The sequence below is a fragment of the Phycisphaerae bacterium genome (assembly GCA_012729815.1).
Taxonomy (GTDB): domain Bacteria; phylum Planctomycetota; class Phycisphaerae; order JAAYCJ01; family JAAYCJ01; genus JAAYCJ01.
In genome coordinates this window covers 1-42,064 of the sequence record JAAYCJ010000179.1, presented here as the reverse complement: position 1 = coordinate 42,064, position 42,064 = coordinate 1, and the positions used below count along the sequence as shown (strand labels likewise).

36 protein-coding genes and 1 pseudogene are annotated in these 42,064 nt (G+C 64.6%); 22 read left to right on the top strand and 15 right to left on the bottom strand.

Translation table 11 applies throughout. The features are described 5' to 3' along the window. From GXY33_12245 to GXY33_12235, 3 genes are all read left to right on the top strand, one after another. Positions 1 to 1,268 (top strand): hypothetical protein (locus GXY33_12245; protein NLX05901.1); only part of this gene is annotated, 1,268 nt, incomplete at its 5' end. Positions 1,269 to 1,282: 14 nt separating this feature from the next. Beyond that, a complete protein-coding gene (locus GXY33_12240; GenBank protein ID NLX05900.1) occupies positions 1,283 to 1,954 on the top strand; it encodes a DUF1559 domain-containing protein in 672 nt (223 codons plus the stop codon). A 347-nt stretch (positions 1,955 to 2,301) separates the two neighbouring features. Beyond that, positions 2,302 to 3,387, top strand: coding sequence for a DUF2961 domain-containing protein (locus GXY33_12235; protein NLX05899.1), 1,086 nt, complete (start codon positions 2,302 to 2,304; stop codon positions 3,385 to 3,387). 52 nt (positions 3,388 to 3,439) lie between these two features. On the opposite strand, the gene GXY33_12230 is transcribed toward GXY33_12235, so the two are convergent. Continuing rightward, positions 3,440 to 4,714: a class I tRNA ligase family protein gene (locus tag GXY33_12230; GenBank protein NLX05898.1), complete on the bottom strand. Its 1,275-nt coding sequence runs from the start codon at positions 4,712 to 4,714 to the stop codon at positions 3,440 to 3,442. A 227-nt stretch (positions 4,715 to 4,941) separates the two neighbouring features. Between GXY33_12230 and GXY33_12225 the strand changes: the two genes are divergently transcribed. From GXY33_12225 to hydF, 3 genes are all read left to right on the top strand, one after another. Further along, complete coding sequence (locus tag GXY33_12225) at positions 4,942 to 5,721, top strand: GNAT family N-acetyltransferase (GenBank protein ID NLX05897.1); 780 nt, start codon at positions 4,942 to 4,944, stop codon at positions 5,719 to 5,721. Positions 5,722 to 6,090: 369 nt separating this feature from the next. Then, positions 6,091 to 7,506 (top strand): aspartate ammonia-lyase, encoded by a 1,416-nt coding sequence (locus GXY33_12220; GenBank protein NLX05896.1) that lies wholly within the window; start codon positions 6,091 to 6,093, stop codon positions 7,504 to 7,506. After that, complete coding sequence (gene hydF, locus GXY33_12215; protein ID NLX05895.1) at positions 7,503 to 8,756, top strand: [FeFe] hydrogenase H-cluster maturation GTPase HydF; 1,254 nt, start codon at positions 7,503 to 7,505, stop codon at positions 8,754 to 8,756. Before GXY33_12220 ends, hydF begins: the two co-directional genes overlap by 4 nt. 495 nt (positions 8,757 to 9,251) lie before the next feature. On the opposite strand, the gene GXY33_12210 is transcribed toward hydF, so the two are convergent. Continuing rightward, complete coding sequence (locus GXY33_12210; protein NLX05894.1) at positions 9,252 to 11,597, bottom strand: hypothetical protein; 2,346 nt, start codon at positions 11,595 to 11,597, stop codon at positions 9,252 to 9,254. Between the two features lie 27 nt (positions 11,598 to 11,624). Then, on the bottom strand, positions 11,625 to 12,722 hold the full coding sequence (locus GXY33_12205; protein ID NLX05893.1) for a hypothetical protein: 1,098 nt from the start codon (positions 12,720 to 12,722) through the stop codon (positions 11,625 to 11,627). Between the two features lie 188 nt (positions 12,723 to 12,910). Between GXY33_12205 and GXY33_12200 the strand changes: the two genes are divergently transcribed. The 5 genes from GXY33_12200 to GXY33_12180 all read left to right on the top strand — a co-directional run bounded on the left by GXY33_12200 (position 12,911) and on the right by GXY33_12180 (position 16,368). After that, positions 12,911 to 13,384, top strand: a complete 474-nt coding sequence (locus GXY33_12200) for a 6,7-dimethyl-8-ribityllumazine synthase (protein NLX05892.1) — start codon at positions 12,911 to 12,913, stop codon at positions 13,382 to 13,384. A gap of 94 nt (positions 13,385 to 13,478) precedes the next feature. Continuing rightward, on the top strand, positions 13,479 to 13,817 hold the full coding sequence (locus tag GXY33_12195; protein ID NLX05891.1) for a YbaB/EbfC family nucleoid-associated protein: 339 nt from the start codon (positions 13,479 to 13,481) through the stop codon (positions 13,815 to 13,817). Between the two features lie 15 nt (positions 13,818 to 13,832). Then, entirely contained in the window at positions 13,833 to 14,426 is a 594-nt protein-coding gene (recR, locus tag GXY33_12190) for a recombination protein RecR (GenBank protein ID NLX05890.1), read from the top strand. Between the two features lie 69 nt (positions 14,427 to 14,495). Next, positions 14,496 to 15,443 carry an SDR family oxidoreductase gene (locus tag GXY33_12185; protein NLX05889.1) on the top strand — a complete coding sequence of 316 codons (948 nt, stop codon included), beginning with the start codon at positions 14,496 to 14,498 and terminating at the stop codon, positions 15,441 to 15,443. Further along, a complete protein-coding gene (locus GXY33_12180; protein ID NLX05888.1) occupies positions 15,436 to 16,368 on the top strand; it encodes a decaprenyl-phosphate phosphoribosyltransferase in 933 nt (310 codons plus the stop codon). Before GXY33_12185 ends, GXY33_12180 begins: the two co-directional genes overlap by 8 nt. Before the next feature lie 9 nt (positions 16,369 to 16,377). On the opposite strand, the gene GXY33_12175 is transcribed toward GXY33_12180, so the two are convergent. From GXY33_12175 to GXY33_12165, 3 genes and pseudogenes are all read right to left on the bottom strand, one after another. After that, entirely contained in the window at positions 16,378 to 20,730 is a 4,353-nt protein-coding gene (locus GXY33_12175) for a hypothetical protein (protein NLX05887.1), read from the bottom strand. A 748-nt stretch (positions 20,731 to 21,478) separates the two neighbouring features. After that, positions 21,479 to 21,568, bottom strand: a pseudogene (locus GXY33_12170) (prepilin-type N-terminal cleavage/methylation domain-containing protein). 40 nt (positions 21,569 to 21,608) lie between these two features. Continuing rightward, entirely contained in the window at positions 21,609 to 22,604 is a 996-nt protein-coding gene (locus tag GXY33_12165; GenBank protein ID NLX05886.1) for a LacI family transcriptional regulator, read from the bottom strand. 215 nt (positions 22,605 to 22,819) lie between these two features. Between GXY33_12165 and GXY33_12160 the strand changes: the two genes are divergently transcribed. The 11 genes from GXY33_12160 to GXY33_12110 all read left to right on the top strand — a co-directional run bounded on the left by GXY33_12160 (position 22,820) and on the right by GXY33_12110 (position 30,977). Continuing rightward, complete coding sequence (locus GXY33_12160) at positions 22,820 to 23,605, top strand: hypothetical protein (protein ID NLX05885.1); 786 nt, start codon at positions 22,820 to 22,822, stop codon at positions 23,603 to 23,605. A 9-nt stretch (positions 23,606 to 23,614) separates the two neighbouring features. Beyond that, complete coding sequence (locus GXY33_12155; protein NLX05884.1) at positions 23,615 to 24,058, top strand: hypothetical protein; 444 nt, start codon at positions 23,615 to 23,617, stop codon at positions 24,056 to 24,058. An 83-nt stretch (positions 24,059 to 24,141) separates the two neighbouring features. Then, on the top strand, positions 24,142 to 25,206 hold the full coding sequence (locus GXY33_12150) for an aminopeptidase (protein ID NLX05883.1): 1,065 nt from the start codon (positions 24,142 to 24,144) through the stop codon (positions 25,204 to 25,206). A gap of 240 nt (positions 25,207 to 25,446) precedes the next feature. Further along, entirely contained in the window at positions 25,447 to 26,175 is a 729-nt protein-coding gene (locus GXY33_12145) for a response regulator transcription factor (GenBank protein NLX05882.1), read from the top strand. A 277-nt stretch (positions 26,176 to 26,452) separates the two neighbouring features. Continuing rightward, on the top strand, positions 26,453 to 26,842 hold the full coding sequence (locus tag GXY33_12140) for a hypothetical protein (GenBank protein NLX05881.1): 390 nt from the start codon (positions 26,453 to 26,455) through the stop codon (positions 26,840 to 26,842). Between the two features lie 61 nt (positions 26,843 to 26,903). Then, positions 26,904 to 27,107 carry a hypothetical protein gene (locus GXY33_12135; protein ID NLX05880.1) on the top strand — a complete coding sequence of 68 codons (204 nt, stop codon included), beginning with the start codon at positions 26,904 to 26,906 and terminating at the stop codon, positions 27,105 to 27,107. A gap of 51 nt (positions 27,108 to 27,158) precedes the next feature. Further along, entirely contained in the window at positions 27,159 to 27,710 is a 552-nt protein-coding gene (locus GXY33_12130) for a DsrE family protein (GenBank protein ID NLX05879.1), read from the top strand. Positions 27,711 to 27,812: 102 nt separating this feature from the next. Continuing rightward, a complete protein-coding gene (locus GXY33_12125) occupies positions 27,813 to 28,802 on the top strand; it encodes an aldo/keto reductase (GenBank protein ID NLX05878.1) in 990 nt (329 codons plus the stop codon). 18 nt (positions 28,803 to 28,820) lie between these two features. Then, positions 28,821 to 29,438, top strand: coding sequence for a DNA ligase (locus GXY33_12120; protein NLX05877.1), 618 nt, complete (start codon positions 28,821 to 28,823; stop codon positions 29,436 to 29,438). Between the two features lie 63 nt (positions 29,439 to 29,501). Continuing rightward, positions 29,502 to 30,389, top strand: a complete 888-nt coding sequence (locus GXY33_12115) for an ATP-dependent DNA ligase (GenBank protein NLX05876.1) — start codon at positions 29,502 to 29,504, stop codon at positions 30,387 to 30,389. Between the two features lie 99 nt (positions 30,390 to 30,488). Continuing rightward, a complete protein-coding gene (locus tag GXY33_12110; protein NLX05875.1) occupies positions 30,489 to 30,977 on the top strand; it encodes an MgtC/SapB family protein in 489 nt (162 codons plus the stop codon). 21 nt (positions 30,978 to 30,998) lie between these two features. Here the strand turns inward: GXY33_12110 and GXY33_12105 are convergent, their stop codons facing one another. From GXY33_12105 to GXY33_12065, 9 genes are all read right to left on the bottom strand, one after another. Then, positions 30,999 to 31,919 carry a SufBD protein gene (locus GXY33_12105; GenBank protein NLX05874.1) on the bottom strand — a complete coding sequence of 307 codons (921 nt, stop codon included), beginning with the start codon at positions 31,917 to 31,919 and terminating at the stop codon, positions 30,999 to 31,001. Further along, positions 31,912 to 32,655, bottom strand: a complete 744-nt coding sequence (locus GXY33_12100; GenBank protein NLX05873.1) for an ABC transporter ATP-binding protein — start codon at positions 32,653 to 32,655, stop codon at positions 31,912 to 31,914. Before GXY33_12100 ends, GXY33_12105 begins: the two co-directional genes overlap by 8 nt. A gap of 32 nt (positions 32,656 to 32,687) precedes the next feature. Next, positions 32,688 to 33,614: an aldo/keto reductase gene (locus GXY33_12095; protein NLX05872.1), complete on the bottom strand. Its 927-nt coding sequence runs from the start codon at positions 33,612 to 33,614 to the stop codon at positions 32,688 to 32,690. Between the two features lie 24 nt (positions 33,615 to 33,638). Further along, positions 33,639 to 36,512 carry a UPF0182 family protein gene (locus GXY33_12090; GenBank protein ID NLX05871.1) on the bottom strand — a complete coding sequence of 958 codons (2,874 nt, stop codon included), beginning with the start codon at positions 36,510 to 36,512 and terminating at the stop codon, positions 33,639 to 33,641. A 35-nt stretch (positions 36,513 to 36,547) separates the two neighbouring features. After that, complete coding sequence (locus GXY33_12085; protein NLX05870.1) at positions 36,548 to 37,516, bottom strand: arginine deiminase; 969 nt, start codon at positions 37,514 to 37,516, stop codon at positions 36,548 to 36,550. Continuing rightward, complete coding sequence (locus GXY33_12080) at positions 37,516 to 38,481, bottom strand: L-histidine N(alpha)-methyltransferase (GenBank protein NLX05869.1); 966 nt, start codon at positions 38,479 to 38,481, stop codon at positions 37,516 to 37,518. Before GXY33_12080 ends, GXY33_12085 begins: the two co-directional genes overlap by 1 nt. After that, positions 38,469 to 39,620 (bottom strand): radical SAM protein, encoded by a 1,152-nt coding sequence (locus tag GXY33_12075; GenBank protein ID NLX05868.1) that lies wholly within the window; start codon positions 39,618 to 39,620, stop codon positions 38,469 to 38,471. Before GXY33_12075 ends, GXY33_12080 begins: the two co-directional genes overlap by 13 nt. 38 nt (positions 39,621 to 39,658) lie before the next feature. Beyond that, positions 39,659 to 41,026 carry an MBL fold metallo-hydrolase gene (locus GXY33_12070; GenBank protein ID NLX05867.1) on the bottom strand — a complete coding sequence of 456 codons (1,368 nt, stop codon included), beginning with the start codon at positions 41,024 to 41,026 and terminating at the stop codon, positions 39,659 to 39,661. Between the two features lie 45 nt (positions 41,027 to 41,071). Next, the coding region (locus GXY33_12065) for a type I glyceraldehyde-3-phosphate dehydrogenase (GenBank protein NLX05866.1) at positions 41,072 to 42,064 on the bottom strand (993 nt) is incomplete at its 5' end.

Genomic DNA, 42,064 nt, shown 5'->3' with positions numbered 1-42,064 from the left:
AGGCCTACCAGGAGTGCCGCGACTTCATCCGGTCGCTCGGCTGCGACGCGCTGCTGAACGACGTTAACTTTGAGAATAACGCCCTGACGAGGTTCGTTCGGCCGCACCTGGACTACGTCGACAACCACAGCTATTGGGCGGTTCCGGCCCCAATCCATCGTCACGAGAGCCTGCCGGTCAGGAGCAGTCACCTCAACAACCTGACGGTGAACGCGTCGATGGCCCGCATCATGTTCAATTCCCGCGTGTTCGGCCGGCCGTTTACCGTGACCGAATTCAACATGCCGTTTCCGCACCGCTACCGGGCCCAATCCGGCCTGACGATGGGGGCCTACGGGGCGCTGCAGGACTGGAACGGCCTCTATCGCTTCGCCTACGCCCACACAGCCGGCAACACCCAACAGGTGGGCCCGACCGTCTGGATGGAGTTGACGCAGGACCCGATCAACATGGTCTCCGAACGCATCGGCATCCTCCTGTTCCGCCGCGGCGACGTCCAGCCGGCCCGACAGGCCGTCCCGCTGGCCCTGAACTCCCAGGACGTGTTTGAGGTGGCCAGTGCCGGTGATGCCCTGGAGGCCTACTCGAACCTGGGCCTGCGGCACCGGATCGGCCAGTGGGATTTCCAGAATCCCCAAGCCGCCGTCCCGGATTCGATCCGCTGCGCCTTCGGTGTGGCCGAGTCCTCGCCTTTGCCGCCGGCTGTGCCGTATCGGCGTTTGACCGATGAGGCGGTGGCCGCGCTGCGGCAGGAAGGCCAAGGCGATTCGCACTGGATCGCCTCCGATACCTCCGAAATCGCCCTGGACCCCAACGAAGGCCAGATGACGATCGTAACGGACCGGAGCGAGTGCTTCGCCCTGGAAGAGGGCAAGGCGCTGGACGGCAAACTGGTCTCCGTCAAGAACCGCGGCGAGTTCAGCGTGGTGGCCGTCAGCGCCATGGACGAGGCCAAGCCTATCGCCCAGGCCGGCCGCCTGCTGGTGTGCCACCTGACCGACAGTTCCAACTCCGCCGCCCGGTTCTTCGACGAGGAGCGGACGATCACCGAGGAGTGGGGCACGCTGCCGCATCTGCTCCGCCGCGGCGCAGCGGACGTGACGCTGCGCCTGGACCCGGCCAAGATGGTCCGGGCGTGGGCCATTACGATGGGCGGTCAGCGCCAAAACGAGGTGCCGGTCCGCAAAACGGATGGCGGCTTTGAGCTGACGGTGGATACCGCCCAGCCGAACGGGGGTTGTTTGACTTACGAGGTCGTGATAGAATAGTAACGAGGTGTGGTATGAGAAAAGCAAACGCCGTAGCCGCCCGTGGAATGCTATCGGGCTTCACCCTCATCGAGCTTCTGGTGGTGGTCGCGATCATCGCGGTGCTGGTCTCCATTCTTCTGCCCGCCCTCAGCCAGGCGCGGGAGACGGCCAAGACGGCGTCCTGCGCGAGCAACCAGCGGCAGTTGGGTTTGGCCTTCCAGACCTACGCCAACGAGTACAACGGCTGGCTGCCCTACTGCTACGACTGGACGCCCGGTGAGACCAACCGGATGTGGCGGATCATCCTGCCAAGGCTCTACTTTGGCGGAGTAGGTCCGGAGAATCTTCCCGTCTTTCACTGCCCCAGCGAAACGCGATCCCTGGCGTTCGACTACGGTATGAACGCGTACATCAACAACATCGAATCCGCTTGGTCTCCCATACTCGCCCGGCTGGATTTGCTTCCGGACCATACCAGGACGGTTCTTCTGGCGGACAATCAACCGTACACCCTTGAGAACTCAACCGTGGTTCCCTGGCTGTGGCCCGGCAGTGGGTCGCAGATCAACCCCAGGCACGCCGGCAAGGCCAACCTGCTCTTCTGCGACGGCCATGCCGCGTCCTACATGGGATACCCCCTGAACGTTCCCTGGGAGCAGTGGTTCATCTACGACCAAACTGTCTGGAAGTACTGGCAGTACTGAGCATCCCATCGCGGCAGAGACCAACCTTCAGGATGGTACAGTCTGCTGGATCGTGATCCGAGAGCGATTCAGTTGTCAAGCGTCGCGCGGGGCGACGTGCAGCCGAAACGCCGGGGTCTCGGCGTGATAAAGATACCATGGGAATCTGGCCGAGGCAAATGTGGCGTTTTCGGGGCCGGCGGCGGGAACGGCGCAGGGATTTCCACGGGAACTTCTGTAGAGAGATGTCGAAATCTCTGCCTGCGCGACAGCGGAAGGGGTTTGCCCGAGCCTTGTGCAAGGTAACCGTGATTTCTATAATCCCCTCGGTTGCGTTTTCTGAATTGTCATGATGAAAGGGATTTGCCATGGCGTCGTTCAACGGCTTGGGTCTGCATCTTGGGAATCTCTCGCGGCTTTCATCGGCCAAAACCCGTTCGATCAGTGCGGAGAACTTCACCGGCGAGAAGGGCAAGGCCGGGATGGCGGTCGAGGGCACGGGGGCCGCCTGTGCCCGCGATCTGGGGCAGGGCTGGAAGGTCTCGCCGTCGGTGCGGATTGAAGCCGGCCAGACGTTCACGATGGCCGAGATCGAAGGGTCCGGGGCGATTCAGCACATCTGGCTGACCCCGAGCGGGTCGTGGCGGTTCTGCATCCTGCGGGTCTATTGGGACGGTCAGGATCAGCCCTCGGTCGAATGCCCGATCGGCGATTTCTTCGCCTGCGGTTGGCAGCAGTACGCCCAGGTCTCGTCGCTGGCGGTATGCGTCAATCCCCGCAGCGGGTTGAACTGCTATTGGGAGATGCCGTTCCGCAAGCACTGCCGGATGACGGTGACGAATATCGGACCGGAGGCATTGACGCTGTACTACCAGGTCACCTACGCGCTGACGGAGGTGCCGGACGACGCGGCGTATTTCCATGCCCAGTTCCGCCGGGTCAATCCGCTGCCCTGCAAGCAGGTGCACACGATCGTGGACGAGGTCCGCGGCCGGGGGCACTACGTGGGGACGTACATGGCGTGGGGCGTCAACAACTGCGGCTGGTGGGGCGAAGGGGAGATCAAGTTCTACATGGACGGAGACCAGGCGTTTCCGACGATCTGCGGGACGGGCACCGAGGACTACTTCTGCGGGTCGTACAACTTCGACCTGGGCAAGGAGAACGGCGGGTATCGCGAATTCACCACGCCGTACGCGGGTCTGCCGCAGGTGATCCGGCCGGACGGGCTGTATGCGTCGCAGACGCGGTTTGGCCTCTACCGCTGGCACATCATGGACCCGATCCGGTTCGAGCGGGATTTGCGGGTGACGATCCAGGCCCTCGGCTGGCGCAGCGGCGGGCGGTATCTGCCGCTTCAGGACGATATCGCCTCGGTGGCGTACTGGTACCAGACGCTGCCGACGGCGCGGTTCCCGGAGCTGCCGGATCGGGACGCGCTGGAAATCGTGTGACCTGGGTACGGGGATGGCGGGTGAACCTCGCCTGCGGCGAGAACCACCCGCCCTACGCAGAGAGCAGGCCGACCTGAAGGACGCTGTCGATCCGGTTGAGGGCGGCGGTGCACTGGGCGCAGGTTGACGGGTCGAGTTGGGTTTGTTTCTCGCTGTCGGCGAGGCGAAGCAGCGTTTGTTCGAGGGCGTCGACGGCGTCGGCGACGTGAAGGTCGTCGTTCATGTGCGCGGCAAAAGCGGCGAGCAGTTCGACCGCCTCCGGTGCGTTGAGGGTGTCGGGCGCTGACGCTTCCTCGGCGGCGCGGCAGAGCTGTCTGGTGGCGGCGGTGAGCCGGTCGAGTCGCCCGACCGTATCGTCGAGTCGCTGGCGGCGGAAGTCGATGGGCTGGCGGTAGTGGCCGTTGATGAAGTGGAATCGGACGGCCTCGGGCGAGTAGCCCTGGTCGAAAAAGTCCTCAGCGTAGAGGACGTTGCCCTCGCTCTTGGACATCTTCTCGCCGTCGACCAGCAGCAGCTCGCCGTGCAGCCAGAAGTTGGCGTACTTCCGCTGTGAGTAGCTCTCCATGATGGCCAGGATGTAGTCGTGATGGCGAAACAGGTTATCGACCGCGCCGCCGTGAATATCGATCTGAAGCCCGAGGTGTTTGACGATCATGGCTGGGTCCTGGACGTTCCACGAGGGCCGGCCGCGGCCCAGCGGCGTGTCCCAGCAGACACTGTCGTTCGAGCCGCAGGCGTGCCAGAGGATAAAGTCGCCGAGGTTCCACTGATCGCCGGGATAGGTGTCCTGGTCGAAGCGGATGCGCTCTTTGGGCCACTGGCTCATGTCCAGACCGTAGAGCCGACCGAAACCGGGATACGTCAGCGGATCGAAGTAGACGTCGCCCTCGTGGCGGTAGGCGTGGCCTCGATCGATCAGCGCGCGGATGATCTCGGCGGCGGTGTCCACGCTGGTCGAGGAGCGCGAGATGACCCGCGGCAGGCGGATCCGCAGCTTGTCGGCGGTGTCGAGGAACTGCTCGACGACCGGGCGGGTCAACTGGTCCAGTTCGAGGCCCTGCTCGCGGGCCTCCTCGATGGCTTTGTCCTCGACGTCGGTGAAGTTGATCAGGCGGTGGACCTTGTAGCCGAGGAACTCCAGATAGCGGTACAGCACGTCTTCGTAGAGAAAGGTGCGGTAATTGCCCACGTGCTGGCGGCGGTAGACCGACGGGCCGCAGGTGAACATCGTGACGCGGCCCGGCTCGCGCGGGACGAACCGTTCCTTGCGCCGGGTCAGCGTGTTGGTCAGGCAGAACTCAGCGGCGATACCGGAGCGGCCATTCACGGCGAACCCCCTCAAAACGGTCAGTAACGCACCCGCGTTGTCGCGGGATCATACCTGTATGGTTATGGGAGGCGGCTGGATTGTCAAGGGCCGATCGGCGGCCACGGCCACGCGAACGGACCTACATCTTCGAGCGGGCATGTGTTACAATGACCGCCGCCGGGCAGCGGCGGCGGGAGTTGGGGTCGGCACTGGTGTAATCGGGTTGCTTGTGGAAGGGACGGTTGATGGACTTGGCTTTGAGCATTCGTCAGGAGCTTGAGGAGTTTGCCCGGCGCAAGGCCGGACGCGGGATCACGGAGTTGAAGATCGAAGCCGGCGACGCCTGGAGCGTTGACGTCTCGTTCACGTTCGCCGGCCGCGACTGGCTGCGGCTGCGGAATCTGCGGACGGGCGACGTGCCGCTGCTGCTGAAGTTCGGGCAGAACCTCGGCGATGAGTCCAGGGAGCTGTTCGGCCCGTATCCGTGGGACGATGCGGTCCGACTGCCCGAGGCGCTGGGTCAGACGATCCGCAACGCGGTCGATCGGGTCGATGCGTCGTACCTGATGCTGTGCGAGGACGAGCCGATCGCGCACTTCTTTTTGTGGAAGGCGGGCGGCAACGCACAGTCGGCGGGTCACGGGGTCCAAGTACCGGAGCTAGGGATCGCGATCGCCGACGGTTGGCACGGGCGAGGGTTGGGCCGGCTGATCATGCGGCTGTTGGATTGCGCCGCGGCGAGTCTCGGAGCGGCCGCGATCGAGTTGACCACGGCGTTTGGCAACGAGGCGGGTTACCGGACTTACCTGTCAGCCGGGTACGTCGAGGTCGGTGAGATCTGCGTGCCGCGCGGGGTGGACGTGACGGCGGCCGTCGAAGGCAGCGTTTCGTTCGAGAGCTACAAGTGCGAACGCCAGATGGTTCGCATCATCGACGAAGCCAAACGGCAGGCGGTGGAAAAGTATCTGGCGGCCAAGCGGATCGACTCGGAGGCGGTCTGCCGCGGCAAGCGCCGGGCCGATTGAAAGGCGGTTTCGGCCACGAGGCTGCGAACGCGGCATCTTGACACGGCGGCCGGATTCTGGTAGCATACACTTAGTTGACGAAATCACATCGTGATCGGGGTTGTCGAGATCGCGACGCACAAATTCGCCGTTCGGAACTGTTTCGGCGCGCCAGGGTGGCGCGCATCAGCCTGTCGAGTCCGATGCGAATCGCGGACGGATGAAGGGTCTGAGTGCGGACGGTTGCCTGACGGTGTCTGAGGCCGCCATGTTGCGCCTCAGTCGAAATGGCGCCCGCCGATGCCAGCACGTCGGCGGGCCTTTTTTGCGCATCGGGATGGGGGCAACGAACCATTGATAACCGCGGGTGGCGGCGGCTACAATCTCCGCATGTCCCAATACCGACGCGAAGAAGACCTTCTGGGCGAGGTGGATGTGCCGGCCGACGTGCTGTACGGCGTGTACACGGTGCGGGCGCTGGAGAATTTCCCGCTGACCGGCCGGGCGGTGAACCGGGGGCTGGTGCGGGCGTACGGGGCGGTGAAGCTGGCGTGCGTTCGGACCAACCGCGAGTTGGGGTTTATCGACGACGCGCGGGCGGCCGCGATCGAGCAGGCGTGCGCCGAGATGGCTGAGGGAACGCTTGACGCGCACGTGGTGGTCGACGCGCTGCAGGGCGGAGCGGGCACGTCGACGAACATGAACGTCAACGAGGTGGTGGCGAACCGGGCGCTGCGGATTCTCGGCAAGCCGCTGGGCGACTACGCGACGATCTCGCCGCTGGACCACGTGAACCTTCACCAGTCGACCAACGACACGTATCCGACCGCGTTGAAGGTGGCGGCGATCAAGAGCCTGCGGAACCTGGAGCGCGAGGTGGTCGGTCTGCTCGAGGCGTTCCAAGCCAAGGAGAAGGAATTAGGCCACGTGGTGAAGGTCGGGCGGACGCAGTACCAGGACGCGGTGCTGACCACGCTGGGCCGCGAGATGGGAGCGTACGCGGAGGCGTTCGGTCGGGACCGATGGCGGATCTACAAGTGCGAGGAGCGGCTTCGGGTGGTGAACCTGGGCGGCACGGCGATCGGCACGGGCCTGGCGGCCCCGCGGCAGTTCATCTTCCGATCGACCGAGCACCTGCGCGAGATCACCGGGCTGGGTCTGGCCCGGGCTGAGAATCTGGTTGAGGCCACGCAGAACACCGATGCGTTCGTCGAGGTCAGCGGGATTCTCAAGGCGATGGCGACGAACCTGCTGAAGGTGGCGACGGATTTGCGGTTTCTCTCGTCCGGGCCGGACGCGGGGATCGGCGAGATCGCGCTGCCCGCGCGGCAGGCCGGTTCGTCGATCATGCCGGGCAAGGTCAACCCGGTGATCCCGGAGGCGGTCTCGCAGGCGGCGATGGTGACGATGGCCAACGACCAGATCATCGCCCTCGCTTCGTCGATGGGGCACCTGGAGCTCAATGCGTTCGTGCCGCTGATCGCCGAGGCGCTGCTGGGCAGTCTGGATTTGTTGGCCAACGCCTCTATAATTTTCCGACGGCTTTGCGTCGAGGGGATTGCCGCGGATGAGCAGCGGTGCCGGCGGAGCGTCGAGAATTCGACGGCGGCGGTGACCGCGCTGGTCGAGCGGATCGGCTACGAAGTGGCCCAGAGCGTGGCCCAGACCGCCCGGCGGGAGAATCGCGGGATTCGGGAGGTGGCGGTGGAGCGCGGGGTTCTGAGCGAACAGGAATTTGACGAACTGGTCTCGCCGGAGCACGTGACACGGCTGGGATCGGTGATGAGGAAACGGGAAGAGCCATGAAGGCAACGCCGAAGGGTTTTCGACTGCACATCGGGCTGTTCGGCCGGCGGAACGTCGGCAAGTCGTCGCTGCTGAACGCGATGACGCGGCAGATGGTCTCGATCGTTTCGGACGTGGCGGGCACGACGACCGACCCGGTGGAAAAGCCGATGGAGCTTCTGCCGCTGGGGCCGGTGCTGTTCATCGACACCGCGGGTATCGACGACGTGGGGGCATTAGGCGAAAAGCGGGTCGAGCGGACGCGGCAGATCTTCGATCGGACGGACATCGGGGTGGTCGTGGTCGAGGCGGGGCACTGGGGGCCGTTCGAGGACGCGGTGGTCGACGAGCTGATCCGGCGCGAGGCGCCGGTGGTGGTGGTATTCAACAAGGCAGACCTGGCCTCGCCGCGGCCGGAGGTGGTGCGGCAGCTCGACGAACGCAAGATCCGCCATCTGACCGCGGTGGCGTCGCGCGGCGAGGGCATTTTTGAGCTGCGCGAGGCGCTCGTCCGTTCGGCTCCGGAGGACTTTATCAATCCGCCGTCGATCGTAGGCGACCTGGTGCCGGCGGGCGAGCTGGCGGTGCTGGTGGTGCCGATCGACCTGGAGGCGCCGAAGGGGCGGCTGATCTTGCCGCAGGTCCAGTCGATCCGCGATCTGCTCGATAACGACGCGTACTGCATGGTGGTCAAAGAGCGCGAGCTGAGGGACGCGTTGGAGCGGCTCAAGCGGCCGCCGGCTCTGGTGATTACCGATTCGCAGGCGTTTTTGAAGGTGGCGGGCGATACGCCGCCCGAGGTGCCGATGACCTCGTTTTCGATCCTGTTCGCCCGGTTCAAGGGCGATTTGAACGAGTTCGTGCGAGGAGCTCTGGCGATCGAGGATCTGCGGCCGGGCGATCGCGTGCTGATCGGCGAGGCGTGCACGCACCATCCGATCGGCGAGGACATCGGGCGGGTGAAGATCCCTCGCTGGCTCACGCAGTACGTCGGCGGCAAGCTGGAGTTCGTCACGACGCAGGGCCATGATTTTCCCGATGACGTGACGCCGTTCAAGTTGATCGTCCACTGCGGGGCGTGCATGTGGAACCGCCGCGAGATGCTCTCGCGGATCCTTCGCTGCCGCAAGCAGGGCGTATCGATCACCAACTACGGGGTGACGATCGCGTACTCGCTGGGGATTTTTGAGCGGGCTCTGGCTCCGTTCCCAGCCGCGATGGAGGCGTTTCGGCAGGCCCGGGACGTTAAGCGACAACGTCCGAGTATCTGACCGACAACCCTTCTCGGAGCAAGCGGCACGGAGCACGCGGACCACGCGGAGAAGACCCGGGATCAGATAGATTGGGCAAGAGGGCGTACGTTTTGTACAAAATGTGCAATCGTTCCACGCTCAGGATTCGGGGTTTGCGATTGCCGGGCCTTGTCGGTGCGCGGGTTTTGTACAATTTGTAAGGTTTGCGCGGCATTTGCAGACCGCGCGAGGAGGGGAGGTCCCAGTTTGGCGTCCGGTATTCAGTTGTCAAACGTCGCACGGGGCGACGCGCGGGCGGGGGGGCGGTGGGTCCCCGCCGGATAAAGATAGCATGGGAATGGGGTGGATGCAAATCGGCGTCTACGGGGGCGCGGGCAGAAACGCCAGAAGGAATCTCTACAGGATCGCGGGGAATGTGCGAGGAATGTGGGCGGGTCGGTGCCGTTGGTCTCCCGACGCTGAATCGCCTGGGACGAGGGTGGTGCGTCCGGAGGACACACCCTACGTCTGACCCTACGTCGCGTGTTGAGGCGTGATGAGGTAGGTTTCGCCGGGTTCGGTGGCGAATTCGACCACGTCGTCACGTGGCGTGGTGGGGATGGTGTGGCCTTGGTGGGTGACTTGCAGCGGGTTGTCGGCGGCGGGGCAGCGGACGCGGCAGGGTTGGCCTTTGTCGGAGGTGATGCGGGCTTCGGTCAGGCGGCTGTTGGTCCAGGCGATACCGACGCTGAACGCGCCTCTTGCCCGCAGGCCGCGGACCTCGCCCTCGGGCCAGGCGGTCGGCAGGGCGGGCAGCAGGCGGATGATGCCGCGGTGGCTCTGGAGGAGCATTTCCGCTACCGCGAAGGCAGCGCCCAAGCCGGCTTCGATCTGAAACAGCCGCGGCACGTTGAAGGCCCAGTCGGCGGTCAACGCGTTGTCGTGCAGGTCGCAGCCGACGGTCAGCAGGTTCTCGAGCAGCACGCTGCGGGCCAGGCAAAACAGGGATTCGCAGGCGAGTTCGGCGTCGCCCAGCCGGGCGTACATCGCGGCCAGGTAGGCGTAGCTCCAGCCGAAGTTATGCGAGCGGCCCTGGGCTTCGCGAAGGGCCACCGCTTTTCGGGCCGCCTCCATCAGCTCCGGCGTCTGCTCGAACGTGAATTCGTCGCCGGGAAACAGCGGATAGAGGTGCGAGAAATGCCGGTGGGCCGGCTGCTCGGCCAGCGGGGCGGGCCACTCCTTCAGTTCGCCGCCTTCGCCGATGGCATACGGCAGAATGCGGTCGTGCAACTCCCGCCAGAGCGGCCAGAGGTCGCGATCGACGCCGAGGATCTGACCGCCCTCGAGCAGATGCCGCATCACCTCGCGGACGAGGGCGGTGTCCATCGCGGCGTGAACGGTCATGGCGTACCCGTTGGCTGGGGCGTTCTCGGGCGAGTGCGAGAGGCCGGTCACGTAGGACCCGTCCTCGATCCGCACGAGAAAGTCGCGGTAAAAGAGGCCGACTTCCCTGATGAACGGGTAGGCCCGCTCGCGGAGGAAGTCGAGGTCCATCGTGTACTCGTAGTGCGTCCAGTAGTGCTGGGCGATCCACGCGGCGGCGCCGGACCAGAAGGGGCCCTGGCGGCTCCAGACCATCGAGTCGCCGCCGGCGATCCCGTAGAAGAGGATTCCCGCGCAGCCGGCCATCTTCGCCGCGTTGCTCCGTCCGGTTTCCACGAACCGATCCATCTGGTTGAACAGGGCCAGGTTGCACTCCGGCAGGGCGGCGGGGTTACAGAGCCAGTGGTTCATCTCGACGTTCATGTCGAAGTGCCAATCGGCGTCCCACTCCGGGGTGAACTGGTCGTTCCAGATTCCCTGAAGGTTGGCTGGGCGGCGTCCCGCGCGGTTGGCGGCGAGGATCAGGTAGCGTCCCATGTCGAAGATCGCCTCGGCCAGTCGCGGTTCGAAAGTCCCATCGACGGCCCGGCCGATGAGCTCGGACAGATTCGCTTCTTTGTTTTTATTGACACGGTCCAGGCACAGCGAGGCGCGGCCGAAGGCGGTCGAATGCTCGCGGATGTGCCGATCGCGCATCTCGGCCACGGCAACGCCGCGTGCCCGCTGCATCTTCTCGCGGGCGGCGGCGAGCCAGTCCCGATCGCCCTTGCCCGCTTCGACGGCGATCAGCAGGACCAGATCGGTGGCGTCGGTAAAGACGAGGCCGTTTGCCTGATGGTCGGCACGGACGGTTCCGCCATCACAGTGAAGTGACGCTTCCAGCCCCGATCCGACGCCTTCATCGAATGCGCCTTGGACACAAAGCGACGCACCCTCCACCTTCGCCGACCACCGGTAATGGTCCTGCGGCCGCCGGGTGAATTGCAGCCGGCCGGAGAGCTGTCGCTCCGCCGTCAGCCGTACGACGATCACGTCGTCGTTCAGCGGGACGAAGCATTCCTGAGTGATCCGGCCTTCGGTGCGCCAACGGACCGCCGCTGTTCCGGAGACCAGGTCGAGCGATCGCCGGTAGTCGCGGCAGGCGTCCTGTCCGTCCAGTTCGAGGACGAGGTCGCCGATCGGCTGGAACGAGTTGGTGTATCCGGTGTAGCTGTCGGAGGTTTCGTGGTCGCGCGGCATGACGGCCATGTCGATCTTCTGGGCGTAGAGATCGTTGGCCTCTTTGGCTTGGCCCGCCATCATCAGGTCGCGGGCCTGGCGGACGATCTGGCTGTAGTCACCTATCTGGCGGCCGGCGTGGTCGCGCCAGAAGTCCACGTGGTTCAGCGAGAGGACGGTCCGGCCCGGTGGGCCCCAGAGCATGGCGGCGGTGATGCCGTTGCCCAAGGGCCAGCCCTCGATCCATTCCTGAGCCGGTCGGGTCAGGACGGTCCGCATGGATCGTCTCCTGCATTGGCGTTTGGTCTATCGGACCGCCAGTTCGGCTGAGAGGTCCAGGTAGCGTTTGATCGCCTCGGGCGGAATGTTCCACGGGATATGGTTGCCGACGCACATGACGTATCCGCCGGTCATGCGGCTGGTCTCGACCATGCTGCGGACCATCGCGTCGATCTCGGCTGGGTTGTTGCGGGTCAGGACGCGGTTGTCGCCCTCGCCGGCCAGGAAGAGGTTTCGGCCTTCGTATCGCCGGGCGATGGCCTTGTAGTCGGTGTAAGGTTCGGAGATGATGCCGCGCGCCCCGCAGGCGATCACGTCGTCGGCGAAGGAGTCCATGTTCCCATCGGCCATGAAGAGCACTTCCTTGCCCTCGGCTTTGACGATGGACCAGAACTCCTCGTAGCGCGGGAAGATGTGCTTGTGCATCCATGCGGGCGAGCAGACCGGTCCGCGGGTGGTCACGATGTCGTCGTGGCAGAGGACGAAGTTGACCGGCAGCTTGGAGAACACGCGAAACACCCGCCGGTTGATCTCGGCGAACTCGTCCATGATCCGGTCGAACTCCGGCTCGAGGCAGATCTGGAGGAACATGTCCCATCCGAAGGTCAGCAGCGGCCACATGAACAGCGTGTTATAGAAGCCGACCGTGTCGGGCGCGCCGGGCTTGCCTCGTTGCGGAGGCTTGCTCGGGTCGCCGCCGTAGGCCCGCAGAAGCTGGTCTTCATCGCGATAGTCGCGCGACTCGACGACGGGGATGTCGGTGAAATCGCCCTGCTCCAGGGGGGAGAACTTGAGGGCCTCCTCGGGTGAGGCGAACTTGATGCCCCAGTCCCAGTGCGTGGTTTCCGCGTCGCCCCAGCGGACGTAGTGGCGGCCCTGATCGTCGCTCCGCGAGCTCTGCCCGGTCAGGTCGAGTCCCGGCCGGCGCCTCGGCTCGTCCGACTCCGGGATATCCAGTTGCAGTTGCGGATACAGCTCGGCCAGCCGCTGGCGGCACTGCCGCGGGTGCTCGTAGTAGTCGATGCCGCTCAGGTACGTCTCAGCGTCCGGGCACGACCAATGCTCCCAGTGAGGGATGCGCTTCGGGGCCAGTCCCATGTACGCCAGGTAACGATCGCTCGCCATGTCGGTTCTCCTGCAAGAGCTTTCGCGGACCTTTCGTCGCCAAAGTGTATTCGCCGAAATCGGTTTGTCGAGAGGAAAACCCGCACGGCGTTCCATTCTTTCTGTCCCCTTGCCTCGCCCGCGGGTGGCGGGTACACTGGTCGGCGTGTTGGTGTATAAGTGTGGGTGATTTTCTGGAGTGTGGACCCATGGGTCAGGAATTCGCCGGTAAGCTGGTCGTTCAGCCGGCCCATCGTTTTGTGGTTCTGGTCAGCCGGTTCAACAGCTTCATTTCCCAGCAGCTTCTGGTCGGGGCCAAGGACGTCCTGATCCGCCACGGGGCGAGCGAGGAGCAGATCGACGTGGCGTGGGTGCCGGGCTCGTACGAGCTGGCCCTGACCGCCAAACGCCTGGCGGCGGCGGGCCGGTACCAGGCGGTGATCGCTTTGGGCGCGATCATCCGCGGTCAGACGCCACACTTTGACCACGTGGCCTCGCAGACCGCCCGCGGGCTGGCCCAGGTGGGGCTCGAGACGATGGTTCCGGTGGTTTTCGGGGTCATTACCGCCGACAATCTGGAGCAGGCGATCGACCGGGCGGGAACCAAGGCGGGCAACAAGGGGGCCGACGCGGCGATGACCGCGATCGAGATGATCAACCTGTTCGAATCGCTGGAAAAATAGCCCTGGCGCGCCAATAATTAGGTTTCCACTCCCGTGCCGGGGCGGCCGTCGATCGGCTCGGCGTCCCGAAATCAGACAAGATCAGGAGAGCAAAATGTTCGGATCGTTAGGCAATATGATGGGCCTGCTGGGCAACCTGGGCAAGATCGGCAAAGAATATAAGCAGGCCATGGAAGAGCTCAAGGCCAAGCGGATCGAGGGACGGGCCGGGGGCGAGCAGGTCCGCGCGGTGGTCAACGGATTGGGCGACCTGGTCGAGATCAAGATTGCCCCGGAACTGGTCGCCGGCGGTGACGTCGAGATGGTCGAGGACCTGGTGCTGGCGGCGGTGAACTCGGCGACCGAACAGGCCCGGGAGGTGGCGCAGGAACAGATGGCCAAGTTAACCGAGAGTCTGCCCCTGGGCCCGCTGAAGGGACTTCTGGGGCAGTAGAGGGAGAGGCAACAAATGGCTTCCGAGGTGTTGGACAGGCTGATTTCGCATTTGGAGAAACTGCCCGGCCTTGGCCGTCGCAGCGCCGAGCGGATCGCCTTTTACCTGTTGCGGACGGATCGGGACGACGTGTTCGCCCTGGCTGAGGCTGTTCGCGACCTGAAACTGAAGCTGACGCACTGCAGCGTGTGCTACAACCTGACCGACGTGGACCCGTGCCGGATCTGCAGCGATCCGCGGCGCGACCAGTCGGTGGTGTGCGTGGTCGAGCAGCCCAAGGACCTGGCGACGCTTGAGAGCATCGGTTCGTTCGGCGGGGTGTACCACGTCCTGATGGGGCGTCTGGCCCCGCTGGAAGGGGTCGAGGCGTCGGACCTGACCATCGAGGCGCTGGTCCGGCGGATCGAGTCGGGTCAGGTCAAAGAGGTGATCATGGCCACGAATCCGACGCTGGAGGGCGACAGCACGGCGCTGAACGTGGCTTCGCGGCTGGCCGGGCTGCCGGTGAAGATCACGCGGCTGGCCCGGGGCGTGGCGGTGGGCGGTCAGTTGGAGTTCACCTCCAAGGCCACGCTGGCCGATGCCTTGACCGGGCGCAAGGAGCTTTAAGGGGCGGCTCTGACGTGGGCTGTCGCTTTCGGGTGTGGAGACGGACCGCTTTTGTGAAGGGGGCCGACGATGCGGATTTTGATCGCGGGAGGAGCGGGGTTTATCGGTTCGCATCTGACGCGGCGTTACGCCCGCGACGGCCACCACGTGATCGTGGTGGACAACCTGGTGACCGCGCCGTCGTGGAACCTGAGCCTTCTGCACCGCTACGACACGATCGAGTTCGTCAAGCACGATATTTGCGAGCCGTTGCCGTTCGACGTGGGGCCGCTGGACGCGGTGATCGATATGGCGTGTCCGGCCAGCCCGGTGGACTTTGAGCCGCTGTCGCTGGAGATTTTGCGGGTCTGCTCGGCGGGCGTGGGCAACCTGTTGGAGCTGGCCCGGGCCAACGGCTGCCCGTTCCTCCACGCCAGCACCAGCGAATGCTACGGCGATCCTCAGGTGCATCCGCAGCCGGAGAGTTATTGGGGGCACGTGAACCCGATCGGTCCGCGAAGCTGCTACGACGAGGGCAAGCGGTTCGCCGAGGCGCTGGTGGTCAACTACCACCGGCGGCACGGCGTGCCGACCCACCTGGCGCGGATTTTCAACACCTACGGCCCGGACATGCGCTTAAGCGACGGTCGGGTCATGCCGTCGTTCATCACCCAGGCTTTGCGGAACGAGCCGGTCACGCCGTACGGCGACGGTTCGCAGACCCGCAGCTTCTGCTATGTCGATGATCTGGTCGAGGGCCTGGTGCGGCTTTTGGAGTCGGACTACGTGTATCCGGTGAATCTCGGCAACCCCGATGAGGTGACGATTCGCCAACTGGCCGAGGAGATCATCGACATTACCGGAAGCACCAGCCGCATCGCGTACCGCCCGTTGCCCCAGGACGACCCGAAGGTCCGCCGGCCGGACATCGGTCTGGCCCGGGAACTGTTGAACTGGTCTCCGCGGACCGATAGAATAGAAGGCCTGAAGGCAACGGTCGATTACTTCCGCCAGAAGCTGGACGAAGGGCATGGCTAAACCGTTCGCGTATATCCGGCTGCTGCGGCCGGTGCACTGGAGCAAGAACGTCTTCGTGTTCGCGGCGCTGATCTTCGCCGAGCAGAACCTGATGTTCGAGCCCGACAAGATCGTCGCGACCCTCATCGCCTTCGGGTCGTTCTGCCTGATTTCGAGTTTCGCGTACGTCATCAACGACATCCACGACGTCGAGCAGGACCGGCTGCACCCGCGCAAGCGCAAGCGTCCGCTGGCCAGCGGCGAGGTGCCGATGCACGCCGCGTGGACGCTGGCGGTGGCGCTGGTGCTGGCCGGGGTGTTTCTGGCGTTCGGGTTCAAATTCCTGTTGGGCGTCGTGGCGGCGGCGTACCTGCTGCTGAACGTCGGTTATTCGTTCTGGTTCAAGCACATGCTGATCATCGACGTGATGTGCATCGCCATCGGCTTTGTGCTGCGGGCGCTGGCCGGGGTGTTCGCGATCGGCGTCCCGCTGAGCCCGTGGTTGATCGTCTGCACATTCACGCTGTGCCTGTTCGTGGGGTTCGGCAAACGGCGGACGGAACTGGCGGTGGCCAAGAACGACCACCAGCTCGCCAGCGACCGTCGGCCGGTGCTGGCCAACTACACGCTGGAGCTTCTGGGCCACCTGCTGAGCATCTCAGCCGCCCTGGCCGTCATCACGTTCCTGCTTTACACGATGGACCCGAGCACGGCTGCCAAGTTCGGCACCAACTACCTGATCTACACGGTGCCTTTCGTGGTCTACGGCGTTTTCCGGTTCGCGGTGATCATCCAGACCGGCAAGTACGACGGGCCGATGGAACTGCTGGTCGAGGACCGGCCGTTTCAGGCGACGGTGATCGTGTGGCTGGTGCTGGCCGCGGTGATCGTCCACGAAGGCCCGCAGATTCGGATCTGGCTTCACCGGTTGGCCGACTGGTACTGACCGCGTCGGCTATTGCGGGATTCGGACGACCACGGTCTTGACCTGGAGCCACTCGCCGACCGGAGCGGGCGTGACGGCTGCCTGATACTCCCTGCCGTTCGCGCGGACCATCGCCGTATACTCTCCGGCGCCCGACTTGCACCAGAACCAGGCTTTACCCTCCGCGTCGGCGACCACGCCGATCGGCGCGCCCGGTTGATCGGTCGGGATCAGCCAGACCGGGGTATCGGCCATCGGCTTGCCGGCTGGGTCGAGGATTTGGACGATGACCTCCGGGCTGAACCGCGGTTCGAGCTTGGGCACCTCGTCGAAGTTGTCCTTCAGCGCGTCGTAGGTCCGCAGGTATGTCGCGCGAGGCGCAGCGGGGTCGAAGAAGTTGTACGTGCCGCGGCCCCAGATGATGTGCTTCCGCTTGATCTGTTCGCCGGATTGAGCGGGCCATGCGATCTCCGGCGACGCGCCGCTGTAGTCGGCGCCGTCCCAGAGGGAAATGAAGGGGTGGTAGCGTTTGGTGGAGGCGAAGGGCCAGATGCCGGCCACGTCAATGGCGCGAAAGGCCTGAATCCGGCCGGCCATGTAGAGGGTTGCCGCGTTCAGCCGTCGCCAGAAGTGGGGCCGCGGGTCCTGGCCCTGTTGCCGAAGGCTGCGGACCTCGCCCTGGTAGGTCCAGCCGAAGTCGCCGCCGAGGCTCACCTCGCCGAGGGTGACCGGTTTGCCGTATTTCTCTTTCCAGCCGCTGAAGAACCGCGGCTGAACGTAGTGGCCGTCGATCACGTCGACGCGGTCGTCCTTGTAGGCGTCGGTGTAGAGGAAGGTGTGCCCGCCGTTGTTGACGACCGGCCGGGTGGGGTCGATTTCCTTGACCGCACCGTCCAGGCGGAGTTGGATTTCAGCGGTTCGTTTGACCGACTCATCGACGTCGGTGGTTTCGCGGATCGACCCGAACTCATTCTCCGTGCTCCACATCACGCACGAGGGATGATTGCGCTGGTTCCGGACCTGGTCGCAGACCCAACCGACGGCCCTCATCGCTTGCTCAACGTTCGGAAGGCCGTCGTCGCCGACCGCGTCGGCGGGCAGGCTGAAGTTGCTCTCCTGGCAGATGAGCATGCCCATCTCATCGGCCAGGTCGAGGTTCTCGGGAAAGAGCATGCCGCCCTTGTGAAAGCGGAGCATGTTGACGTTGGCCTGCTGAACGTGGTCGGCGTAGTGCCAGCGGAGATGACAGCGGTGGAACGGAAGCTCCCACGCGGCGATGCTTTCGCCCTGAATGTGGAAGGGCTTCTGGCCGTTGAAGACAAAATCGACGCCATCGACCCGGAACTCGCGGAACCCGAAACGGGTGAACCGCCGGTCGAGCGCCCGGCCGTCGGCGTCGGTCAGTTGCACTTCGAGGAAGTACAGATAGGGATTGCCCGGTCCCCAAAACTCAGGGTCGCTCCAGGGCTTGCGGAGCGCGATCCGCGTGTCGCTTGCCGCAAGCGGCGTTGAGCCGAGGTCCAGAACCGTCCGGCTTGCGTCGCGGACAGACGCCGCCAACACCGCGCCGGATTCCGGCAGGTCGGCCAGTTCCAGGTCGACGTCGAGCGCCATGTCGCGCACGGAGGTCTTGACGAACACGTCGGCGATCCGCGACCGGCCGGTGACGTTAAGGAAGACGTCGCGGTATGGGCCGGTCTGCCGCGGCCGGTGGGTTCGCCAGTGGTGCGACGAGTCGCCGCGCGAGAAGTGCCGAGTCACGCCGGGAACGATCGAGTGCAGGACCAGCCGATCCTTGATCCGCTCGAACGGCGCGTTGCCCGGCGTCGAGAAGAACAGGACGCTGTGGTCCCATTCGAGCTGGCGGTGGTAGAGGCCGTCGCCTTCGACGGCGACCTGATTGGCGCTGCCGGTCTTCCGGGCGATGTTCTGCCCGTCGAGCAGGATTTCCACCTCATCGGGTTTCTGGTCGTAAGCCCCGCGCACCATCGTCAGCCGATACGCATGCCCCTTGTAGTGCGACACGTCGGCGGCCAGCGAGGCCATCGGCTGATGGAGCGGAAGGGGGATGATGCCCTTGTAGACGTTCTCGGCGAACAGGCAGATGGTGTTGTCCCGGCCGAAGCGAAGGCGGTCGGTCAGATCGACCTTGAAGGGCAGGATTCCCTCGTGGTAGTCCACCTTTTCGCCGTTGCAGAAGACGGTGGCGAAATCGGCGACGGCTTGGAATTCGATCGTGATGCGCTTGTCGCTCCATTCTGACGGGCAGTAGACGCTTTTCCTGAACCACGCGCCGATGATGTCCTCGTTGACGTTGAAGATTTCATCGCCGACGTCGCACGGGACGTTGATCGGCCGCCAGTCGTCCGCGGGGATCGCCGTTCCGTCGTCGCCGACCTTGCCCGGCTGCCATTGCCACTGGCCGTTGAGGCACAATTGTCCTCCGAGCCACTCGGGCTGTTGCGCCGCCGGCGCCAGCGCGGTCTCGACGACCTCGGCGGGCGGGGCCTCGACGCCGGCGGGCTTGAGTTCGACGTAACCGGAATAGACGTGCTCGGGCAGAAACGGCGTGACCTGGAAAACTCCGGTCACCGCGGCCAAGCCGTGCTCGAAGTCTTCACCGTCGGGAATGAAGTGATGGCGCGGATTGGCTTCGTAATGCCACTGTCCGATGCCGGTGGCGTCCTCGACGGTCGCGGCGATCTCGAAGCCGTCCTTGCGGCTGGTCAGGTATTCCAGGACCGCCGGTTCGGTAAACAGGAACTGCCCGCGAAGGTCGCCGGCGTCCAGTTGGATCGATTTGACGACGCCGGCAATCTCGCAGCTCGCCGACGCGGGCGTCTCGGCACGATAGCGGACCACGTCGATGCGGGCCTGCTTGACGTCGCTGTTGGCGGCGATGGGGAGCCGCCGCTGGACGACGATCCGCGTCGGGCCCGCGGTCCACTTCAGCGCGGTCTTGGCCCGCTGGCGGTACTCGCAGAGCGTGTAGCCGGCCATCCGGTGCCGCCGCGGCTCCGGGCCGATTTCGATCGGCGCGTCGGAGGCGGTGATCGCGATGCACACCGGCGTGGCGGCGCTGTCGGTGCTGCGGAAGACGATGTGGCTGACCGGCTTTTGCGGATGAGGGTTCTTCCATTCGTAGAGGTAGAACCCGACGAATCCTTTCTCGAGGTTCTGGCCGACCCATGCGACGTGGGCGAAGCGGGCGGAATCGTCCCTGGGCTCCCACCAGTCGGCGATCTCATGGTCGCTGCGCAGGGGGATGGTCTCTGTCCCGCCGTCGGCGTAGTGGATCACGTAGTCGGCCATGTGGATGTTGCTTCCGCCCCAGGCTGCTGTGTGGAGGAAGTAAAGGAACGGCGCGGCGGCGTTGACCTGGATGGGGTCGCCGGCGAGCGGTGCGAGCGGGGTGTGCTTGCCTCTCAACAGGATGCAGGCGGGTCGCGGCGCGTTGCCGACGACTTCGAGCCGGTCGTTGATGTGGAAGGGCACGTTGCGGAAGAACTGGTAGCCGCGCGGGATGAACCGCAGGTCGTTGGCGCCCTGATCGGTCCATCCGCCGGCGCCGTCGTCCGACTTATCATCCTCGAACCGGCGGTTGGCGACCTCGTCGAGGTAGATATAAGTGACCGCGCCGCTCTTGCCGGGCCCGTTGCCGACGGTCTCCTCCGCTGTGGCTTCATCGAGATTTGAGGTCAGGATGCGGACACGGCGGACCAGGACCGTGGCTGGGATGGCGGGGTTGCCGTGCTGGCTGGTCCCGACCTCGACCGTGAAGGGGTGGATCAGCCACTGCTTGGGGATCAGGTCGAGCAGGACGATCTCCTTTGTGGCCTGCCCGCGCGAGACCTCCAGGACGGCGGTGCCGTTGGTGATGGTCAGTGTGGTCCGGCAGTCGCCGGTGAACTTGAAGGGCAGCGGCTGTGGCGGGATGACCGTGGTGTTCCGGCCCTCGCGGTGCCGCCTGACGAGGCAGACGCTGTTGTCGTTGCCGTGGTTGATGTGGATCCAGACGGACGGTTCCTGATGGGTATTGCCGTCCTTGGGATAGAGCATAATCGTGAAGTCGCGGTAGATCTCGAGGCCGGCGGTGTCGATCTCGATGCGCACCGTGGCCCCGTCGATCGAAAACCCCGGTTCGTACCGGATGGCGTGGCCCGCCCATTCGTGGCCCTCGCCGGCAAGGCTCTCGATGCGAAGGTTCGAGCCGTCGGCCTCGACCGTGCCGCGGTCGGAAGAACGGACCCAGCCGGGCAGCGTTTCGAAGTTCTCCGCGCTCAGTTCGGAGACGACCTTCCACTCCGCTGCATCCTCCGCCAGGGCGGTGTAGAAGAACGCCGCGGTCAACAGAACCGACACCATCCACGTCACCGTTTTCATCGGATTTCCTCGCACAAAGCTGCTGTATGGAGGGACTAGAGGCTATCCGGCTGCCACGGCGACCGGCGAAGACTCACCATCGATAGCCCCAGTAAAAAGCGTTGTAGTAGTCTCCAGCCGTTGGGAGGGCGGTTTGGGCGATTGCGTGGCCGTCGAAGAAGAAGAAATTCGACGAGTTGTTATGGACGAAGTAGCCGCCCGCTACCATTTCCTCGCCTTCGAAGCCGCCCCATCCCCATTTATTGTTCTGAGGAAAACACGCGTACTCGAACTCGGGTTCGCCGTAGAGATCGTGCGTCCCGCACCACAGCATGACGCTCCGACTGGGGGGCTCGGGCAGATCTTCCGGGGCCGGCAAGACCCTTGCTCGCCCCAACTGCCAGTTCACGGAATAGCCGGCTGAATGGGCGGTCGGCGGCGCTCCTCCCAGGAAGTTCGTACAGTAGATACTCGCCCGCTGGCTGGAGACCTGCGTCCTGTCACTGGACATGCGTGTGTTGACATACTTGCCGATTCCCCACCACTCGTTGCCGAACCTGTCTTTCGTTGCATCAGAATACCAGCCGAAGTAGGCATAGCGATCTGAGGGAAGGGGGTCATTATCGCTAGTAGGCTTCCATCCTCCCCAATCCCGAAAACCAACAGGACCTTCGCGGAAGCCCTCGTCGTGATAGTAGGTGAACATGACCGCAAGCTGGTGGAACCGGTGCAGGCAGGTTACCGACTTGGCCTTCGCCGTCGCCATGCTCAGCGCCGGCAGCAGGATCGCCACCAGGACGGCGATGATCGCGATCACGACCAGCAGTTCAATGAGGGTGAAACCTCGCAGCGTTTTCATGGCGTTGGCTCCTGACTTCCTCAGTTCTTCACGTTGTTGCCTACGTGCTTTCTCGGACGATGAGCCTGGTCGGAAAGGAGACTCTCCTTCCCGGCCCCTCTTTCTTTTCGATCATATTGACGACCATCTCGACGGCAGCGCGGATCATGTTTTCGCGGTCCTGGGCGACGGTGGTCAGCGGCGGCCAGTAGTAGCGCCCCGCCTGCGTTCCGTCCATGCCGAGCAGGGCCACGTTATCGGGAATGGTCAGTCCGGCCCGGTGAATTCCCCACGCGATCGCGCCGGCTGTGTGGTCCGAATGGGCCACGACGGCGGTCGGCCGATCGGATCGCCGGACCAGTTCCTCCGCATGACGCTCCATCACGCCGACGTCCCAGGTGTCCAGGCGGCTGTGGTGCATTTCCATCCGATGACGGTCGCAGGCCTCACGCAGAGCCCGTGTCTTCTCGCCGCGGCAGTCCGGGTCCGAAGGGCCCACGAAGCAGATCGTTTGGTGCCCTCGCTGCTTGAGATGAGCCACGGCCTCGTCGACCCCCGGCCGCCAGTCGGAAATGACGCTGGAAAGCCCGTCCACGTCCTGCACGCAGAGCACCACGGGAAATTCTTCCGCCACCATCTGTTCGTATTGACGGGTGCCGGGTTGGAGCGCGTTGCCGAAGAAGATTGTGCCATCGACTCCGCGGCCAAGCAGGCCGTCGAGGCACTCCAGGTCGTTTGCCCCGGTTTTCCACTCGGTCACGGAGATCAGCAGATGATAGCCGCGTTTCTCGGCTTCGCGAAGGGCCAAAGCCGCCAGTTCCGCGTAGTGGGGCATGTGAATGTTGCCGCAGACAAAGCCGATGGAGAAGGTCCGACCGCGGGCCAGGCAGCGGGCGGAAAACGACGGCCGATAGTTCAGATCCCGCACCGCCTCGAAAATCCGCTGGCGGGTCGGTTCGGAAATGCGAACGGTGGAACGGCTGCGATTCAACACCTTGGAGACCGTCGTCTTGGTCACCCCAGCTCGACGCGCGATGTCGGCAATCGTTACCGCCACGGCCTGCTCCAAGCATAAATGATATATAAGTACTTATAATCTAGGGTAACCAGATAACCGATACCCGGTTACCGGTTACTCACTTCCGATATTACCGTTTTTCGATCCCCCCGTCAAGACCCTGGAAAAAAGGAGCGAATTGCCGGACCGGTGAGGATTGAGCGGCGGAGACTGAGGCGGTATAGTCGCAAGCAACACATGGGAAAGGGTTTGCGATGGCGATGAGTTCTCGCGAGCGGGTGTTGGCGGCGGTGGCGCATCGGGAGGCGGACCGGGTGCCGGTGGATTTGGGCGGGTCGATCATGAGCGGGATCATGGCCCAGCCGCTGGATCGGCTGCGGAAGCACCTGGGGATGGCCGACCGGCCGGTGAAGGTCTACGAGGTCTACCAGATGCTGGGCGAGGTGGAGGCCGATCTGGTCGAGCGGCTGGGGATCGACGTCCTGCCGGTTGAGCCGCCGGCGATCTTCTTTGGCCTGCGGCGGGAGGGGTGGAAGCCGTGGCGACTGTTCGACGGGACGGCGGTTCTGGTGCCGGGTCAGTTCGACGTGGAGGTGGACGCCTCAGGCGACTGGCTGCTGCATAAAGGGGGGGATCCAGCCAAGCCGGTGGTGGGGCGGATGCCCAAGGGCGGGTACTACTTCGACACCGCGGGCGACATGAGTCTACATCTGGACTTCGAGCCGCCGGCGCTGTCTGAGGTGGAGAAGGGCTACCGCCAGCCGATTCCGTCGGCGCGTCTGGAGTACCTGGCGGCAGAGGCCGAGAGGCTGCGTGCGACGGGCAAGGCGCTGTTTTTGGGGGCTTGGGGGAGCTTCGGGCCGCCGACGGTGGGCAATCTGCCGGACTTCCTGGCGCTGATGGCGGCGGACGAGGCGTACGTCGATCGGCTGTTCGAGATCGCAGCGGACTCGCAGCGTTCGCGGCTGGAGCAACTGCATGAGGCGGTAGGCGATCGGATCGACATTTTTGGCATCGACGGGACGGACATGGGCACGTAGCGGGCGGAGATGTTCCGGCCGGAGCACTTCGAACGGTGGTATCTGCCGTACTACCGGGCGATCAACGGCTGGGTGCACGGGCACACGAGTTGGAAGACGTGGAAGGACTCGTGCGGATCGATCCCGAAGTTCATGGCGTATCTGGCGGCCAGCGGGCTGGATTGCATCAATCCGGTCCAGTGCAGCGCGGCGGGAATGGACCCGCGCCGGCTGAAGGAGGAATTCGGCGACCGGCTGACGTTCTGGGGCGGCGGTGTGGACACGCAGAAGACGCTGCCGTTCGGGACGCCCGAGCAGGTGTACGATGAGGTGGCTGAGCGGCTGCGGGTCTTCGGCCCCGGCGGAGGGTTCGTGTTCAACCCGGTGCACAACGTGCAGGCGAACACGCCGCCGGAGAACATCGAGGCGATGTTCGAGGCGATCCGCGACCACGGCACGTATCTGATCGATTAGAAAAACCGGGTCGGCCTTTGCGCGGAGCCGGGGGTCGAGTATAGTAGGCGGGTGTGGGGAAGAACGCGTTCGGGGGGTTTGCCATGCGAGGTCTACTTGCCGTCGCCGCGCTGGCGGCGTTGATGTTATCGGGAGGCTGCGGGTTCACCACGCTGGACTACCTGCTGTTGCTGGCGGCGGGACAGGCCGAGGTGCTGGAGGGATCTGAGCCGATCAGCGAAGCGCTGGCCGGATCGGACCTGGACGCATCGACGCGGGCGAAGCTGCTGTGGGTGCAGGAGGTTCGCGAGTTCGCCACGGGACGGTTGGGGCTGGAGGCGGGCGAGAGCTACCGGTTGTTCTACGACACGTCGGGCGGTCCGGCGGTGTGGAACATCAGCGCCGCCCCGAAGGATCGGCTGACCGCGGCGAGCTGGACGATGCCGGTGATCGGGGCCATCGAGTACGTGGGGTTTTTCGATTTGAAAGACGCCCTGGCCTACGAGCGGTACCTGGAGGGATTGGGGCTGGACGTCTGGCGGTTCGGCGCGGTGGCCTACAGCACGGCGGGCATCTATCCGGACCCGCTGTTCTCGCCGGTGCTGGAACTCGCCGAGGACGAACTGGCCGAGACGGTCATCCACGAGCTTACCCACAACACGGTCTTTGCCGCGGGCAACTCGGCGTACAACGAGAGCGTGGCCACGTTCGTGGGCCGCCGCGGCGCCGAGATGCTGATGGAGGAACGGTTCGGCACGGGTTCGGAACTGGCCCAGCGGTTTGACGAGCGACGGGCGGACGAAGGGCGGACTGAAGCGTTCATGAGCGATTTGATCGCCGATCTGGAGGGGTTCTACAGCCGCGAGGACCTGGGCCGCGACGAGAAGATCGCGGGACGCGACGCGGTGTTCGCCTCGGCGTCGGAGCGGTTCGCAACGCAGGTGCTGCCGGAGATGAGCGAGCCGGCGCGTTACGCCGGGCTCGCCGACCTTCCAGCCAACAACGCGTTCGTACTGCTGCATCGGCGATACCACCTGGACCTGGAGCTGTTCGAGTCGGTCTACGAGGCGTCAGATCGCGATCTGCCGGCGGCGATCCGGGTTTTCGGGGAGGCGGCGGGGACGGATGATCCATACGGGTATCTGCGTTCCGCGTCCGCCGGCCGCTGAAAAGCGTGTGGGGCGCACGCGGATGTGACGCCGGTAGAAAAGGCTTTTCATCCAGCCGACATGTGGTATAATAACGAATTGTCCGCAGGGGTGGATAGAAGGGAACGGTTCTTGTTGCGATTGACGGCCGTATCGGGTTGATCAACGGGACGGTGGAGGCGTTGACCGGCTGTGACGGGAGGGCCGGCGAACCGGGCGTCATGGATCGGCTGCGCTTTGATGGACGAAGTGGGGGTTGCCATGAATCAGGATCATTCGACGGGGGCCAAGAAGTCCAGGCTGTTTATTGTGGACGATCATCCGCTGGTGCGCCAGGGGTTGCGCCAGTTGCTGGAACTCGAAGGCGATCTGGAGGTCTGTGGCGAAGCCGACGAACCGATCGCCGCGATCCGGGGGATTGCCGCTGAGCGGCCGGACCTGGCGATCGTGGACATCAGCCTCCAGTGCGGCGTGGAAGGGCTCGAGTTGATCAAGGACATCCGTTCGCGCGTCCCGGATGTGCCGGTGCTGGTGGTCTCCATGCACGACGAGTTTGTACTGGCCGAGCGCGCCCTGCGGGCCGGGGCCAAGGGCTACGTGATGAAAGAAGAGGCGATGGAGACCGTGATGACCGCGGTCCGCAAGGTGCTTCGCGGCGAGTACTACATCAGCGACAACGTGGGCAAGAAGCTGCTGGCGGGACTGATCCACGGCCAGATGATGATGGAAAACTACCCGATGGACCAGTTGACCGACCGTGAGCTGGAGGTGTTCCACCTGATCGGTCAGGGACTGGGAACCAGCCAGATCGCCGACAAGCTCCACCTGAGCGTCAAGACGGTGGAGACGCACCGCGCCCACATCAAGGAGAAGCTCAAGCTCGAGGACGCCAACCGGCTCCTGCAATACGCCATTCAATGGGTGCATACCGACGCGGCGAGCTCAGTGAACGGCAGCGGACCTTGGCAGGGCGGCGCCGGACGCCCGTAAGCGTATTCCCACAAGGGGTTTATCCGGGACGGAGGCGGTGCGCGCGGCCTGGGGGCTTCCCCGATGCCTGGGTCGGCGGATGTGCTGAAGGGGAAAAGGGGGACCGGCCCGATTGTTGGAATGGGACGGGAGCGGTAGACTGGGCTCATCGCCGTCGATGACGGCCGGAACAACCAGAGGCAAAGGGCCGGAGGCTGGGCGGGTGGGGGGATTCGCCCAGCCGATTTTCACGAAGGGGGAGATGAGGCGGATAGTCATGGAACACAGGAGGTGCGACATGATGGAAAGCGATGGCGTCCAACGGAGCATCGACCGGTTGTCCAATGTACTCTCGTACGCCCTCGATACCGATCCGGTAACCCTCCGGGAGTTCGAGAGGTGGCTTCGGCGCCTCGGAGGAAGCGCAGCCAAACTGGATCGCCAGCGGGCGCTGGCCGCGGCGGGCGCGAGGCTCATCAAGAAGGTGGTTATCGGTGCGGCGCCGTCGTGGGACTCGCCGGCTGAACTGGCGGAAATCCTCAAGGAGACGCTGCGGGAGGTGATGGCGGAACACGAGCCGTCGATGGTGATGCGGGAGGAAACGATCCGGCGGTCAGCCTCTTCCCGCGCCGCCGCCGCCGGACAGGCGATCTCGGAACTGACCGTGATCGGGGACGGCCTGAGTTGATCGTGGATCGGCGGCCGCGGACAGCGGTCGCAACGGCGTTGGGCTGCGGAGGCAAAGTTAAATGATACGAATGAAAACGAACGTGCTGGAGGGATACCAGTCAGGATTTCAGGAGGACCGGTGTCCGGAGTGCGGTTCGCCGATGGGGGTCACGTTCCGGATCCAGCAGCAAGAGGGCACGTTTCTGTGGTTCGAGTGCACGGGTGCGGGGCGGTGCGTCCGGTTGCTTCGCCGGTACGAGCCGCAGGGCGCGCTGCAGGCATGACCGATTGAGACGGCGCCGGCACAGGCGACGCAGGATCGAGGGGGAACGGCCGTGCGAATGGTGATGACCTTCCTGCTGGGGGGAATGATCGGCTTGGGCCTCAACGGCATTCCGGCCAGGATGTCCCAGCCGGACCACCAGCATCCCCTGATCAAGGACCACGGCCGAGTCGTCGATCCGGCCGGAACGGCGGCGATGCCGCAAAGCGGGGCGAAGGTGGTCCTGGATATCACGGCGGACCGGAACGCCGGCAGACCGGCCGACGGGCTGGACCGCGCAGCAATGCTCTACAATCTCTACGCCGCCGCCGGCGTTCCGCCCGAGCGGATTCGCGTCACGGTGGTGCTGCACGGCGAGGCGGTGCGGGCGGCCCTGACCGACGACGCCTACGCCCGCTACGCCGCGGATGGACCGAATCCCAATCTCGAATTGATCCGGCGGCTGAGGCAAGCGGGAGCGGAGGTCTACGTCTGCCGGCAGGCCTTGGCCCGTCATGGATACACGATCGAGCAGGTGTCGCCGGAAGTGACGGTGGCCGCGTCGGCCGCGACGGTCAACATCAGCCGTCAGATGGACGGCTACGCCTATCTGCCGTTCCATTGACGGATTGTGACGACATGGTTCAACTGCACGGACGCGGATCGGGCCAAAGCCGCAATCGATGCCATTCCGTCGCTGGATCGTTGAAAGCAAAGGAATAAACCGATGGAATATCGCCTGTTGGGCCGAACGGGAGTGCAGGTCAGTCCGCTGTGCCTGGGGTGCATGAACTTCGGCTGGAAGACCGGCCCGGAGGACAGCCGGCGGATCATCGACCGGGCGATCGAGGCGGGGATAAACTTCCTCGACACCGCCAACGTCTACGCCAAGGGGCGCAGCGAAGAGGTGGTGGGCGAGGCGCTCCAGCGCAACGGCCGGCGCGACCGCATCGTGCTGGCCACCAAGGTCCACGGAACGATGGGCTCGGGTCCGAACCAGTCGGGCAATAGCCGCCGGCACATCATCGAGCAGTGCGAGGCGAGCCTGCGGCGGCTGCGGACCGATTGGATCGACCTCTACCAGATCCATCGGCCGCAGTCGGTGGTCCCGATCGACGAAACGCTGCGGGCCCTCGACGATCTGGTGCGCCAGGGCAAGGTCCGCTATCTTGGCACCAGCACGTTCGCAGCGTGGCAACTGGTCGAGTCGTTGTGGGTTTCCGACCGCTACGGCTTGAGCCGCTTCGTCTGCGAGCAGCCGCCGTATCACATCCTGGACCGGCGGATCGAACGGGAATTGATCCCGATGGCCGATACCTACGGGATCGGGATCATCCCCTGGAGTCCGCTCGCCGGCGGCCTGCTGACCGGCAAGTACAGCCGCGACGAAGCGCCGAAAGGCTCGCGCTATGAAGACATGGAGTCAGCCCGCGTTAGCGAGGCGGCATTCGAGGTGATTGACGAACTGGCCCAACTGGTTCAGGCCAAAGGATGCAGCATGTCGCAGTTCGCCCTGGCCTGGTGCATGAGTCGTGAAGCGGTGACCAGTCCGATCATCGGGCCGCGCACCGCTGAGCAGTTGGAGGACAACCTCAAGGCCCTGGATGTCGATATCACCGATGAGGACGCCGAAACGGTGGATCGGCTGGTCGAGCCGGGCGCGGTGGTTTCGCCGTTCTACGAAGCCGATTTCGGACCGGCGGCGTTTCACTGGTAACGTGAACTGGAGCGGAAGATGCCGGAAAAAGACCCCCTCAAGGAGTACCGTGAAAAACGCGACTTCGCCCGGACCGCCGAGCCGGAGGGCGGCGAGGCCAAAGAAGGCCAACCGCCGGTATTCGTGGTCCAGAAGCACGACGCCAGCCGCTTGCACTACGATTTCCGCCTGGAGGTCGACGGCGTGCTCAAGTCGTGGGCGGTGCCGAAAGGGCCGTCGACCGACCCGTCGGAAAAGCGCCTGGCCGTGCCGACCGAGGACCACCCGCTGGACTACGCGGACTTTGAGGGGGTGATCCCGGAAGGGCAGTACGGCGGCGGCACGGTGCTGGTCTGGGACATCGGGCCGTACCGCAACCTCCGCAAGGACGACGAGGGCAACGAGATACCGATGGAAGATGCCTGTGAAGGCGGGCAGGTCGAGGTGTGGCTGGAGGGCCAAAAGCTCAGGGGCTGTTACGTGCTGGTCAGGACCAAACGCAGGCAGGGCGATAAGCCCCAGTGGCTGTTGATCAAAAAGAAGGACGACCACGCCGACGCCCGGCGCAATCCGGTGAGCACCGAACCCGCATCAGTCCTGAGCGGCCGCACGATTGAACAAGTCGCCGAGCAGGAGGGCGGCAAGAAGGGTCAGTAACGGCCAAGCCGATCGACCGCCTCAGCGACCACACCAGAGAGCAACCCAAGGAAGCGGGGAGTCATGGGCCGCATCGAAGTCGACGGACAGACGATCAAGACCTCGAAGGAGGACAAGGTCTTTTTTCCAGGGGCCGGCTACGCCAAGAAGGACCTTATCGAATACTACCGCAGGATCGCCGAGATGATGCTGCCGCATGTCGCGAACCGGCCCATCGTCATGCATCGCTTTCCCGACGGCATCGAGGGCAAGAGCTTCTTCAACAAGAACGCGCCGAGGTACTTTCCCGGCTGGATCGCCACCCAGCGGGTCGATAAGGAAAACGGCACGGTCAACCACGTGGTGATCGGCAAGACGGCCGACCTGGCCTACCTGGCCAATCAGGCCTGCATCGCCATTCACATCTGGCTGTCCCGCCGGGACAAGATCGAAAAGCCCGACCGGTTGATCTTCGATCTGGACCCGCCAAACGGCGGATTCGACGACGTGCGCGCCGGGGCCAAGCGGCTGCGTGAGATCCTGGAGGCGGCGGGCCTGAAGGCCTACGCCATGGCCACCGGGTCGAAGGGCATGCATGTGGTCTGTCCGATCAAACGCGGCAAGACGTTCGACCAGGTGCGGGCGTTCGCCCAGCAGGTGGCCGGCGTGCTGGCGACGCAGGACGAGAAGAAATTCACGACCGAACAGCGGATCGCCAAACGGGGCGATCGGGTGTTTATCGACACCAACCGCAACGCCTATGGCCAGACCGCGGTGGCCCCGTATTCGGTGCGGGCCAGGCCCGGAGCGCCAGTGGCTGTGCCGCTGGAGTGGTCGGAGGTGGACCGCAGCGACCTTCGCCCGGACGGGTACAACATCAGTAATGTCCTCCAGCGCCTTGGCCGCCAGGGCGATCCGTGGAAGGACATCGACAACCACGCCGAGTCGCTGCCGACAGGCGACGGCCCTTGAATCAACCGGCTGAGATGAGCGCCGAGGAATGGCGGGATGTAACGATCGATTGGGACGCGCTTCGCAACGACGACAAGCACACGGGGGGAGGCTACTGCCATGTCAACCGAAGAGCAACTGCTGATCCTGCTACGGGTTGCCGCCGCCGCCGGACTCGGCGGCGTCGTGGGAATCGAACGCGAATGGGCGGGCAAGGCGGCCGGCGTCCGCACTCACATGTTCGTGGCGGCGACCGCCGCGCTGCTGGTCGCCCTGGGCCCGGCCCTGGTCAATCAGTTTCACGAGTATGCGTCCGGCGACATCATCGGGGCCGACCCGATCCGGATCGTGCAGGCCATCGTCACCGGCATCAGCTTCCTCGGCGCGGGAACGATCATCTTCCACCGCGAGCGCCGGTTCATCGAGGGGCTGACCACGGCCGCCTCGATCCTGCTGGTCTCCGGACTCGGCATCACGGTCGGCCTCGAGCAGTGGGTGCTGGCGGTCGGCGTGACCGTGCTGGCGGTGGTGATCCTGGCGGTGATCGGGTTCGTCGAGACCAAACTCGGCCTGGCCGACCACGATCCGCACGAGCGGCGCGACGAGTGACGGCGGTTCGCTCCGCGCGGCTCAGGTCAGCAGGCCGGCGACGATCAGGTCCGACGCCTCGTCCTCGCTCAGGCCGCGTGACATGAGGGTCTCAAGCTGTTTGGTGTCGACGCTGCCCAGCGCCGCCTCGTGGGTCACGTGGGCCTTGGGGTGGTTGACTTCCACGATCGGAGTGGCCGAGGCCACGCCGTCGTCGAGGATGATCTCCTTGCAGTCGACGTGGCCGCGGGCATGGGCCGCCGAGGCGGTCAGGCGGTTGTACACGTCGGCCCGCGCCCGGTCGCGGACCGCAACCCGGGACAGCAGCGCGCCGCGGGCGTACTCGCCGATCAGATGGCCGGTCTCGCGGATCTTGATCACGTCGTCGCCCCGCCCGCTGACCTTGGCCACCATCTCCATCACACTGTGGTCGCGGCAGGTCGTGGTGTAGTCGATGTCGATCACGCCCACGCGTCCCTGGATCAGCTCGAAGTCCGTCTTGAACCGCGCGCCGGACCCCAGTTCGACGACCGCCTTGGGCACCACGGTGATCCCGCCCGCGGGCGAGTGGATGTGGCGTTCGAAATAGGTGTACCGGGCGTTGGCCGCGATGTTGATCTGCGCGTCCATCAGGTGCTGCACGTCGGTCGCGTTGGGAAACACGCAATGGGCGATGATATCGACCGCTGAGTCCCGCTCGATGTTCAGGTCGAGGTTGATCTTCTGGATGCCCGCCTCCTGCACCAGGCCGAAGCACATGTGAACCGGCTTGGCCACCCGGACCTCCGGCTTCAGGTAAACGCCGATGCGGACCTCGTCGCTCTTCTCAACGACCTCCACCTCCAGGCCGGGCACAGTGTTGCTGGTGATGACTTTGTTGAGGCCGATGACCAGGTGGGCGACGTCCGGATCCTTGACCGCGGCGTGTATCTTGGCCAGGCCGATCAGTTCGGCGTTATCCATTGGCGAGGGCTCCATTAAGTTCGGGGCGGTTGCGGTGGTCGCAGGGGACGCACTTGTCGCGGAAATACCCGGCGATCTTGTCGACGTTCCCCTTGTCCACGACCCGGCCGCAGCACAGGAGGAACGCGTGCTCGGCCCAACTGAGGACTTCCAGACTGTGCGTGATCAGCAGCACCGTCGCGCCCTGTTCCTTGAGCAGCCCGATCGCCTCGCGAATCCGCCGCAGACTCTCGATGTCGATACCGCTGTCCGGCTCGTCGAGCATGACCAGCCGCGGCTTCATCGCCACCAGCGACGCCAGCTCCACCTTCTTCCGCTCGCCGCCGCTGAGCGTCTTGTCCACCGCCCGCTGCATGTAGCGTCCGGGAGGCAGACCGACCTTCGCGAGCAACTCAGCGGTGACTTCGGGATTGTGCTCCTTCGATCCGACCTGGACGAACTTGCCGACCGTCAGCCCCTCGTACCGCGCCGGCTCCTGCCAGCCCAGCGTGATGCCAAGCCGGGCCCGCTCGTCGATCGAAAGCTCGTGCAGCGATCGCCCGTCAAAGACAATCTCGCCCGAAAACCCGCGATAGCCCTCCAGGCCCATGATCGTGAACGCGAGCGTCGACTTGCCCGCCCCGTTCGGCCCGACCACCGCGTGGACATACCCTTCCCATAGGTCCAGATTCAGTTCCGATAGGATCTCGTGCCCGTTCAACGACAGGCTCAAGTTCCTGATTTCCAGCATGCCCATAGCGTGTTCCTGTATGGTCGGACGGTCCCGGATCAGACCTGTCCAACCCAGGAACCGTCGTCGTGTTGTCTCCAGAGGTCCCGCAGCCGCCGCTCAGCGTCCTCGGGCAACGGGCCCTTCTCGATAATTCTAGTATTCTCCCGGATATGTTCAAGGTTCGTCCCGCCCACAATCGCACAATGCACGCCGTCCTGGTAGACGCTGAATCGCAACGCCAGCTCCACCCATGACCCCTCGAAACCCAGCGACTCCGGCGTAAAACTCATGGTTTCCAGCCGCTCGACGTAGGGCCGCACGTAGTCGCTGTAGAACGAATCTCGCCCGGCGACCCCTTTCCAGGCCGCGTTGGCGATGGTCCGCTTGGCCAGCACGCCCAGGTTCGCCTCCCGCGCCGCCGGCAGGTAGCGGTCCAGAACCTGCTGATCGACGATGTTGACCGAGGTCTCCAGGCAATCGAAAACGTCCATCGTCACGGCGAGCTCAGCCGGTTCGGCGTCGCCGCTGTAGCCGACAAAGCGGGTCTTGCCCGCCTCCTTGGCCCGGACCAGCGCGCCGATCAGGTCGTCGTTGCCCAGATCCTTGACCGAACACGAGTGCAGGAGCAGCACGTCGAGGTGGTCCGTGTTGAGGCGATCGAGCGACATTTCGACGCTCTCGCGGATGGCCTGAGGCGTCCAGCTCGGCGACTCGAGCTTGCCGCGGCTGTGGCCGCACTTCGAGACCAAGACAAACTCGTCGCGCCGGTGGCCCAGCGCCAAGCCGATCTTGCTCTCTGAGTCCTCGTAGCAGTGCGCGGTATCGATCACGTTGATCCCCATATCGAGCACGCCCTCCAGAACGCGCGCGCACTCGTCCCGCCCGATCTGTTCGTGGCCCAGCTCCGCGGCCCCGAACCCCAGAATGGTTACATCCAACCCTGTTTTGCCCAACGTCCGCTTGCGGATGGTCGATACGGTCATGGCATTCCCCCTTTGTCCACACGGTCATTCCTGTTCCTGCGGCCCGGGCGACGGCTGCCGCTCGGAGGTCAATTGCTCCAGGGCCGATCCAAGCCGCCCAAGCGCCTCCGAGGCCTCCGGAAACTTCTTCTCGCCCATCAGGCGCAGATAGTCATCAAAGGCCTGGTCGGCTTGGCGGATCAGGACGTCCATCGCCGCGGGCGCCGCACGCTGCGGCTGCGTGGCCGGCCCGACCGGAGCAGTTAACTCCTCTTCGAACAGCCCTCGCAGGGCCTGCTCAAACGTCTCTGCGTAACTCAAATCGTCGTTGTGCATCACCGCCACCAGACGCAGCTCCGGATACGCCGCCGTCTCGGCCTGAAGATAGATCGGCTCGACGTACAGCAGCGTCGGTCCGACCGGAATCGCCAGCACGTTGCCCCGAATCACCGTCGATCCCCGCTGATCCCAGAGCGTCAACTGGGCCGAGAGGTAAGGGTCCTGGTCGATCTTCGTCTCGACCTGCTGAGGACCGAGGATGCGCTTGTCCTTGGGGAACTGGTAGGCCAGCAGCCGTCCGTAGTTCTCGCCGTCGCACATCCCAGCCAGCCACCCGATCATCACCTGGCGGTTCTTCGGCGTAAACGGCAGCATCAGGATGAACTCCAGGTCGTCCGTCTCCGGCGGCTCCCACATGATGTAGTACGGCTCGACCGGAATCACCTGGTTGTAGTACTTCTCCGTCGTCCGGATCCAGAGGTCCTCCTGGTTGTAGAACACCGCCGGGTCCGTCATGTGGTACTTGGCGTAGACCAGCCCCTGGGCCAGCAGCAGGTCGATCGGGTAGCGGACGTGAACCAGCAGTTCCTCCGGCATCTGCTCCGCCGGCTTGAGCAGGCCGGGAAACACGCGGTCCCAGACCCGGATCAGCGGGTCCTGCGGCTCGAACACGTAGAAATCGACCGAACCGTGGAAGGCGTCGACCACCACCTTGACCGAGTTGCGAACGTAGTTGACCGCCGCCAGCGACTCGGCGCCGTCGTTCCAAAGACTCTCGCCGCGCTCGAACCCGGCGTACCCGCCCATGCGGCGCGACATCAGCGGTTCGCTGTACGGAAAATACCGCGACGTGGTGTAGGCGTCGATGATCCAGAACAACCTGCCGCCGGCCAGCACCACGTACGGATCGTCGTCGAACTCCAGAAACGGGGCCAGCAGGTTGACCCGTTCGAGAATCTGGCGGTGGAACATGATCCGGCTCTCGGACGTCGGATAGCCGGAAAGGAACAGCCGCGTCCCGCCGAATTTCCAGCCGTAGAGGAACTTCCGCCACAGGTTGCCCAACGCCACGCCGCCTCGCCCGTCGTAGTGGATATAGACGTTCTGGTCGCCGCGGGGATAGTCGAACTCCGCCTCGCTGGAATTGGCGATCACGTACGAGCGGGTCAGCTCGCCGTAGTATATCTGCGGCACGTCGACCTCGAGCGACGGGTACGCGCTGACCGGCGGGATGTTCTTGACCAGCAGGTTCGGCAACCCTTGCGGCGTGAATTCGTTGACCGTCGTGAGGGTCACGCCGTAGCCGTGGGTGTACTTGAATCGCCGGTTGACGAACGTCTGGCTCTGCGGCGGCAGATTCGCCTGTTCCATCTCGCGGGCCGAGACCATTACCTGCCGATAGTCGTCGCCGATGGCGTAGCGGTCCACGTCCACGTCGGCGAATTCATAGTAGAGTCGGATCTCCTGGAACTGCTTGTAAACCGCGTCCAAAACCCGCCAGTCCCACAGCCGGATGTTGCGGAAAAGCCGCTCGTGCTCCGCGACCATCGCCGGCGTCAACGCCTCCGCAGCCGGAAACTCACGGCCCTCAATCCTGTCCAGCCCGAAACCGACGCGGGTGAAGGCGATGTTGTGTGCGATGTAGGGGGATTCGAGCGTGAGCTCGTTCGGCTCGACGCGAAGCCACTGAACCAGACCCGGCGCCGCTGCGAGAACAAGGAACCAAAGCACGGCCAGCACCCCGCCAGCCGAGGCCAAAAACGCCGCATGCCCCTGGCTCGACGGCAGCCCGAACCGCCCGAAAAAACCGGTGATCCGCCGACGGTACAACGGCGCCGCGATCAGCCCAGCCGCCAGCAGCACGCACGCGAACAGGACGATCCAATAGCCCGGCACCCGGACGTGTACGTCCGTCCAGCCCGGCCCCTGCGCCACCCCCCATTTCGAATACATCAGGTGATACCGGGCGAGGAACCGCCCGGCCGCAACCACCAGCAAGAATGCAGCCGCGCTGAAATAGATCGGCCGAAACCGCTGAAGAATCTCCCCCTCGCTGCTGATCCGCCGGCCGAACTCGATCTGACCGCGCGTGATGCGGATTGGCGCATCGGCCGCCGCCGCGGCCACCGCCGCCACCAGCCCAACCAGGGCCACGGTCCAGACCAGCAGATACAACGCATCGTAGAACGGCAGGCGAAACAGGTAGAACCCGGTGTCTTTGCCGAAAATCGGATCGGCCAGCTCGGTCCGCACGGCGCTGAGGTAGATCAGCACCGTCTCCCAGTTCACCAGACCCCAATTCGCTCCGACGTACGCTGCGAAACCCCACGCCACGTACCGCGGATACCGGTGCGACCGCGAGATCGGCCACGTCAGCAGCCAGATCACCGCGAACGCCAACGCAGCCCCAACCAGCAACATCGCCGCCTGAGTGAAAACCACCTTCCAGAACCGATCCTCGTAGCCCAGGGCCTCGAACCACAGTTGCTCGCCCCAGAAACCCAGAAACCAGAAAAAGACCAGCGTCGCCACGCCCAGAACCACGCCCAACGTGACCCGGACAACAGACCCGCGGCGAACGCCCCAAATCCCCAATCCCGCGGCGGCCAGAAACAAGCCAGCCAGAATTGCGCTATACATCCGTGCATCTTCCCTTGTGTATTCGAACAGTCAAATCAGTCGGCGCTTCCCGACGCCGCGCGGCGGAGGCGAAGCGTGTGGCACCGCAGACTCCCGCCTCCGGCGAGTATAGCCTCCGGATGGAACAGGATCAATTCCACGCCGCGACGGGCCAGCGCGATCTGCGTCTCGCGGGCCAGCGCCGTATCGTAGTGAAACATCACGCCCGGCTCCAATGGTACGAACGTGCACGCCAGCCGCCGCTGCTCCAGGTCCGACACGTGGATCAGCTCCACGCCGCGGCCCCGCATCCACCGGACAAAGTCGATCGGCTCGGATCGGTCGCGGCGATGCAGAACCGTCCGCACGAACGCCGGCATGTAAACCAGCGCCAGCCGGTCGGTGATCCGGTTGAAAATCGTGTCCGGGTGCATGTAGCGCCGGGCCTTCGGCACGTCCACGTACACCACCTCTTCAAACACCGTCAGAGCTTTCCGGATGAAGCGACGGATGGCGCGAACGTTGTGGCGCTCCGTCTCCGCCACCAGAACCGTCCTGGGCGAAAGCAGCAGACAGCCTTCAAACGCGTCGTGCGTTTCGTCGAAGTCAATGAAGATGGGAACCCCCAGGTTGCCGAGCGCCTCGCGGACCACGCGGTGCTCGTGCCGCCGCCCGTCCATCGCCATGCACGAGAGGATCGCCCCTCGCCGCGTGATCACCGCCGTGTCGTGCAGGAACGTGAGGTTCGGCATCGCAGCGATCCGGTGGTGCTCGTGGTTGACGTAATCCGCCAGTTCCAGAACCGTCACCTTGTGGTCCGTCAGAAGCTGACGATACCGATCGTGCTCCTCGCCATAGCGATCCACGTCCGGAACCGCGTCGAAAAGCCACCGATGACGGTTCGACTCGTTGATCAGCCGCAGCGACTCGCCCGGCCGATGAAGCATCACGTGGGTCAGTCGCCCGAAGGCCTCGCACCCGTAGGGAATCCTCATCGTCGAAGACGCCGTCGGCGAGTCCTGCATCATGATGCTCCTGCCAGGCGTTGGCGGACCGAAAAGAGGACGTTCGTCCCGTCGCGGCTCAGCCGGCGGTCCGCGACCTCCAGCGCGTGCCGGCGAAGGTACGCCTCAATCTGGTCGAGCGTGTACTTGCAGGTAAAACCCATCCGGATGATCTCGCCCGCACCCAATCGCAGCATTCGACCGCCCGCCGTCACAACCGAATCGTCGAGCACCTCAAGCCATTTGCGGGTTCTACGGACCGGCCCGACCACCGTCTGGATGCAATCGAGCTTCAGGTGAAACCGGCAGTGTTCCGGGTCCAGGCCGCAGCGGACCAGCGGCCCGAGGTTGAACCGCACGTTCGGTTCGCTCTGATAGACCCGCTCGATCTCCTCCGTCCGTCCGGCAAACAGGTGCGAGTCGAAAAGAAACAGGTCCTCCGCCGCCAGTTGCGCCCGCACCGTATCCAACAGATTATCGGTGTCGTAGTTGTTGAAGTTGTTGCCCAGCATCGCCACCACCACCGGCCGCCGCCACAATCGGCGCAGCACGGGCAAATCCTCGAAGAACGCCACCACGCCCATCTTCTCGATCGGCAGGTCGTCAACCGTCCGCAACGCCGTCTCAACCAGGCGGCGGCTGACGTCGACGCAGACGTACCGCGGCCGGTCACGACCGCACATCGCCTCAAGCACAAGGCGCTCCTTCTCGCCGCTGCCGGTCCCGATGCTCACCAGACTCGCCCCGGCGGGAAAACGCTCGACAACCGACGCCGCGTGCTCGCGCAGCAGATCGGTCAGATCGGCGGCGACCCGAAACTGCGGCGACCGGTCGAGTTCCAGCCAGTTGCCCGCGCCCCACTCTCCCAGATACAAAAGGTAGTCCGGCAGATACCGGTGCTCCAGATGCCGGCAAAGCTGCTCCTCCAGGTACTCCCCGCTGAGCAGTTCGATGATCGCGGCCTCGCCCGTGGCTACTTGAAGCATTGGCGGCACTCCGATCGCAACGCCTCGCGAGGGTCCTTGCCCTCGTTGACGCCGACGCTGTACGCGTACCCGCGACATCCGATGCACTGACGCAAGTGCTCGCAGCCGCTGCACTTGCCCTCCAGGTGAACGTCGATGTGGCGGACGTACCGGAAAAGCTCATCGTCGTAAATCCCGCGCAGCGAACGCCGGCGCACGTTGTGCGGATACTGCCCGCCCGTCAGGAGGGCCGGATGCTGATCGAACTTCGTCGGAGCGCATGGCCGCACGTTGCCCTCCAGCGAAATGTACAGGCTGTAGAGGTGCTGAAGGCACCCGCTCGCCGTCAGCGGCGTGTACGGCAGCCAGTCGTAACCGTAAAAACGCCGGTCAACCTCCAACAGCCGCCGCTTGTAGCCGGTGATCTGCTCCGCCGTCAGATAGTACGCCGCCAGGTGGTCCTTGGCCCGGCCCGTCGGCGTCAGCACCTCCAGATTCGGAAAAACTCGGTTGGCGCGGCAAAAGTGCCAGATATCCTCGATCTCATCGAGGTTCACCCGGCTGGTCACGCACGAGACGCCCAAACGCAGCCGGTGCGACTCCCCGCCGTTTACCAGTCCCGCCTCCATCAGGTGGCGCAACCCGCCCATGATCCGCTCCGCCGCTCCGCCCTCGCCCGCCAGAAAGTCCTGCACGTCCGGACGCAGCGAGTCGAGCTTGCCCATAACCGACGCGTTATGGGCCGCGAGAAACTCGGCCAGCTCCCGATCGATCGCCACGGTGTTGCTGAAGATCATCGGGATCATGTGCAACGCGTCGATCAGCGAGACCAGATCGCGGAACCGCGGCCAGATCGTCGGTTCACCGCCCCCGATGACCACCACCGACCGCGCGTCCAACTCCGCCGCCTGCCCGACCACGTCGGCGATCTGCGCGTAGGTCAGACCCTCGACCTCCGCTCCGCTCTCGGCATAGCAATAGCGGCAGCGAAGGTTGCACGTCCGGTTCGTCTCCACCCGGATCGCCAGCAGTTGTCCGGCGTCGCGGGCGGCGTAGGCCTCCTCGCCGCTGTACGTGTAGCCCGCCAGAACCGGAGGCGGAAGATAGCGATTTGATTCCCGTTCCGGCCGGACCTGTGTCTGCGCCTGACTCTCCGTCATCGTGCCCCCCGCCACAAAAGGTTCACCGTCATCAACGTCTATTCGACAATCGGGCAGCCGACCGCCCGGCAGGCCGCCATCGAGCCCAGGCAATTCTCAACCTGTTCAAAACCGTTCCTCTTCAGAATTGACGCAGCGATCATCGCCCGCTGACCGCTTCCGCAGAACGTGGTGATCGGCCGATCGCGTGGCACCTCATCCAGATTCTCGGCAAGCTGCCCGACGTAGACGTTAACTGCGCCGGGCAGATGCCCTCGCTCGTATTCGCTCCGACTCCGAACGTCCAACAGCGTGAACCTGTCCTTCGCCTTGATCCGTCGCGACAGCTCATCGACGTGAACGACCGGCACCTCCTGATACTCGCGCCCGCTGGTCGCCCAGGCGTGCAGGCCGCCCGCCAGATACCCAGCGACCCGATCGTAACCCATGCGAACCAGATACCGGACCGCCGTCCCCACCTGCGCCGCCTCCTCGACCACCAGCGCAATCGGCTCACCGTACGGCAGATACCAGCCGCCGAACGTGTTGAGCATGTGCAGCGGCAGGCTGATCGTGCTCGGAACACAGGCCCCGGCGTAGGCCTCCGTGCTGCGCAGGTCGATCGCCGTCGCGCCGCCCTCGACCGCCTGCTCGAATTCCTCCGGCGACCACGCCGCCGGCACGGGCAGATGACCCAGAACCGCCGGACCCTGCTGGTTCCATTCCTCCATCTGCGAAAAGTACGGCGGATAGTAGTGGTGCTCCTGGAGCTTCATGTCGATGAACGCCTCGCGGTCGGTCTTCTGGAGCGGCTGGCTGTGACGCCGCTCGTAACCCAGCGTGGAAAACTCGCGAGACGCTATGTGCGAACCGCATACCGATCCCGCTCCGTGCGCGGGATACAACAGAACGTCGTCGCCCAGAGGCAAAATCTTCTTGAAGATGCTCTCGTACTGGAGCCCGGCGACCTCTTTCGCCCGGTTGGGGAAAAAGTCCGTCCGCCCCACGTCGCCGATGAACAGGGCATCGCCGGTGAACACGCCGATCGGCTCGTCGCCGAAGTTCCCATCCGCCAGCGCGTACGAGATGCTCTCGAACGTGTGGCCGGGCGTCTCGAGCACCGAGATCCTCGCCGAACCGATGCGGAAGCTCTCACCCTCCGACACCTTATCGCCGTAGCCCCAGTCCAGGTTCGCCCCGTGATGAATTTCCGCCCCGGTCAAATCCTGAATCTCGCGCGAGCCGATCAGGTAGTCCTCGTTGCGGTGGGTCTCGAAAACGTGGGCGATCCGGACCCCTTCGCGGGTTGCGATCTCCAGATACACATCGACGTCGCGCCGCGGATCGATCACCGCAGCCAAGCCGCCGTCGCCGACCATGTACGACAGGTGGGCCAGCCCCTCCGACTTGACCTTCTCCAGGAACATCGGCGCCGTCCTTTCCACGCTAATGGTTTCGATCGCGACCCGCGGCTAGACCGCCGCTTCGACCTCCTTGGCGATCCGAACCGCCTCGCGGACCATCTGCTTCGCGTAGGCCCACTCGTTGTCGTACCAGCTCATCACCTTGACCAGGTCGCCGTCGACCACCCGCGTCATGTCCAGATCGACGATCGACGCCTCCTCGGTCTTGATGATGTCGGACGAAACGATATCCTCCTGGGCGATCCCGACAACGCCCCGGTACCGCTCGCTCTCGGCTTCCTCGCGAAAGATGCCGTTAACCTCCTCGACCGAGGTCTTCCGCTCCGTCACGAACACGATGTCCGCGATCGAACCGACCGGCACCGGCCCGCGAATCGCCACGCCGTCGAACTTGCCCTCGTACTGCGGCAAAGCCTTGCTCGTCGCGACCGCCGCTCCCGTCGTGGTCGGCACGAAGTTCGCCGCCCCGGCCCGCCCGCGGCGATACTTCTTCGACGGCGAATCGACGATCTCCTGGCTGGACGTGTAGGCGTGCACCGTCGTCATGATCGCCTTCTTGACCCCGATCCGACGGCCTATGATCTCAGCCACCGGCGTGATGCAGTTGGTCGTGCAACTCGCGCACGAAATCATCTTCAGCTCCCCGTCCGGCGCGTTGACCCCGTGCACCACCGTCGGCACGCCGTCGCCCTTGGCCGGAGCCGACAAAATCGCGTGACCCGCGCCCGCCTGAAGGTGCTTCTCCAGGTCCTCCTTCCGCGTGAACACGCCCGAACACTCGAACACCACGTCGATCTCCATCTCCGACCACGGCAGCTCGGCTGGGTCCTTCTTGCCGAGCGCCCGAATCCTGTGGCCGTCGACGATCAGATTCTCCTCGTCGTGCTCGACCGATTTCTCATAGCGCCCATAGACGGTGTCGAACCGCAGCAGGTACGCCAGATTGTCCACCGGCACAATGTCGTTGACCGCGACCAACTCCAACTCCGGCGTATCGAGGAGGATCTTCAGCGTCGCCCGCCCGATGCGCCCCAGTCCGTT

Excerpts from the sequence above, each read along its gene's own strand:
- GXY33_12240 (NLX05900.1), top strand. The coding sequence starts at position 1,283 with ATGAGAAAAGCAAACGCCGTAGCCGCCCGTGGAATGCTATCGGGCTTC.
- GXY33_12235 (NLX05899.1), top strand. The coding sequence starts at position 2,302 with ATGGCGTCGTTCAACGGCTTGGGTCTGCATCTTGGGAATCTCTCGCGG.
- GXY33_12225 (NLX05897.1), top strand. The coding sequence starts at position 4,942 with ATGGACTTGGCTTTGAGCATTCGTCAGGAGCTTGAGGAGTTTGCCCGG.
- GXY33_12220 (NLX05896.1), top strand. The coding sequence starts at position 6,091 with ATGTCCCAATACCGACGCGAAGAAGACCTTCTGGGCGAGGTGGATGTG.
- hydF (NLX05895.1), top strand. The coding sequence starts at position 7,503 with ATGAAGGCAACGCCGAAGGGTTTTCGACTGCACATCGGGCTGTTCGGC.
- GXY33_12210 (NLX05894.1), bottom strand. The coding sequence starts at position 11,597 with ATGCGGACCGTCCTGACCCGACCGGCTCAGGAATGGATCGAGGGCTGG.
- GXY33_12205 (NLX05893.1), bottom strand. The coding sequence starts at position 12,722 with ATGGCGAGCGATCGTTACCTGGCGTACATGGGACTGGCCCCGAAGCGC.
- GXY33_12200 (NLX05892.1), top strand. The coding sequence starts at position 12,911 with ATGGGTCAGGAATTCGCCGGTAAGCTGGTCGTTCAGCCGGCCCATCGT.
- GXY33_12195 (NLX05891.1), top strand. The coding sequence starts at position 13,479 with ATGTTCGGATCGTTAGGCAATATGATGGGCCTGCTGGGCAACCTGGGC.
- recR (NLX05890.1), top strand. The coding sequence starts at position 13,833 with ATGGCTTCCGAGGTGTTGGACAGGCTGATTTCGCATTTGGAGAAACTG.
- GXY33_12185 (NLX05889.1), top strand. The coding sequence starts at position 14,496 with ATGCGGATTTTGATCGCGGGAGGAGCGGGGTTTATCGGTTCGCATCTG.
- GXY33_12180 (NLX05888.1), top strand. The coding sequence starts at position 15,436 with ATGGCTAAACCGTTCGCGTATATCCGGCTGCTGCGGCCGGTGCACTGG.
- GXY33_12175 (NLX05887.1), bottom strand. The coding sequence starts at position 20,730 with ATGAAAACGGTGACGTGGATGGTGTCGGTTCTGTTGACCGCGGCGTTC.
- GXY33_12160 (NLX05885.1), top strand. The coding sequence starts at position 22,820 with ATGGCGATGAGTTCTCGCGAGCGGGTGTTGGCGGCGGTGGCGCATCGG.
- GXY33_12155 (NLX05884.1), top strand. The coding sequence starts at position 23,615 with ATGTTCCGGCCGGAGCACTTCGAACGGTGGTATCTGCCGTACTACCGG.
- GXY33_12150 (NLX05883.1), top strand. The coding sequence starts at position 24,142 with ATGCGAGGTCTACTTGCCGTCGCCGCGCTGGCGGCGTTGATGTTATCG.
- GXY33_12145 (NLX05882.1), top strand. The coding sequence starts at position 25,447 with ATGAATCAGGATCATTCGACGGGGGCCAAGAAGTCCAGGCTGTTTATT.
- GXY33_12140 (NLX05881.1), top strand. The coding sequence starts at position 26,453 with ATGATGGAAAGCGATGGCGTCCAACGGAGCATCGACCGGTTGTCCAAT.
- GXY33_12135 (NLX05880.1), top strand. The coding sequence starts at position 26,904 with ATGATACGAATGAAAACGAACGTGCTGGAGGGATACCAGTCAGGATTT.
- GXY33_12125 (NLX05878.1), top strand. The coding sequence starts at position 27,813 with ATGGAATATCGCCTGTTGGGCCGAACGGGAGTGCAGGTCAGTCCGCTG.
- GXY33_12120 (NLX05877.1), top strand. The coding sequence starts at position 28,821 with ATGCCGGAAAAAGACCCCCTCAAGGAGTACCGTGAAAAACGCGACTTC.
- GXY33_12115 (NLX05876.1), top strand. The coding sequence starts at position 29,502 with ATGGGCCGCATCGAAGTCGACGGACAGACGATCAAGACCTCGAAGGAG.
- GXY33_12110 (NLX05875.1), top strand. The coding sequence starts at position 30,489 with ATGTCAACCGAAGAGCAACTGCTGATCCTGCTACGGGTTGCCGCCGCC.
- GXY33_12105 (NLX05874.1), bottom strand. The coding sequence starts at position 31,919 with ATGGATAACGCCGAACTGATCGGCCTGGCCAAGATACACGCCGCGGTC.
- GXY33_12100 (NLX05873.1), bottom strand. The coding sequence starts at position 32,655 with ATGGGCATGCTGGAAATCAGGAACTTGAGCCTGTCGTTGAACGGGCAC.
- GXY33_12095 (NLX05872.1), bottom strand. The coding sequence starts at position 33,614 with ATGACCGTATCGACCATCCGCAAGCGGACGTTGGGCAAAACAGGGTTG.
- GXY33_12090 (NLX05871.1), bottom strand. The coding sequence starts at position 36,512 with ATGTATAGCGCAATTCTGGCTGGCTTGTTTCTGGCCGCCGCGGGATTG.
- GXY33_12085 (NLX05870.1), bottom strand. The coding sequence starts at position 37,516 with ATGCAGGACTCGCCGACGGCGTCTTCGACGATGAGGATTCCCTACGGG.
- GXY33_12080 (NLX05869.1), bottom strand. The coding sequence starts at position 38,481 with ATGCTTCAAGTAGCCACGGGCGAGGCCGCGATCATCGAACTGCTCAGC.
- GXY33_12075 (NLX05868.1), bottom strand. The coding sequence starts at position 39,620 with ATGACGGAGAGTCAGGCGCAGACACAGGTCCGGCCGGAACGGGAATCA.
- GXY33_12070 (NLX05867.1), bottom strand. The coding sequence starts at position 41,026 with ATGTTCCTGGAGAAGGTCAAGTCGGAGGGGCTGGCCCACCTGTCGTAC.